Source organism: Streptomyces sp. NPDC051064 (assembly GCF_044455985.1).
GTDB lineage: Bacteria > Actinomycetota > Actinomycetes > Streptomycetales > Streptomycetaceae > Streptomyces.
In genome coordinates this window covers 1-56669 of sequence record NZ_JBITFK010000003.1, presented here as the reverse complement: position 1 = coordinate 56669, position 56669 = coordinate 1, and the positions used below count along the sequence as shown (strand labels likewise).

53 protein-coding genes (1 of these 53 running past the window's edge) are annotated in these 56669 nt (G+C 71.1%); 34 read left to right on the top strand and 19 right to left on the bottom strand.

All coding sequences use genetic code 11. The features are described from left to right. On the bottom strand, positions 1-1645 hold the 5' portion of the coding sequence (locus tag ACIBCU_RS12150) for an ABC-F family ATP-binding cassette domain-containing protein (protein ID WP_399230980.1). It extends 2 nt beyond the left edge of the window; only the first 1645 of its 1647 coding nucleotides appear in the window; its start codon is at positions 1643-1645; the stop codon is cut by the window's left edge — 1 of its three bases falls inside, at position 1. A gap of 224 nt (positions 1646-1869) precedes the next feature. Beyond that, positions 1870-2286 carry an SsgA family sporulation/cell division regulator gene (locus ACIBCU_RS12145; RefSeq protein ID WP_362937286.1) on the bottom strand — a complete coding sequence of 139 codons (417 nt, stop codon included), beginning with the start codon at positions 2284-2286 and terminating at the stop codon, positions 1870-1872. Positions 2287-2469: 183 nt separating this feature from the next. Between ACIBCU_RS12145 and ACIBCU_RS12140 the strand changes: the two genes are divergently transcribed. Both ACIBCU_RS12140 and ACIBCU_RS12135 read left to right on the top strand, forming a co-directional pair. Further along, positions 2470-3555 (top strand): WD40/YVTN/BNR-like repeat-containing protein, encoded by a 1086-nt coding sequence (locus ACIBCU_RS12140; protein WP_399230978.1) that lies wholly within the window; start codon positions 2470-2472, stop codon positions 3553-3555. Positions 3556-3595: 40 nt separating this feature from the next. Continuing rightward, entirely contained in the window at positions 3596-4198 is a 603-nt protein-coding gene (locus ACIBCU_RS12135) for a sugar O-acetyltransferase (protein ID WP_362937292.1), read from the top strand. 34 nt (positions 4199-4232) lie between these two features. Here the strand turns inward: ACIBCU_RS12135 and ACIBCU_RS12130 are convergent, their stop codons facing one another. After that, a complete protein-coding gene (locus tag ACIBCU_RS12130; RefSeq protein WP_362937295.1) occupies positions 4233-4532 on the bottom strand; it encodes a YciI family protein in 300 nt (99 codons plus the stop codon). 35 nt (positions 4533-4567) lie between these two features. Between ACIBCU_RS12130 and ACIBCU_RS12125 the strand changes: the two genes are divergently transcribed. Both ACIBCU_RS12125 and mmpA read left to right on the top strand, forming a co-directional pair. Continuing rightward, positions 4568-5245, top strand: a complete 678-nt coding sequence (locus tag ACIBCU_RS12125; RefSeq protein ID WP_399230975.1) for an endonuclease V — start codon at positions 4568-4570, stop codon at positions 5243-5245. A 63-nt stretch (positions 5246-5308) separates the two neighbouring features. After that, entirely contained in the window at positions 5309-5476 is a 168-nt protein-coding gene (gene mmpA / locus ACIBCU_RS12120; protein WP_399231663.1) for a morphogenic membrane protein MmpA, read from the top strand. 25 nt (positions 5477-5501) lie between these two features. On the opposite strand, the gene ACIBCU_RS12115 is transcribed toward mmpA, so the two are convergent. After that, the gene (locus ACIBCU_RS12115; RefSeq protein ID WP_399230973.1) at positions 5502-6692 is read right to left on the bottom strand and encodes a saccharopine dehydrogenase family protein; all 1191 of its coding nucleotides are present in this window, start codon (positions 6690-6692) and stop codon (positions 5502-5504) included. A gap of 207 nt (positions 6693-6899) precedes the next feature. Here ACIBCU_RS12115 and ACIBCU_RS12110 point away from each other — a divergent pair, with 207 nt between their 5' ends. From ACIBCU_RS12110 to ACIBCU_RS12090, 5 genes are read left to right on the top strand one after another with little or no spacing between them, the layout of a single operon-like run. Continuing rightward, positions 6900-8051 (top strand): CaiB/BaiF CoA transferase family protein, encoded by a 1152-nt coding sequence (locus ACIBCU_RS12110; protein WP_399230971.1) that lies wholly within the window; start codon positions 6900-6902, stop codon positions 8049-8051. Continuing rightward, positions 8051-9085, top strand: a complete 1035-nt coding sequence (locus ACIBCU_RS12105; RefSeq protein ID WP_399230969.1) for an LLM class F420-dependent oxidoreductase — start codon at positions 8051-8053, stop codon at positions 9083-9085. Before ACIBCU_RS12110 ends, ACIBCU_RS12105 begins: the two co-directional genes overlap by 1 nt. A gap of 1 nt (position 9086) precedes the next feature. Continuing rightward, a complete protein-coding gene (locus ACIBCU_RS12100) occupies positions 9087-10229 on the top strand; it encodes an acyl-CoA dehydrogenase family protein (protein WP_399230966.1) in 1143 nt (380 codons plus the stop codon). A 37-nt stretch (positions 10230-10266) separates the two neighbouring features. After that, positions 10267-11481: an acetyl-CoA C-acetyltransferase gene (locus tag ACIBCU_RS12095; protein ID WP_356715905.1), complete on the top strand. Its 1215-nt coding sequence runs from the start codon at positions 10267-10269 to the stop codon at positions 11479-11481. Positions 11482-11516: 35 nt separating this feature from the next. Next, entirely contained in the window at positions 11517-13688 is a 2172-nt protein-coding gene (locus ACIBCU_RS12090; protein ID WP_362937311.1) for a 3-hydroxyacyl-CoA dehydrogenase NAD-binding domain-containing protein, read from the top strand. 21 nt (positions 13689-13709) lie between these two features. Here the strand turns inward: ACIBCU_RS12090 and ACIBCU_RS12085 are convergent, their stop codons facing one another. Next, positions 13710-14450: a MerR family transcriptional regulator gene (locus ACIBCU_RS12085; protein ID WP_362937314.1), complete on the bottom strand. Its 741-nt coding sequence runs from the start codon at positions 14448-14450 to the stop codon at positions 13710-13712. Positions 14451-14615: 165 nt separating this feature from the next. On the opposite strand from ACIBCU_RS12085, the gene ACIBCU_RS12080 reads away from it, so the two are divergent. Together ACIBCU_RS12080 and ACIBCU_RS12075 are read left to right on the top strand one after the other, a co-directional pair. After that, on the top strand, positions 14616-16451 hold the full coding sequence (locus ACIBCU_RS12080) for an AMP-dependent synthetase/ligase (RefSeq protein ID WP_399230963.1): 1836 nt from the start codon (positions 14616-14618) through the stop codon (positions 16449-16451). Positions 16452-16491: 40 nt separating this feature from the next. Next, on the top strand, positions 16492-16968 hold the full coding sequence (locus ACIBCU_RS12075) for a macro domain-containing protein (protein WP_399230961.1): 477 nt from the start codon (positions 16492-16494) through the stop codon (positions 16966-16968). A 19-nt stretch (positions 16969-16987) separates the two neighbouring features. On the opposite strand, the gene ACIBCU_RS12070 is transcribed toward ACIBCU_RS12075, so the two are convergent. Then, on the bottom strand, positions 16988-18151 hold the full coding sequence (locus tag ACIBCU_RS12070; RefSeq protein WP_362937323.1) for an acyl-CoA dehydrogenase family protein: 1164 nt from the start codon (positions 18149-18151) through the stop codon (positions 16988-16990). Between the two features lie 94 nt (positions 18152-18245). On the opposite strand from ACIBCU_RS12070, the gene ACIBCU_RS12065 reads away from it, so the two are divergent. Then, positions 18246-18878, top strand: a complete 633-nt coding sequence (locus ACIBCU_RS12065; protein ID WP_362937326.1) for a TetR/AcrR family transcriptional regulator — start codon at positions 18246-18248, stop codon at positions 18876-18878. On the opposite strand, the gene ACIBCU_RS12060 is transcribed toward ACIBCU_RS12065, so the two are convergent. Next, on the bottom strand, positions 18787-19101 hold the full coding sequence (locus ACIBCU_RS12060; RefSeq protein ID WP_399231661.1) for an aldehyde dehydrogenase family protein: 315 nt from the start codon (positions 19099-19101) through the stop codon (positions 18787-18789). The two genes, ACIBCU_RS12065 and ACIBCU_RS12060, sit on opposite strands and share 92 nt — an antisense overlap. Positions 19102-19121: 20 nt before the next feature. After that, positions 19122-20000 (bottom strand): oxygenase MpaB family protein, encoded by an 879-nt coding sequence (locus ACIBCU_RS12055; RefSeq protein ID WP_399230958.1) that lies wholly within the window; start codon positions 19998-20000, stop codon positions 19122-19124. A gap of 195 nt (positions 20001-20195) precedes the next feature. Here ACIBCU_RS12055 and ACIBCU_RS12050 point away from each other — a divergent pair, with 195 nt between their 5' ends. Then, complete coding sequence (locus tag ACIBCU_RS12050) at positions 20196-21089, top strand: oxygenase MpaB family protein (RefSeq protein ID WP_399230956.1); 894 nt, start codon at positions 20196-20198, stop codon at positions 21087-21089. Here the strand turns inward: ACIBCU_RS12050 and ACIBCU_RS12045 are convergent. Continuing rightward, on the bottom strand, positions 21052-22101 hold the full coding sequence (locus ACIBCU_RS12045; protein ID WP_362937335.1) for a LacI family DNA-binding transcriptional regulator: 1050 nt from the start codon (positions 22099-22101) through the stop codon (positions 21052-21054). The two genes, ACIBCU_RS12050 and ACIBCU_RS12045, sit on opposite strands and share 38 nt — an antisense overlap. Before the next feature lie 233 nt (positions 22102-22334). Here ACIBCU_RS12045 and ACIBCU_RS12040 point away from each other — a divergent pair, with 233 nt between their 5' ends. After that, positions 22335-24074 carry a BCCT family transporter gene (locus ACIBCU_RS12040; RefSeq protein WP_399230954.1) on the top strand — a complete coding sequence of 580 codons (1740 nt, stop codon included), beginning with the start codon at positions 22335-22337 and terminating at the stop codon, positions 24072-24074. Positions 24075-24087: 13 nt separating this feature from the next. On the opposite strand, the gene ACIBCU_RS12035 is transcribed toward ACIBCU_RS12040, so the two are convergent. Then, positions 24088-25020, bottom strand: coding sequence for an FAD-dependent oxidoreductase (locus ACIBCU_RS12035; RefSeq protein WP_399231659.1), 933 nt, complete (start codon positions 25018-25020; stop codon positions 24088-24090). 108 nt (positions 25021-25128) lie between these two features. On the opposite strand from ACIBCU_RS12035, the gene ACIBCU_RS12030 reads away from it, so the two are divergent. Further along, entirely contained in the window at positions 25129-26769 is a 1641-nt protein-coding gene (locus tag ACIBCU_RS12030; RefSeq protein WP_362937342.1) for an ABC-F family ATP-binding cassette domain-containing protein, read from the top strand. A 61-nt stretch (positions 26770-26830) separates the two neighbouring features. Here ACIBCU_RS12030 and ACIBCU_RS12025 read toward each other — a convergent pair whose 3' ends face one another. The 4 genes from ACIBCU_RS12025 to ACIBCU_RS12010 form a co-directional block, all read right to left on the bottom strand. After that, positions 26831-28135 carry a pectate lyase gene (locus ACIBCU_RS12025; RefSeq protein WP_399230952.1) on the bottom strand — a complete coding sequence of 435 codons (1305 nt, stop codon included), beginning with the start codon at positions 28133-28135 and terminating at the stop codon, positions 26831-26833. Between the two features lie 250 nt (positions 28136-28385). Further along, entirely contained in the window at positions 28386-30821 is a 2436-nt protein-coding gene (locus ACIBCU_RS12020) for a Tex family protein (RefSeq protein WP_399230950.1), read from the bottom strand. A 158-nt stretch (positions 30822-30979) separates the two neighbouring features. Then, positions 30980-31111, bottom strand: coding sequence for an LPFR motif small protein (locus ACIBCU_RS12015; RefSeq protein ID WP_362941472.1), 132 nt, complete (start codon positions 31109-31111; stop codon positions 30980-30982). 69 nt (positions 31112-31180) lie between these two features. Further along, entirely contained in the window at positions 31181-32044 is an 864-nt protein-coding gene (locus tag ACIBCU_RS12010) for a hypothetical protein (protein WP_399230948.1), read from the bottom strand. A 123-nt stretch (positions 32045-32167) separates the two neighbouring features. On the opposite strand from ACIBCU_RS12010, the gene ACIBCU_RS12005 reads away from it, so the two are divergent. Next, positions 32168-33124: a GlxA family transcriptional regulator gene (locus ACIBCU_RS12005; protein WP_362941477.1), complete on the top strand. Its 957-nt coding sequence runs from the start codon at positions 32168-32170 to the stop codon at positions 33122-33124. Between the two features lie 37 nt (positions 33125-33161). Continuing rightward, on the top strand, positions 33162-33797 hold the full coding sequence (locus tag ACIBCU_RS12000; protein ID WP_399230945.1) for a DJ-1/PfpI family protein: 636 nt from the start codon (positions 33162-33164) through the stop codon (positions 33795-33797). Here ACIBCU_RS12000 and ACIBCU_RS11995 read toward each other — a convergent pair. Then, entirely contained in the window at positions 33784-34584 is an 801-nt protein-coding gene (locus ACIBCU_RS11995; protein ID WP_399230943.1) for an enoyl-CoA hydratase/isomerase family protein, read from the bottom strand. The two genes, ACIBCU_RS12000 and ACIBCU_RS11995, sit on opposite strands and share 14 nt — an antisense overlap. An 80-nt stretch (positions 34585-34664) precedes the next feature. Here ACIBCU_RS11995 and ACIBCU_RS11990 point away from each other — a divergent pair, with 80 nt between their 5' ends. Together ACIBCU_RS11990 and ACIBCU_RS11985 are read left to right on the top strand one after the other, a co-directional pair. Beyond that, on the top strand, positions 34665-35252 hold the full coding sequence (locus tag ACIBCU_RS11990) for a DUF308 domain-containing protein (protein WP_362941486.1): 588 nt from the start codon (positions 34665-34667) through the stop codon (positions 35250-35252). Positions 35253-35400: 148 nt separating this feature from the next. Next, a complete protein-coding gene (locus tag ACIBCU_RS11985) occupies positions 35401-35856 on the top strand; it encodes an ATP-binding protein (protein ID WP_399231657.1) in 456 nt (151 codons plus the stop codon). A gap of 24 nt (positions 35857-35880) precedes the next feature. On the opposite strand, the gene idi is transcribed toward ACIBCU_RS11985, so the two are convergent. The 4 genes from idi to galE form a co-directional block, all read right to left on the bottom strand. Continuing rightward, positions 35881-36474, bottom strand: coding sequence for an isopentenyl-diphosphate Delta-isomerase (gene idi, locus ACIBCU_RS11980; protein WP_362941489.1), 594 nt, complete (start codon positions 36472-36474; stop codon positions 35881-35883). A 148-nt stretch (positions 36475-36622) separates the two neighbouring features. Then, positions 36623-37876 (bottom strand): GNAT family N-acetyltransferase, encoded by a 1254-nt coding sequence (locus ACIBCU_RS11975; protein ID WP_399230941.1) that lies wholly within the window; start codon positions 37874-37876, stop codon positions 36623-36625. Positions 37877-38085: 209 nt separating this feature from the next. Then, on the bottom strand, positions 38086-39027 hold the full coding sequence (locus ACIBCU_RS11970) for a cation diffusion facilitator family transporter (RefSeq protein WP_399230939.1): 942 nt from the start codon (positions 39025-39027) through the stop codon (positions 38086-38088). A gap of 174 nt (positions 39028-39201) precedes the next feature. Beyond that, a complete protein-coding gene (gene galE / locus ACIBCU_RS11965; RefSeq protein WP_362941497.1) occupies positions 39202-40188 on the bottom strand; it encodes a UDP-glucose 4-epimerase GalE in 987 nt (328 codons plus the stop codon). A 307-nt stretch (positions 40189-40495) separates the two neighbouring features. On the opposite strand from galE, the gene ACIBCU_RS11960 reads away from it, so the two are divergent. From ACIBCU_RS11960 to ACIBCU_RS11890, 15 genes are all read left to right on the top strand, one after another. Beyond that, entirely contained in the window at positions 40496-42250 is a 1755-nt protein-coding gene (locus ACIBCU_RS11960; RefSeq protein ID WP_399230935.1) for a DUF5941 domain-containing protein, read from the top strand. Further along, on the top strand, positions 42247-42984 hold the full coding sequence (locus ACIBCU_RS11955) for a phosphocholine cytidylyltransferase family protein (protein WP_362941503.1): 738 nt from the start codon (positions 42247-42249) through the stop codon (positions 42982-42984). The genes ACIBCU_RS11960 and ACIBCU_RS11955 overlap by 4 nt, the downstream gene beginning before the upstream one ends. After that, positions 42972-44033, top strand: coding sequence for an iron-containing alcohol dehydrogenase family protein (locus ACIBCU_RS11950; protein ID WP_362941506.1), 1062 nt, complete (start codon positions 42972-42974; stop codon positions 44031-44033). Before ACIBCU_RS11955 ends, ACIBCU_RS11950 begins: the two co-directional genes overlap by 13 nt. Further along, the gene (locus ACIBCU_RS11945) at positions 44011-44790 is read left to right on the top strand and encodes a CDP-alcohol phosphatidyltransferase family protein (protein WP_104783446.1); all 780 of its coding nucleotides are present in this window, start codon (positions 44011-44013) and stop codon (positions 44788-44790) included. Before ACIBCU_RS11950 ends, ACIBCU_RS11945 begins: the two co-directional genes overlap by 23 nt. Positions 44791-44798: 8 nt before the next feature. Then, the gene (locus ACIBCU_RS11940) at positions 44799-45671 is read left to right on the top strand and encodes a glycosyltransferase family 2 protein (protein ID WP_362941509.1); all 873 of its coding nucleotides are present in this window, start codon (positions 44799-44801) and stop codon (positions 45669-45671) included. Positions 45672-45779: 108 nt separating this feature from the next. Continuing rightward, positions 45780-46709 (top strand): ABC transporter permease, encoded by a 930-nt coding sequence (locus ACIBCU_RS11935; RefSeq protein ID WP_362941512.1) that lies wholly within the window; start codon positions 45780-45782, stop codon positions 46707-46709. Next, a complete protein-coding gene (locus tag ACIBCU_RS11930) occupies positions 46702-47487 on the top strand; it encodes an ABC transporter ATP-binding protein (RefSeq protein WP_362941515.1) in 786 nt (261 codons plus the stop codon). The genes ACIBCU_RS11935 and ACIBCU_RS11930 overlap by 8 nt, the downstream gene beginning before the upstream one ends. 424 nt (positions 47488-47911) lie before the next feature. Next, a complete protein-coding gene (hpnC, locus tag ACIBCU_RS11925; RefSeq protein ID WP_399230931.1) occupies positions 47912-48826 on the top strand; it encodes a squalene synthase HpnC in 915 nt (304 codons plus the stop codon). A gap of 29 nt (positions 48827-48855) precedes the next feature. Continuing rightward, entirely contained in the window at positions 48856-49776 is a 921-nt protein-coding gene (gene hpnD, locus ACIBCU_RS11920; protein WP_362941521.1) for a presqualene diphosphate synthase HpnD, read from the top strand. Positions 49777-49864: 88 nt separating this feature from the next. After that, positions 49865-51253: a hydroxysqualene dehydroxylase HpnE gene (gene hpnE / locus ACIBCU_RS11915; protein ID WP_362941524.1), complete on the top strand. Its 1389-nt coding sequence runs from the start codon at positions 49865-49867 to the stop codon at positions 51251-51253. Continuing rightward, complete coding sequence (locus ACIBCU_RS11910; RefSeq protein ID WP_362941527.1) at positions 51250-52353, top strand: polyprenyl synthetase family protein; 1104 nt, start codon at positions 51250-51252, stop codon at positions 52351-52353. Before hpnE ends, ACIBCU_RS11910 begins: the two co-directional genes overlap by 4 nt. A gap of 104 nt (positions 52354-52457) precedes the next feature. Beyond that, positions 52458-54470, top strand: coding sequence for a squalene--hopene cyclase (gene shc / locus ACIBCU_RS11905; RefSeq protein ID WP_399230928.1), 2013 nt, complete (start codon positions 52458-52460; stop codon positions 54468-54470). Positions 54471-54474: 4 nt separating this feature from the next. Continuing rightward, the gene (locus ACIBCU_RS11900; protein ID WP_399230926.1) at positions 54475-55134 is read left to right on the top strand and encodes a 1-hydroxy-2-methyl-2-butenyl 4-diphosphate reductase; all 660 of its coding nucleotides are present in this window, start codon (positions 54475-54477) and stop codon (positions 55132-55134) included. Between the two features lie 6 nt (positions 55135-55140). Beyond that, entirely contained in the window at positions 55141-56160 is a 1020-nt protein-coding gene (gene hpnH, locus ACIBCU_RS11895; protein WP_362941536.1) for an adenosyl-hopene transferase HpnH, read from the top strand. A 4-nt stretch (positions 56161-56164) separates the two neighbouring features. Further along, positions 56165-56669 (top strand): flavodoxin-dependent (E)-4-hydroxy-3-methylbut-2-enyl-diphosphate synthase (locus ACIBCU_RS11890; protein WP_399230924.1); only part of this gene is annotated, 505 nt, incomplete at its 3' end.

Below are 56669 nucleotides of genomic sequence, written 5' to 3'. Positions count from 1 at the left end.
AGGCGCCCTCACCCGCGTTTCCCGGCAGCTGCCCGGGGGCGGTGTCCCGGAGCCCGTCCTCGTCCAGAAGCAGCCACCGGGTGATCCCCAGCGACTTCAGGAACGACAGGTCGTGGCTCGCCACGATCAGCGCTCCCCGGTACGCCGCCAGCGCCGACATCAGACGGTGCACGCCGGACAGATCGAGGCTGTTCGTCGGCTCGTCCAGCATCAGCAGCCGGGGCGCCGGGTCGGCCAGCAGCAGCGCCGCGAGCGTCGCCCGGAGACGTTCGCCGCCCGAGAGCGTCCCGGCGGGACGGTCCGCGCGCCCGCCCTTGAAGAGGAAGTGTGCCAGCCTCGCCCGGATGGCGTTGTCCGTGGTGCCGGGGGCGAAGCGCGCCACGTTGTCCACCAGGGACAGCGCGTCGTCGAGGACGTCGAGGCGCTGCGGCAGGAAGCCCACCGGGACCTGGGCGGCCGCCTCGCCCGACACCGGGTCCAGCTCGCCCGCGACCGTGCGCAGCAGCGTCGTCTTCCCCGCCCCGTTGCGGCCGATCAGCGCGATCCGCTCCGGACCACGGAGCTCCCACTCGCCCGGCACCCGGGCCCCGTAGGCGAGTTCGAGGTCGCGGAGCAGCAGCACGTCGCTGCCCGGATGCACCTTGGTGTGCGGCAGCTCGATCCGGATCGCCTCGTCGTCCCGTACCGCCTCGACCGCCTCGTCGAGGCGCTCCACCGCGTCCGCGAGCCGTTCGGTGTGCATGATGCGGTGCTTGCCGGCCGACTCCTGGGCGGTCTGCTTGCGCTGGCCCATCACGGCCTTCGGCTCGCGCTTGGTGTCCCACATCTTCTGCCCGTACCGCTTGCGCCGGTACAGTTTGACGTGGGCGTCGGCGAGTTCGCGCTTCTGCCGCCGTACGTCGGCCTCCGCGACCCGCACCATCCGCTCGGCCGCCTCCTGCTCCACGGCAAGCGCCTGCTCGTACGCCGACAGGCTGCCGCCGTACCAGGTGACCGCGCCGTCGCGGAGATCCGCCATCCGGTCCATCCGCTCCAGCAGTTCCCGGTCGTGACTGACCACGACCAGCACACCGGTCCAGGCGTCGACCGCGTCGTACAGTTGCCCGCGGGCGTACAGATCGAGGTTGTTGGTCGGCTCGTCCAGCAGCAGGACGGAAGGGCGTGCCAGCAGCAGGGCGGCCAGGCGCAGCAGCACGCACTCGCCGCCGGACAGCTCGCCGACGGTCCGGTCGAGACCGATGGCGGACAGGCCGAGCTGGTCGAGCACGGCCCGGGCGCGCTCCTCGACGTCCCAGTCGTCCCCGACGGCGGCGAAGTGCTCCTCGCGGGCATCTCCCGCCTCGATGGCGTGGAGTGCAGCCCGCGTCGTGGCGACGCCCAGGACCTCGTCCACCCGCAGAGCGACGTCCAGGACGAGGTCCTGGGGGAGGTAGCCGATGTCGCCGGCCGTGCCGATGTGCCCGGCCGTCGGCGTGAGTTCACCGGCGATCAGCCGCAACAGAGTGGATTTGCCGCAGCCGTTGAGACCGATCAGCCCGGTCCGGCCGGGGCCCACGGCCAGTTGGAAGTCATCGAAGACCTCGCTCCCGTCGGGCCAGGCGAACGAGAGTGAGGTGCAGTGAATATGCGTGGTGGATGCAGGCACAAGGGCCTCCCGGCTGCGTCGAGGAATCACGGAGAACGGCTCGGACACTGGGGTCACGCAGGGCACGCGTGCAGCAGGGCACGCGGCGCGGAATGCGGACACCTCAGATGTGGAGCAACGTCCTTCTCCGATCCGACGACAACAGGGACATCGACGACGCTACGAGCCGGCCCGTGGCCACGCAACCGAATTCCGGAGGCGCTTCAGGAGGGCGGGCCGTTGTCTCATGCGGAGCCGCCCAGGAGATCGCTCAGATCGCCGTCCAGGTCCATGAAGCGGTACTCGTCCCCCGCGGGGACCAGCTCCTGGGCCCGTTTCAGGAAGAGCCGCAGCTCGGACGTCCGGACATGGACCATGGCGATGCCCTCGACCGCGTGGAACTCCAGCACCGTACGGTCGTACCCGAACGGCCGGACCCGGACGTCACCGAGGCCGGCCGGTGCGTCCATGCCGGTGGCGAGCAGCTCACGCGAGAACTCCCAGGACACCTCGGTGCCTTCGAGGGTCGCGGGGCCCGGGAACGCCATGCGGACGGCGAAAGGGTCCTTGCGGTCGTAGTGCAGTGTGGCGGGCAGAGTCTCCATACGCGGCGCGGACGCGACCATACGGGCCTGCACGGACTGCTCGATAACGCTGGACAAGACCTGCTCCCTCTCGCCTCGGACGAACGGTTCCCGGCAGTGGAGTAGACGACGGAACGCCTCCATCCGTGCACCGGGGGGCGGCGTGAGCTGTGTCACCGCCCCGTCTTCCTCCGATCAACTGCCCCGTTCGGGGCGGTGCACCCTGGACGCGCGTCCACCGGTGGGTTAGCTTCCAGCGCCATGAGGGCCATGGGGAAGACGAGACGGCTGATCGCACCGCTCCTGTGCGGGGCGGCGGTGACCGCCGCACTGGCCGCACCTTCGGCGCAGGCCACTCCGGCCGGGCACCAGGACCGGAAGCCGGAATGGGCGCTCACCGCCACCGGCACGGACGCGCGCTTCCGCGGCCTCGCCGCCGTGGGCCGCGACGCCGCCTGGGTCGCGGGCTCCGGGGGCACGGTGCTGCGTACCACGGACGGGGGGCGCCACTGGCGCGATGTCTCGCCGGACGGCGCCGCCGGACTGGAGTTCCGGGACATCGAGGCCTTCGACCGGCGGCGGGCGGTGGCCCTGGCCATCGGTGAGGGCGAGGCGTCCCGCGTCTTCCGTACCGAGGACGGGGGCGCGACCTGGACCGAGTCCTTCCGTAACACCGACGCCCGCGCCTTCTACGACTGTCTGACCTTCTTCGACAGCCGTCACGGCCTCGCGATGAGCGACCCGGTGGACGGGAAGTTCCGCATCCTGTCGACCTCGGACGGCGGGCGCAACTGGCGGGTGCTGCCCGATGCCGGGATGCCCGCGGCGCAGCCCGGCGAGGCCGGATTCGCGGCGAGCGGTCAGTGCCTCGTGAGCTCGGGCCGCAAGGACGTCTGGCTCGCCACCGGCGGCGCGGCGGCCGCCCGGGTGCTGCACTCCGCCGACCGCGGCCTGACCTGGACGGACGCCGAGGCGCGGATCCCGGCGGGGGACCCCGCGCGAGGGGTGTTCGGCCTCGCCTTCCGGGACCGTACGCACGGCATCGCGGTCGGCGGCGACTACCGCGCGGAGGAGGCGTCGCCGGACGCCGCGTCCGTCACCGGGGACGGCGGCCGGAGCTGGCGGAGCGCGGCCACCCCGCCGCCCGCCTACCGTTCGGGCGTCGCCTGGCTGCCCCGCGGCCTGGGCTCGGCGCTCGCCGTGGGGCCGACGGGCACCGACGTCACCCGGGACGGCGGGCGCACCTGGCGGACCGTGGACACCGGTTCGTACGACACGGTCGACTGCACCCCGGACGGCGGCTGCTGGGCCTCGGGCGAGAAGGGCCGGGTCGCGCGGCTGCGATAGAGCCCGGCCCCGGAAAATCTGATGAAAGGACCGATTCGCTGTGAGGGATGGTCATGAGGACGAAGTTCTGGCCCGGATCGCCAAGGGGCTCGTCCACACCGAGTCGGAAGCGGCCTTCCTGGCCCCTCGGCGCCGCACGGAGCAGATCTTCGAGTACAACCTGACACCCCCGAGCCGGCCGGAGAGGCGCCGGTCACTGCTCGTCGAGATCCTCGGCTCGGTCGGTGAACGTACGGTGCTGCTGCCGCCGTTCAACGCCGCGTTCGGCAGCAACGTGCATATCGGCGACGACTTCTTCGGGAACGTCAACCTGACGTGCGTCGACGACGTGGACATCCACATCGGCGACGGCGTCATGATCGCTCCCGGCGTGACCCTGACGACGACGGGACACCCTGTGCATCCCTCACGACGTGCCGACTTCGGGCGGTTCTCCGAACCGATCGTGATCGAGGACAAGGTGTGGATCGGCAGCAACGCGGTGGTCCTGCCCGGCGTCCGTATCGGATACGGGTCCGTCATCGGTGCCGGCAGCGTCGTCAGCCGCAGCATTCCCGCGATGACCGTCGCGCTCGGCACGCCTTGCCGGGTGGTCCGCCCCATCACGGACGAGGACCTCACCACGCGCGCCGCCGGGCAGTAGGGGTGTCACCCGCCGGGCGGACACGGGAGGCAGCCTAGCCGGGCAGCTGCTGCCGGTACGGTGCGAGCGCGTCGGCGGTCTTCGTCGCGAGGAACTCCGTGATCCGGTAGGCGCACACACCGTGGACCGCGAAGGGATCGGAGGCCGCGATCCTCTCGATCTCTGCACGGTCCTCGCCCACCGACAGGATCACACCGCCGTCGCGGGGGTTCTTGCGCCCGGACGCGATGAACACCCCGGCCGCGTACTGCGTGTCCAGCCAGGCCACGTGCTCCGTCATGAGGGCGTCGACGCGCTCGACCGGTGCGGTGTAGGTCAACTCGAGTACGAACATGATCGCCAGGCTACCGGTGCCTAGACTGACCGGCCATGACGACTTTCCGGATGCCCGCCGACGAGGCCGAAGCCCGCTCCGTCCAGGACGCGTTGCGGGCGCAGGTGGTGCTGGACGAGCCGGGCCCGCCGCCCGGCACCGGCCGGGTCACCGGTGTCGACGTCGCGTACGACGACGAGCGCGACCTCGTCGTCGCTGCCGCCGTCGTCCTGGACGCGGCGACCCTGGAGGTCATCGCCCGCTCCACCGCGAACGGCACCGTGACGTTTCCGTACGTCCCCGGCCTGCTCGCCTTCCGGGAGATACCGGCCGTCCTGGCGGCGCTGGAGCGGCTGCCGGTGGACCCGGGGCTCGTCGTCTGCGACGGCTACGGGCGGGCGCACCCGCGCAGGTTCGGGCTCGCCAGCCATCTCGGAGTCCTCACCGGCCTGCCGGTCATCGGTGTGGCGAAGAACCCCTTCACCTTCCGCTACGAACAACCCGGCCCCCGGCGCGGTGACTTCACCCCGCTCATGGACGGGGACGAGGAGGTGGGCCGGGCCCTGCGCACGCAGGACGACACGAAACCCGTCTTCGTCTCCGTCGGTCACCGCACCGGCCTGGACAACGCCTGCGCCCATACGCTCGCGCTGGCACGCGACTTCCGTCAGCCGGAGACCACGCGCAGGGCGGACGCCCTCTGCCGGGCCGCCCTGAAGGAAGCGATCAGCTGATCGGGGCCCTTGCCCGGAGATCTGTTGCCGACTGAGTACAAATACGGATGTTGTTTGTCGAACATGAGGGGCAGGCTGGTACACATGATCGACCACCACGCACCTCAGATGAGCACCGGAACCGTACGTCTCTCCCAGCGCGGCGTCGCCGTGGGCATGACCCTGGGCGTCCTCGCGGGCGCCGGCTGGACCGTGTCCATGGTCGTCACACTGGCGTCCTGGATGCTCTGACCCAGGTGGGCGCGGCCCCCCGGGCTCAGCGCACCGCCGCGACCCGGAAGCGCAGCCCGGCAGCCGTCAGCCGCTCCAGCAGCGCGTCGCCCATCGCCACGGCTGTCGTGACCTGGCCCGACGTCGCCGGCAGGTCGTCGAGGGCGAGCGCCAGAGCGGCTTCGGCCAGCATCTTCGCCGTCTCGTCGTAGCCTGGGTCGCCGCCCGACACCTCCGTGCAGACCCGTCGGCCACCGCCCTCCCCGATGAAGCGGACGGTGAACCAGCTGCGCTTCCTGCGCTGTTCGCCGGGGCCGGTGCCCGGCTCGACCCGGGCGGACAGCCAGTTGCGCGCGGCGGGGATCTGGGCGGCCCCCGCCAGCAGGACCGTCGCCGCCGTGCCGCCGAGCGCCACCGGCAGGTGCTTCACCGAGGCGAAGTGCCGGTAGCGGAAGTCGGGGCCGTAGCGCTCCAGCCCTCGCGCGGACCGCTCCACCACCCGGGGGTCCAGGGTCGGCAGCGGCAGCGCCCAGGTGCCGGTCTCCGGGCTGAAGTGCGGTGCTCCCTGCGGGGCGCGGGCCCTGCGGCCGACCAGGCGCGGCTCGTGCAGGCGCCGTTCCCGCGCCGCCCGCGCCATCTGCGGGCCACGGCCCATCGCGGTGAGCGCCGAGGCGAACGTACCGCCGGAGAAGACCGCGTTGGTGCGGACATAGCCGTCGACGGTGAGCGGCACTCCCTCGGGAAGCTGCTGGACCGTGAAGTAGGCACCGAGGTCGTGCGGTACGGAGTCGAACCCGCAGGCGTGCACCAGGCGCGCCCCCGTCTCGCGGGCCCGGGCGTCGTGCTCCAGGTACATGCGGTCGACGAACTCGGCCTCTCCGGTGAGGTCGGTGTAGTCGGTCCCGGCCTCCGCGCAGGCGGCGACCAGCTTCTCGCCGTACCAGACGTACGGTCCGACCGTGGACGCCACGACATGCGTGGACCCGGCGAGTTCGCGCAGGGCGTCGGCGTCGTCCGCGTCGGCCGTCAGCAGCGGCAGGTCCGCGCAGCGCGGGTGGCGTCCGGCGAGGCGCTCGCGCAGCTGTTCCAGCTTGCCGCGGCTGCGGCCCGCCAGGGCCCAGCGGCAGCCGTCCGGCGCGTGCGCCGCGAGATATTCGGCCGTGAGCGCCCCGACGAAGCCGGTGGCCCCGAAAAGGACGACGTCATAAGGGCGTTCTGCCCCGCTCTGCCTGTTCATGAGTGCCTCCGCCTGCGCCGCCGCCGATGTAGCAGGCAGAGGGTAGCGGAGGCGTTCGTTGTGCCGTGCCGCCGGGGGAGGGCCTCGGTGCGAGAGGATCCGGCAGACGGAACTAAGCGCTTGCTCGGCCAAAAGGGTTGTGCGGAGTGCGGTCCGTTCTTAGCATCATCGATGTTACATCAGTTGTGTCACACCGCTGGGGGCTTGATGGCAACGACAGGACGCGGGCCGCAGGGCCCACTCGCCGGGGTGCGCGTCGTCGAACTGGCGGGCATCGGCCCGGGGCCGTTCGCCGCGATGCTCCTCGCAGACCTCGGCGCCGACGTGGTGCGCGTCGACCGGCCGGGAGGTGCGGTCATCGGCATCGAACCCGCCTTCGACCTCACCAACCGCAACAAGCGATCGGTCCTCGTCGATCTGAAGGCCGAGGGCGGAGCCGGGCAGGTCCTCGACCTCGTCGAGCGCGCCGACGTCCTGATCGAGGGCTACCGGCCCGGCGTCGCCGAACGCCTCGGGGTGGGCCCGGACGCCTGCCTGGAACGCAATCCGCGGCTCGTCTACGGGCGGATGACCGGCTGGGGCCAGGACGGGCCGCTGGCCGAGCGGGCAGGACACGACATCGGCTACATCGCCCTCACCGGGACCCTGTCCATGATCGGCAGATCCGGCGAGCCCCCCACGGTTCCCGCCAATCTGGTCGGCGACTACGCGGGCGGCTCGCTCTACCTCGTCGTCGGCGTGCTCGCCGCCCTCCACCACGCCCGTACGCCCGGCGGGACCGGACAGGTCGTCGACGCGGCCATCGTCGACGGGGCGGCCCATCTCGCCACGATGATCCACGGCATGCTGGCGGCCGGCAGCTGGCAGGACCGGCGCGGCTCCAACCTGCTCGACGGCGGCTGCCCCTTCTACGGCTCCTACGAGACCTCCGACGGCGGGTACATGGCGGTCGGGGCCCTGGAACCACGCTTCTACGAGGAGTTCGCCGGGCTCCTCGGACTCGGGGACGAGGCCCCCGACCGCAACGACCTCGGACGCTGGGAGGAGTTGCGCGCCCTGGTCGCCGACCGGTTCAGCACCCGCACGCGCGCCGAGTGGACCGAGATCTTCGAGGGGACGGACGCCTGTGTGGCTCCCGTCCTCTCGCTCCGTGAGGCACCCCGCCACCCCCACCTCGCCGCCCGCTCCACCTACGTGGAGCACAGCGGACTCACCCAGCCCGCCCCCGCGCCCCGCTTCTCCGCGACGCCCGTCTCCGTGCGCAGCGCACCCGCGCTGCCCGGAGCGGACACCGAGGCCGTCGCCGCGGACTGGGCCCTGCCGGGCCTGCTGACCACCGGGAAGGAAACGACCGGCTGATGGAACTCTCCCTGCCGCTGAACTACGCGGGCGACCCGCGCGCCGCCTGCGACGAGGTCGCGGAACTCGAGTCCGCCGGACTCGACGCCGTCTGGGTCGCCGAGGCGTACGGCTTCGACTCGCCCACCCTCATGGGATACCTCGCCGCCCGCACCGAACGCCTGAAGATCGGCGCGGCGATCCTCAACGTCTACTCCCGCACCCCCGCCCTCATCGCCCAGACCGGCGCCGGGCTCGACGCCGTGTCCGGCGGCCGCGCCCTGCTCGGACTCGGTGCCTCGGGCCCGCAGGTCGTGGAGGGCTGGCACGGCAAGCCGTACGACAAGCCGCTCGGCCGGACCCGCGAGACCGTCGAGCTCTGCCGCCGGATCTGGCGCCGCGAGGTCATCGACCACCACGGCATCACCGACATGCCCCTGCCGAAGGAGAAGGGCGGCAAGCTCGGCAAGCCGCTGAAGATCCTCACCCGGCCGGTGCGCGACACCATCCCGCTCTACGTCGCCTCGCTGGGCCCGGCCAACGTCCGGCTGACCGCCGAGATCGCCGACGGCTGGCTGCCCACCCTCTACATCCCGGAGAAGGCCCAGCAGGTCTGGGGCACGGCCCTGGCCGAGGGCGCGGCGAAGCGCGACCCGTCGCTCGGTCCGCTGCAGACCGTCGCGGGCGGCCTGCTGGCCATCGGCGACGACGCCGCCGCCGTCCGCGATCTCGCCCGTCCGCAGATCACGCTCTACGTCGGCGGCATGGGCGCGCGCGGCAAGAACTTCTACAACGACCTCGCCGTCGCCTACGGCTACGAGAAGGAGGCCGCCATCATCCAGGAGCTCTACCTCTCCGGGAAGAAGAAGGAGGCCGAGGCCGCCGTCCCGGAGGAGTTCTGCGAGCTCATGACGCTCTGCGGCCCCGAGGGGTACGTACGCGACCGCATCGAGGCCTTCCGCGAGGCCGGCGTCACGATGCTCAACGTCACCCCTGCCGGCCCCGAGCCGGCGCGGCTGATCTCCACCGTCAAGAACTGGCTCCAGGGGGCTTGAAGTGCAGCGGCAGATCTTCACCGAAGAGCACGACGCGTTCCGCGAGACCGTCCGCACCTTCCTCGCCAAGGAGGTCCTCCCGCACCACGAGCAGTGGGAGAAGGACGGCATCGTCTCCCGCGAGGCCTGGCTCGCGGCCGGCCGCCAGGGGCTGCTCGGCCTCGCGGTCCCCGAGGAGTACGGAGGCGGCGGCAACACCGACTTCCGCTACAGCGCCGTACTGGCCGAGGAGTTCACCCGGGCCGGGGTGTCCGGGCTGGCGCTCGGGCTGCACAACGACATCATCGGCCCCTACCTCACCGGCCTCGCCACCGAAAAGCAGAAGCGGCGCTGGCTGCCCGGCTTCTGCAGCGGCGAGACCATCACCGCCATCGCCATGACGGAACCCGGCGCGGGCTCCGACCTCCAGGGCATCCGCACGAGTGCCGAGGACAAGGGCGACCACTGGCTCCTCAACGGCTCGAAGACCTTCATCTCCAACGGCATCCTCGCCGACCTGGTGATCGTCGTGGCCAAGACCTCACCCGAGGGCGGCGCGAAGGGCCTCTCGCTGCTCGTCGTCGAGCGCGGCGCCGAGGGCTTCGAGCGAGGCCGCAACCTCGACAAGATCGGCCAGAAGTCCCAGGACACCGCCGAGCTGTTCTTCAACGACGTACGCGTCCCCAAGGAGAACCTCCTGGGCGAGCTCGACGGCGCGTTCATCCACCTCATGACCAACCTGGCCCAGGAGCGCATGGGCATAGCGGTCGCCGGGATCGCCGCCGCCGAACACCTCCTGGAGATCACCACCCGGTACGTCAAGGAGCGCGAGGCCTTCGGACGCCCCCTTTCCAAGCTCCAGCACATCCGCTTCGAGATCGCCGAGATGGCCACCGAGTGCGCCGTCACCCGGGCCTTCCTCGACCGGTGCATCGTCGACCACTCCGAGGGGACGCTCGACGCCGTCCACGCCTCGATGGCCAAGTGGTGGGCCACCGAGCTGCAGAAGCGGGTCGCCGACCGCTGCCTCCAACTCCACGGCGGCTACGGCTACATGACCGAGTACCGGGTCGCCAAGGCATTCACCGACGGCCGCATCCAGACCATCTACGGCGGCACGACCGAGATCATGAAGGAGATCATCGGCCGCTCGCTGCTCTCCTGACCTCCCCGCCCAGCACCGACCCCGAAAGGCAGCTGCCTTGAGTACCGAAGCATTCGTCTACGACGCGATCCGCACCCCGCGCGGCCGCGGCAAGGCCAACGGCGCCCTGCACGGCACCAAGCCGATCGACCTCGTCGTCGGCCTCATCCATGAGATCCGTGACCGCTTCCCCGGCCTCGACCCGGCGGCCATCGACGACATCGTCCTCGGCGTCGTCAGCCCGCTCGGGGACCAGGGCTCCGACATCGCCCGTATCGCCGCGATCGCCGCAGGACTCCCGGACTCCGTCGCCGGTGTACAGGAGAACCGCTTCTGCGCCTCCGGCCTGGAGGCCGTCAACCTGGCTGCGGCCAAGGTGCGTTCGGGCTGGGAGGACCTCGTCCTGGCGGGTGGCGTCGAATCGATGTCCCGGGTGCCCATGGGCTCCGACGGCGGTGCCTGGGCCATGGACCCGATGACCAGCTTCGAGACCGGCTTCGCCCCGCAGGGCATCGGAGCCGACCTCATCGCCACCATCGAGGGCTTCTCGCGGCGCGACGTCGACGAGTACGCCGCCCTGTCCCAGGAACGCGCCGCGATCGCCTGGAAGGAGGAGCGCTTCGCCCGCTCCGTCGTCCCGGTCAGGGACCGCAACGGGCTGCTCGTCCTCGACCACGACGAGCACATGCGCCCCGGCACCACCGCCGACTCCCTCGCCTCGCTCAAGCCGTCCTTCGCGACGATCGGTGAGATGGGCGGCTTCGACGCGGTGGCCCTCCAGAAGTACCACTGGGTCGAGAAGATCGACCACGTCCACCACGCGGGCAACTCCTCCGGGATCGTGGACGGCGCCGCCCTCGTCGCGATCGGTTCGAAGGAGACCGGCGAGCGCTACGGCCTCACCCCGCGCGCGCGGATCGTCTCCGCCGCCGTGTCCGGCTCCGAGCCGACCATCATGCTCACCGGGCCTGCCCCCGCCACCCGCAAGGCGCTGGCCAAGGCCGGGCTCACCATCGACGACATCGACCTCGTCGAGATCAACGAGGCCTTCGCCGGCGTCGTCCTGCGCTTCGCCAAGGACATGGGCCTGAGCCTCGACAAGGTCAACGTCAACGGCGGCGCCATCGCGCTCGGCCACCCGCTCGGCGCGACCGGCGCGATGATCCTCGGCACGCTCATCGACGAACTGGAGCGGCAGGACAAGCGCTACGGCCTCGCCACCCTCTGCGTCGGCGGCGGCATGGGCATCGCCACCGTCATCGAGCGTCTCTGACCGTCCCGGCCCCTCTGCTTACGGAGAAAACAGCAATGACCGAGAGCACGACCATCCGCTGGGAACAGGACGAGACCGGCGTCGTCACCCTCGTACTGGACGACCCCAACCAGTCCGCCAACACCATGAACCAGGGCTTCAAGGAGTCCATCGCGGCCGTCGCCGAGCGCGCCGAGGCCGAGAAGGACTCCATCCGGGGCATCATCTACACCTCCGCCAAGAAGACCTTCTTCGCGGGCGGCGACCTCAAGGACATGGTCAAGATCGGTCCCGAGAACGCCCAGGCGGCGTTCGACGCCGGAACCGCCATCAAGAACTCCCTGCGCCGCATCGAGACCCTCGGTAAGCCGGTCGTCGCCGCCATCAACGGCGCCGCGCTCGGCGGCGGTTACGAGATCGCGCTCGCCGCCCACCACCGCATCGCGCTGGACGCCCCCGGCTCCCGTATCGGCCTGCCCGAGGTCACCCTCGGCCTGCTGCCCGCGGGCGGCGGTGTGACCCGCACCGTACGGCTGATGGGTATCACCGACGCGCTGCTGAAGGTCCTCCTCCAGGGCACCCAGTACACCCCGCGGCGGGCGCTGGAGAACGGCCTCGTGCACGAGGTCGCCGCCACCCGTGAGGAGATGCTCGACAAGGCCCGCGCCTTCATCGACGCCCATCCGGAGTCGCAGCAGCCCTGGGACGTCAAGGGCTACCGGATCCCCGGCGGCACCCCGTCCAACCCGAAGTTCGCGGCCAACCTGCCCGCCTTCCCGGCGAACCTGAAGAAGCAGCTCGCGGGCGCGCCCATGCCCGCGCCCCGCAACATCATGGCCGCCGCCGTCGAGGGGTCACAGGTCGACTTCGAGACCGCGCAGACCATCGAGGCCCGCTACTTCACCGAGCTGGTCACCGGCCAGGTCGCCAAGAACATGATCCAGGCGTTCTTCTTCGACCTCCAGGCCGTCAACTCCGGCGCCAGCCGCCCGGCGGGCGTAGAGGAGCGCCAGGTCCGGAAGGTGGCCGTGCTCGGTGCCGGGATGATGGGCGCGGGCATCGCCTACTCCTGCGCCCGCGCAGGCATCGAGGTCGTCCTCAAGGACGTGACCGCCGAGGCGGCGGCCAAGGGCAAGGCGTACAGCGAGAAGCTCCTCGCCAAGGCGCTCTCCCGGGGCCGCACCACGGAGGCGAAGCGCGACGAACTGCTGGCCCGCATCACCCCGACCGGAGACCCGGCCGACCTCGCCGGCTGCGACGCCGTGATCGAGGCCGTCTTCGAGGACACCGCGCTCAAGCACAAGGTGTTCCAGGAGATCCAGGACATCGTCGACCCCGACGCGCTGCTCTGCTCCAACACCTCGACGCTGCCCATCACCGCGCTCGCCGAAGGGGTCACCCGCCCGGCGGACTTCATCGGGCTGCACTTCTTCTCGCCCGTCGACAAAATGCCGCTGGTCGAGATCATCAAGGGCGAGAAGACCGGCGACGAGGCCCTGGCACGCGCCTTCGACCTGGTGCGCCGGATCAAGAAGACCCCGATCGTCGTCAACGACTCACGCGGCTTCTTCACCTCACGCGTCATCGGCCACTTCATCAACGAGGGCGTCGCCATGGTCGGCGAGGGTGCCGAGCCCGCGTCGGTCGAGCAGGCGGCGGCGCAGGCCGGCTACCCGGCCAAGGTGCTCTCCCTCATGGACGAGCTGACGCTCACCCTGCCGCGCAAGATCCGCGTCGAGACCCGGCGCGCCGTCGAGGAGGCGGGCGGCACCTGGGCCACGCACCCCGCGGACGAGGTCGTCGACCGGATGGTCGACGAGTTCGGACGGCCGGGACGCAGCGGGGGAGCCGGGTTCTACGAGTACGGCGAGGACGGCAGGCGGGGCGCGCTCTGGCCGGGTCTGCGTGAGCACTTCACGAAGCCCGGCACCGACATCCCCTTCGAGGACATGAAGGAGCGGATGCTCTTCTCCGAGGCGCTGGACAGCGTCCGCTGCCTGGAGGAGAACGTCCTGACGACCGTCGCCGACGCCAACATCGGCTCCATCATGGGCATCGGCTTCCCCGCCTGGACCGGCGGCGTGCTCCAGTACATCAACGGCTACGAGGGCGGCCTGCCCGGCTTCGTGGCGCGTGCCCGGCAGCTGGCCGAGCGCTACGGGGACCGCTTCCTGCCGCCCGCGTACCTGGTGGAGAAGGCGGAGAAGGGCGAGACCTTCCACGACTGACGGCTGCCCCACGGGCCGCGTTCACTTCTCCTCGCTCGCGGTGAACGCGGCCCGCAGTTCCTCCTTCAGCGACCGCTGGAACGCTGTCAGCAGGGCCTGGAGCACCATCGGCTGCATATTGGCCGAGAGCGACTTCATCGCCTTCACGTGCTCCGGGTCCGACTCCCGCTCCCGGTACGGGTTCCACACCTCGTCCCGGAACAGCCGTGTCAGTTCATGGGCGGCCGACCGGGTGTGCTCCAGCAGGACCGTCCGTGCCGCCAGGATCGTCTCGTGGGCGATCGGTACGTCCAGGAGCTCCACCCCGAGCCGCAGCAGACCGGGGTCCACCTGGAAGGGCGCCTCGGGCTTCCCGGGGCGCTCCAGTACGCCCATGGCCCCCAGCCGGTCCACGTCCTGCTCGCTGAGCGGGCGGCCCGCCCGGCGCTCCAGCTCCGCGCGCTCCATGTCCTCGGCCGCGTCCGGGGCCCACGACGCCACCAGGGCGCGGTGGATGGCCAGGTCCTGCGCGCTCAGGTCGGGCGGCAACTGCTGGAGATAGCGCTCGATCGCGGCCAGCGTCATGCCCTGGTGCTGGAGCTCCTCGATGAGGGCCAGCCGGGAGAGGTGGTCGTGCCCGTAGTGCCCGACGCGCCGGGGCCCGATCACCGGAGGGGGCAGCAGACCTCTGGTGCTGTAGAAGCGCACGGTGCGCACGGTGACTCCCGCGCGCGCCGCCAGTTCGTCGACGGTCAGCGTCGGCTCGTCGGTCCCGGTTGCCATGGCTGCTCCTTGTCGCGGGCAGGCCCGTCCTGCAGGGCCTGGCTCGATCAGGTGCAACAGTATTGCTGTCTCACCGGTGGTGTGAAAGTCTCCGGCACCATCGAAGCGCGTCATTCCCTCCGGTACGGGCCCGTGCGGCCCGGCCGACGGCGACAGGAGACGGCCGTGACCACGATCCTGCGAGTTCCCACCGAGACCGACCGGCTCACCCTGCCGGCCCTGCTGGCGCGCAACGCCGAGGACCACGGGGACCTGCCCGCCCTCTCCTGGCGGAGCCCGGAGAGCGGCGACGGATGGACCACCCTGACCTGGCGGGAGGTGCGCCGCGAGACCGCGGTGCTCGCCGCCGGATACGCCGCCCAGGGCGTCCGGCGCGGCGAGCAGGTCCTGATGATGATGGGCAACCGCCCCGAACACTGGCTCAGCGACCTGGCCCTCACGCACCTCGGCGCGGTACCGGTCACCGTGTACGGCACGGCCGCCCCCGAGCAGATCGCCCACATCGCAAGGCACAGCGGTGCCCGGCTGGCGGTCGTCGAGGGGGCACGGGAGCGCGCACGCTGGGAGCCCCTTCTCGCGGACGGTACCGTCCCCCTGGAGGTGCTCCTCACCGTGGAGCCGGAGGGCGCCGGTGGCCGGACGTACGCCTCCCTGTACGCGACCGGGCAACAGGCCTACGACGAGGAGTGGTTCGAGGCGACCTGGCGGGCCTCGGGCGCCGACGACCCCCTCACGGTCGTCTACACCTCGGGCACCACCGGCGACCCGAAGGCCGTGCCCATCACCCACCGCAGCGTGGTCGTCAACGCGCTGGCCCTGGACCGGGTGGTGGAACTCCCCGACCATGTCGCGCACATCTGCTACCTCCCCTTCGCCCACATCGCCGAGCGGATGCTGGGCATCTACCTGCCGGTCTTCCGGGCCTCGCACGTCCATCTCTGCGCCGACACCGCGGCCGTCGCGGCCACCGCGCGCGCCCTGCACCCCGCCCAGTTCTTCGGCGTGCCCCGGGTGTGGGAGAAACTCGCCGCGTCCGTCAGGGCCGCGCTCGCCACCCTGTCCGAGGAGCAGAGGGCCGCGATCGAGGCGGCCGGGGACACCGCCCGCGAGCACGTGGCCTTCCGCGAGCGGGGCGAACAGCCGCCCGCGGAGCTGGAGACCGCCTACCGCCGCGCCAAGGAGACGGTCCTCGACCCGGTGCTCTCCCTCGCCGGCTTCGAGCGACTGGTGTGGACGGCCAGCGCCTCCGCGCCCATGCCGCTGGACGTGGTGCGCTTCTGGGCAGGCTTCGGCATCGTCGTCATGGACGCCTGGGGACTCACGGAGACGGTCGGCGTGTTCACCACCAACAGCGCCGCCGGGTTCCGCCTCGGCTCGGTCGGCAGGCCGCTGGACGGGCTGGAGCTGAGGATCGCCGAGGACGGCGAGATCCTGGTCCGGGGCGAGACGGTGTTCGCCGGGTACCTGCGCGCCGACGGGACCGTGGACCGGGCGCTCGACGCGGACGGGTGGTTCCCGACCGGGGACATCGGCCGGATCGACGACGACGGGTACCTGTGGCTCACCGACCGCAAGAAGGAAATGATCATCACCTCGACCGGGAAGAACGTCTCCCCGGCGCTGGTGGAGAACGCCCTCAAGGAACACCCGCTGATCGGCCAGGCGTTCGTGCACGGCGACGGGCACTCCTACCTGGTGGCGCTCCTCGTCCTGGACGCGGAGATGGCACCCGCCTGGGCTGTGGCCCGGGGCATCGCGGCCGGCGAGGACATGGCGGAGCTCGCCGCCCACCCCGAGGTGCGCGAGGAGGTGGACCGCGCCGTCCAGGCCGCCAACGCCCGGCTGAACCGCACCGAGCAGGTCAAACGCCACCGGCTGCTGGCCAGGGAATGGGGCCCCGACACCGGCGAGCTGACCCCCTCGCTGAAGCTGCGCCGCCGCGTCGTCCGCGAGCAGTACGGAAAGGAGCTGGAGGCCCTCTACGAGGAGAGCGGTACCTGACCCGGGGCCGGTTGTCGGTGGGGGGACGTACGGTGAGGACATGTCGGGGATCACCTACGTACAGGGCGACGCCACCAGCCCCCGGGGCAAGGGCGTCAAGCTGATCGTGCACTGCTGCAACGACCTGGGCGGCTGGGGGAAGGGCTTCGTCCTGGCCCTCTCCCGCCGCTGGCCCGAGCCGGAGGCCGCGTACCGCCGCTGGCACCGGGAGCGCGCGGGCAACGACTTCGGCCCGGGCGCCGTGCAGTTCGTCCAGGCCGGCCCGTACACCTGGGTGGCGAATCTGGTCGGGCAGCGGGGGATACGCACCGGCAGCAAGGGCGTGCCGGTGCGTTACGAGGCGATCGACGCAGGGCCGGACAAGGTGGCCGCCAAGGCGGCCGAGCTGGGCGCGTCGGTCCACATGCCGAGGATCGGCTGCGGGCTGGCGGGCGGCACCTGGCCCCGGGTCGAGCCGCTCCTCACCGACCGGCTGGTGAGCCGCGGTGTCGAGGTGACGGTGTACGACTTCGGCTGAGTGCCGCCCGCGTGGTGCCCTACAGGCCGTAGCTCTTGCCGATGATGTCGCGCTGGATCTCGCTCGTGCCGCCGTAGACGGTCGACACGACCGCCGCCCGCAGATGCCGCTCCATGTCGTACTCCGTCGCGTAGCCGTAGCCACCCATCATCTGCATGCCCTCCAGAGCAGCGTGCCGCGCCGTCTCGGTGGCCTTGAGCTTCGCCATCGAGGCCTCGCGGGGGAAGAGCCGCTCCGGCTCGGCGTCGCAGGCCGCCGCCACGTCGAAGACCAGCAGCCGGGCACACTCGATCTCCGTCGCCAGGTCCGCCAGCCGGTGCCGCAGCGCCTGGAAGGAGCCGACCGGGCGGCCGAACTGCTCGCGTCCCCGCACGTACGCGACGGTGTCCTCCAGGACCCGCTCCGCCAGGCCCAGCATGTTCGCCGCCAGGAAGAGACGCTCCGCGTCGAGACCGGCCATCAGCTGGCTCCAGGCGCGGTCGGCCGTGCCCACCACCGCGTCGGCCGGCAGCGAGACATCGGTGAGGAAGACGTCGTTGACCTCGCGGCCCCCCATCGTCTCGATGGGCCGGATCTCGATCCCGGGCGTCCCGGCCGGGACATGGAACATGCTCAGCCCCTCGTGCTTCGCGCCGCTCGCGTCGGTCCGGGCGACCAGCAGGATGTGCTCGGCCAGATGTGCGTTGGAGATCCAGGTCTTGTGACCGTTCACCAGCCAGCGCCCGTCCGGCGTCCGTTCGGCCTTGCACCGCAGCGCCGCCACGTCGGAGCCGGCCTCCGGCTCGGACATGGCGACGGACAGAACCTGGCCGTCCACCGCCCCACCGATCGCCGCCTTGCACTGGGCCTCGCTGCCGAAGCGCTCGTACGCCTTCGCCGTGATCACCGAGGTGATGAACCCGCCCGCCGGTACCAGGCCGCGTGCCGTCTCCCGGAGGAAGAGGCAGGCATCCGTCATCCCGCCGCCCGAGCCCCCGTAGGCCTCGGGCAGGCACACGCCGAGCCAGCCGAGCTCCGCCAGCCGGGCGTAGAGCGACGGCGCGTGCGGGCCGCCCGCCTCCGCCGCCAGCGCGTCGCGCTGCTCACGCGTGCCGCACTCGCGCCGGGCGAAGTCGCGCAGGGCGCCGACGAAGGCCCGCTGCTCGGCGGAGAGCGAGCGGGGGAGGGCGTGGTCGGTGGACATGGAGGCCTCCATAGGGGAGTTACAAAGAAGCGGACCAGGTAACTTTGTTGCGTTGTCGATATGGTTGAGTGGTCACGACGGACGGGGAGGGCTCATGGCGGCACCGGGTGACAACGAGACACTGCTGGCCGAGGCGCTCGGCGAGACCCCACCGTCCGACGCGCTGAGCGAACAGATCCTGGACGCCGCGCGCGAGCAGTTCATGACCTTCGGGCTGCGCCGCTCGACCGTCGACGACGTGGCCAAGCGGGCCAAGGTCTCGCGGGTCACCGTGTACCGCCGGATCGGCAACAAGGACAGCCTGGTCTCCGCCTGCCTGCTGCGGGAGTACCGCAGATTCGTCCTGGACGTGGACAAGGCGGTGGCCGCACTGCCCACCATGGAGGAGCGGCTCGTCGCCGGCTTCGTCGCCGTCCTCAAGCACATCCGTGAACACCCGCTGGTGGGCGGGCTGCTGCGGCTGGAGCCGGAGATCATGCTCCCCTTCCTCACGCTGGAGAGCGGGCCCGCCTTCCTCGCGATGCGCGGATATCTCGCCGACCGGCTCCGCCACGCCCAGCGCGCGGAAGGGCGGCCGGAGACGGACACGACACCGGTCGCCGAACTGATGGTGCGGATCACCGTCTCCTTCCTCCTCAATCCCGTGAGCTGCTTCGAGCTGGACGACGACGAGCAGGTGCGCACGTTCGCCAGGCGCTACCTGGTGCCGCTGCTCGGCGCCGGGTGAACGCCCTGCCGTAGGCGTCACCCGGCACCAGCGCCCGTGCGTCGTGCACCGGTTTGCGGGTCTCCGCCGCGATCACCTCGGTGAACTCGTCCGCATGGTCCGCCCGTTCACGCTTCCAGAGCAGGAGCGACGCGCGCCGTTCCGGCGCCCCGAGCGCTGCCCAGCCGCGGCCGGCACTCCTGGCCTGCGCCACCGCGGCGCGGATGTCGTCGATGCCGTGCACCGCAGGGTCTGTTCCGGTCGTCAAGACTTCTCCATCGGCAGCGGTTCCAGTGGGCGGCTCTGCGCCCAGTGCGGTCCGAGGTCGTCGAGCCGGTACCCGAAGGGGTAGCTGCGTGGCCGGGGGCGAGAGGGCAGCCACCGGGGCCGTGCGGGCAGCAGCCGTACGCCGTGCGAGCGGGCGTGCACCAGACGGACGGCCGCCGCCCGCACCCACCGAGGCTGCGCCGGGAAGCCCAGCGCCCGCAGTAACGGCTCGTCCAGCAGTGCCAGCGAGAACCTGGCCACCAGAGGGCGCAGCGGGGCGGGGTACCAGGCGGCCATGACCCGGAAGGTGGCGTTGGCGACGCGCCGGTTCGCCGGGTCGTACGCGAACATCCGGGCCTCGTAGGATTCGAGCAGCTCCTCGAATCCCTCGTAGGTGCCGGGTGCGCCCTCGACGCCCATCATGTCCGCCATCCGCCGCCCCACCTCCGCCAGCGCCCCCGCCTCCTGCGCGCACAGGGGCCGCCACCCGAACCGGTCGATCCAGCGTTTGGGGCCGACCACCGTGGTGGCCAGCACATAGAGGTAGTCCTCGTTCGGGATGCGGTACCTGCCGTGGATCCGGTTGAGGTGCCGGGCGGCGGCCCTGGCGCGCTCCGAGTCGAAGCCCTCGGCCGCCATCTCGTATCCGAACAGGACGGTGTCGTCGTAGCGCTTATGGCCGTCGCGCTCGAACTCCTGGGTGCGGTCGAGCAGTACGGAGATCCTCGGAACCCCGTAGTCGCGCAGGAAGGCGACTCTGATGCCCTGCCGGTAGTCCCAAGGGAACTCGTACTGGGACATCAGCCGGAGTATCTCGGCGCAGTCGCCGGCGGGGTCCATCCGGCGTATCTCGCGCAATCGGCTGTAGCGGCCCATGGTGTGTGCCCTCCTCCGCTCAACACACTTGCTGCATAAGGCATATGGCCGAACCTCTCCGCCATGGAGAGTCAAAGTTACAAATACTATTGACTTGTTTCACGTGGCGCGTCAACACTGCTGCGGGATCGCATACTGGAACACACACGGTCCGGGCGCCGCCCCGAGCACCCGCCGACCCCTGGGAGTATCCGGATGACCAGCGCAGGAGAGCCCGTACCGCCCCCGCCCGGCGGCGTCCTGTGGAGCCTCGCCGGAGACATCCGGGGACTGCTGATGCTGCCCGCCGCCCTCACGCTCCAGGTCGCCCACCCCGCCGTCGGTGCCGGCGTCGACGACCACTCGGTCTTCCGTACGGACCCCTGGGGGCGCGGCGAGCGCTCCCTGAGTTCGCTCCAGCTCTGGGTGTACGGGGGAGAGGCCGCCGCCGAGGAGGGGCGCAGGCTCAGGAAGCTGCACCGCACGATCCAGGGGACCGACACCCGCGGCCGCCGCTACCACGCGCTCACCCCCGCGAACTACGCGTGGGTGCACGCCACGGGCTTCCCCGTCTACCAGCACGCGTCGCGCTACCTCGTCCGCCCGCTCACCGAGGCACAGGAACGCGCCCTGTACAGGGAGTGGCTCCAGGTCGGCCGGATCCTCGGCATCCACGACCGGGACATGCCGCAGACGATCGAGGAGTTCTGGCCGTACTTCCGCAAGATGCTGGCCGACGAGGTGGAGGCCACCGTCGTCGTACGGGAACTGGTCGCCACGGACGCTCCGGTGCCACCGCCCGACCGGGGGCCCCTCGTCCTGCGGCTGGTCCTGAAGGCGCTGTGGCCGGTGCTCCTCCCGCCGCTGGCGCGGTTCCGCAGATTCATCACCATCGGGCTGATGCCGCCGGACGCCCGCGAGGCCATCGGGCTCGACTGGACCGCGGACCAGGAGCGTCGCCTCCGGCGCTTCGGCGCCGTGGTGCGGCGGACCGTGCCCCTCCTCCCGGAGCGGCTGCGCTACCTGCCGCTCGCCAGATCGGCGCGGGCCGAGTGGCGGGCCGGGGGAGGGCTCAGGCCGAGGCCCGGCGGACCAGTTCGGTCGGGGTGATGACGGACTCGGGCCATGCCCCGGTGTCGCTGTTCAGCCTCTCCATCAGCAGCCGCACCATCAGCCTCCCCATGCCCTCCACGTCCTGACGGACCGTCGTCAGCGGGGGCACGGAGGCCTCCGCGACCGAGGTCATGTCGTCGAACCCGACCACCGCCACGTCCTCCGGCACCCGGACGCCCCGCTCGCGCAGCACCCGCAGGGCGCCCGACGCCATCAGGTCGTTGGACACGAAGACGGCGTCGAGATCCGGATGGGCGTCCAGCAGGTCCGTCATGGCCCGGGCTCCGCCCTCCGCGGTGAAGTCGCCGTCCGCGACGAGTTCCGCTCCCGCGTCCGGCAGCACGTCGTGGTACCCGTCGATCCGGTCGAGCGCCGACGTCTGGTCCCGGGGCCCGGCGATGTGCGCGATGCGCCGCCTGCCGAGCGAGACCAGATGACGCACGGCCTCGCGGGCACCGCCCCGGTTGTCGCAGTCGACGTACGGCACCTGTGTCGTGTCCTCGTCCGCCGCGGAGTGTTCCGGGCGGCCCCCGTAGACCGTCGGGACGCGGAACCGCCGGATGATCGCGGGCAGTTCGTCGTCGGTGTGCAGGGAGAAGGCCAGCACGCCGTCCACGTGACCGCCGGCCAGGTAGCGGGTGACCCGGTCGAAGTCACCGCTGCCCTCCACCAGGAGCAGGACCAGCTGTGCGTCGTGGGCGTTGAGCTCACGGCTGATCCCGCGGATCTGGCGGGAAAAGAAGGGGTCGGAGAAGATCCGGAACTCGGGCTCGTCGATGATCACGGCGACAGCGCCGTTGCGCCGGGTGACCAGCGTCCGCGCCGCGTGGTTCGGGATGTAGCCGAGCTCGTCGACCGCCTTGCGCACCTGCTCCACCAAGGGCTGGCGTACGCCCGCGCCGCCGTTGACGACACGGGACGCCGTCGCCCTGGACACTCCGGCGCGGGCCGCCACGGCCTCCAGGGTGGGCCGGGCGTCACGGTGCGGATCGGGGGTCGGGTCGGGCAAGGGTCGCTCCTCGTGCATGCGCGCCCGGGGCTGGGAACGGCTGGAACCGGCGGGTTTGGGCACGGACGCCGTCAGCCTATCGGCCCGGCCGGAGGCGGCCGACGCCGGAGACGCGGCGCGTTCACTCCGTAAAACGGTCGTGCGTGTACCGCTCGGGATCCCGAAAGATGCACACCGAGTGTGGTACTGCCTACGGAGAGCGAAATATTCGCATTGCGTGAAAGGTGCCATTTGTGTCACACGACGAGCAGAGAACGGGTGGGCGAGGGGAGGATCTGCCGGTAACGGCCGATCTGCCCTCGGACCCGCACCACGGCCGCCGTGCCACGACCGACCGGGTGGTGTTCGGCGTCTCCGCAGTGCTCACCATCGCCTTCGTGATCTGGGGTGCCACGGCCACCGACTCACTGGAAGACGTCTCCAGCACGCTGCTCAACGGCCTCATCCACAACGGCGGCTGGGCCTTCATGCTGGCGGCATCCGGCTTCGTGGTCTTCGCCCTCTGGCTCGCGATCAGCCGTTACGGGAAGATCTCGCTCGGCCAGGAGGGGGAGAAGCCCGAATTCAGGACGGTCTCCTGGGTCGCGATGATGTTCAGCGCCGGCATGGGCATCGGCCTGATGTTCTACGGAGTGAGCGAACCGCTGGCCCATTTCGTCACTCCGCCCCCGGGCACGCACCCCGCCGACGCGGCCGAGGCCATGCAGACGGCGATGGCGACCACGCTCTTCCACTGGACGCTCCACCCCTGGGCGATCTACGCGGTCGTCGGACTGGCCATCGCCTACAGCGCCTACCGGCGGCACCGGCGCCAGACCATCAGCGCGGTGTTCATCCCCCTCATCGGCGAGCGGCACTCCCACGGGGTCGTCGGCCGCATCATCGACATCCTCGCCATCTTCGCGACGCTCTTCGGCTCCGCGGCCTCGCTGGGTCTCGGGACTCTGCAGATCGGCAGCGGCTTCCAGGAGCTCGACTGGATGGAGAAGACCGGGACCGGCCTGCTGGTCACGATCATCGCGGTCCTGACGGCCGCCTTCGTCGCATCGGCGGTCTCCGGTGTGGAGAAGGGCATCCAATGGCTCTCCAACATCAACATGGTGCTCGCGCTGATCCTGGTGATCTTCGTGTTCGTCGTCGGCCCCACCATCATCGTCCTGGACCTGCTGCCCACCTCGGTCGCGGCGTACTTCGGTGACCTCGCCCAGCTCGCCGGCCGGACCGAGGCGACGGGAGAGGGCGAAGTGGCCGACTGGCTCGCCAGCTGGACCGTCTTCTACTGGGCGTGGTGGATCTCCTGGACGCCCTTCGTCGGCATGTTCATCGCGAGGATCAGCCGCGGCCGCACGATCCGGCAGTTCGTCGGCGGCGTGATCCTGGTGCCCAGCACGGTCAGTCTCGTCTGGTTCGCCGTCTTCGGCGGCTCGGCGATCGAGCTGCAGAGGGACGGAAAGCTCCGGGGCGTCGGTGACACCCCGGAGGCCCAGCTCTTCGGGGTCCTCCACGAATACCCGATCGCCACCGTGATGAGCATCCTCGTCATGGTCCTGGTCGGCATCTTCTTCGTCTCCGGCGCCGACGCCGCCTCGATCGTGATGGGGACGCTCTCCCAGAAGGGCGTCCTCGAACCCGCGAAATGGGTCGTGATCTTCTGGGGTGTCGTCACCGGGGCGGTCGCGGCGGTCATGCTCCTCATCGGCAACGGGCAGGGGGACGCCCTGGCGGGCCTCCAGAACCTGACGATCCTGGTGGCCGCCCCCTTCACCATCGTGATGATCGGGATGTGTGTCGCGCTCATGAGGGACCTGCGGCAGGACCCGATGATCGTCCGCAGGGAGTTCGGCGTGGAGGCCGTCGAATCAGCGGTCATCCAAGGGCACGCGAAGTACGACGGGGACTTCGAGATCCGGATCGGGCCCGGGCCCGCGGAGGTCACGTCGGACGAACGGCACAAGCACGACCCCCCGGCCTGACCGGAGCTGCGGCTCAGCCCACCAGTTGGGCCGCAGCCCGGGCACAGCCCCGGGCCACCGTCACCCCGGCGCCGCCGTGGCCGTAGTTGTGCACCAGCAGTCCACCGCCCGGCAGCTCCTCCGCCTCGATGCGCACCCCGGCGTCGCGGGCCGGCCGCAGCCCCACCCGGTGGCCGATCACCCGGGCCCCCGCGATCTCCGGCCGTATCCGCGCGCACCGCGCCACGATCTCCGCGGCCGTACACGGATCGGGCCCGGTGCGCGTGTCGTCCGTCTCCGCCGTGCCGCCCAGCACCAGCCCGCCCGGCTGCGGAAAGAGATACGTCGTCGCGCTCGACGCCGGATCCGCCTCGGTGAACCACTCCTCGATGCCCGGGTTCTCCACGACCACCAACTGCCCGCGGACCGGCCGCACCCCGGGGTCGGGAACCAGGTCGCGCGCGCCGAGCCCGGTGCAGTTGACGACCACCCGCGCCTCGGCCGCCGCCTCCGCGAAGCCACGTACCGTACGCCGCTCGACCACGCCCCCCGCGGCGGACAGCCGGCCCTCCAGCCAGCTCAGATGGGCCGGCATGTCGATCAGCGGAAGCGTGACCCGCAGGCCCTCCGCCACCTCGGACGCGCCCTCCAGGCGGCGGGCCCACGGCCCGAGCGCGGCCAGGCGCTCGCCCCCGTGCACCCCGGCGACCATACGGACGCCCGTCTCGGCCGGGGCGGCGGCCAGTTCCTCGTAGACCCGGAGGGTTTCGAGCGACCAGTCACCCACCAGCGCCTCGGGCTCGATCCGGTACGGCCACCAGAGCGCACCGGCCACGGCCGAGGTCGTGGCCGCCGCCGGGTCCCTGGACCAGACGCGCACCCGCAGGCCGCGCTCCGCCAGCAGCAGCGCCGTGGTCAGCCCGCTGACCCCGCCGCCCACCACGATCACGTCCGCCACCGTGCTCACCCCCGTCTCCATGCCGCCCCCGCGTGTGCCGAGGACGGGAAGGGCCATGGTCGCACCCTCGTCCGGCGGGAGAACCGGCCCCCGCGGTTGGTTAGGATCAGCACCCTGATGACTGCCACCCTCGTCGCCAAGGAACTCGCCGCCGGGCACGGCGACCGCACACTCTTCGCGGGACTCGACCTCGTGGTCGCGCCCGGCGACGTGATCGGTCTCGTCGGAGCCAACGGAGCCGGCAAATCCTCGCTGCTCCGCCTGCTCGCGGGGCTCGACCGGCCGGAGGAGGGCGAGCTGAGGCTCTCCCCGCCCACCGCGACCGTCGGACACCTCCCGCAGGAGCCCGAGCGCCGCGTGGGTGAGTCCGTACGGGAGTTCCTCGCCCGCCGCACCGGGGTCGCCGACGCCCAGGCCGCCATGGACGCCGCCACCCAGGCCCTGGTCGACGGAGCGCCCGGCGCGGACGACGCGTACTCCGAGACGCTGGAGCGCTGGCTCTCCCTCGGCGGCGCCGACCTGGACGAACGTGCCGAGGAGGTCGCCGCGGACCTCGGTCTGACCATCGGTCTCGACCTCCCGATGACGGCCCTCTCCGGCGGACAGGCGGCCCGCGCCGGCCTGGCCTCGCTGCTGCTGTCGCGCTACGACGTCTTCCTGCTCGACGAGCCCACCAACGACCTGGACCTCGACGGCCTGGAGCGCCTGGAGCGCTTCGTGTCAGGACTGCGCGCCGGCACCGTCGTCGTCAGCCACGACCGTGAGTTCCTGATGCGTACGGTCACGAAGGTCCTGGAACTCGATCTCGCCCAGCAGGAGATCAATCTCTACGGCGGCGGTTACGCCTCCTACCTGGAGGAGCGCGAACGCGCCCGCACCCACGCCCGCGAGGAGTTCGAGGAGTACGCCGACAAGCGTTCCGCGCTCGAGGGCCGCGCCCAGATGCAGCGGGGCTGGATGGACAAGGGCGTCAAGAACGCCCGCCGCAAGGCCACCGACAACGACAAGATCGGCCGCAAGTTCCGCAGCGAGGCCAGCGAGAAGCAGGCCGCCAAGGCCAAGCAGACGCAGCGCATGATCGAGCGCCTCGACGTCGTCGAGGAACCCCGCAAGGAGTGGGAGCTGCGGATGGAGATCGCCTCCGCACCGCGCTCCGGTTCCGTCGTGGCCACCCTCCGCGACGCCGCCGTCGTCCGCGGGGACTTCTCCTTCGGGCCGGCCACCCTGCAGATCGACTGGGCCGACCGGGTCGCCATCACCGGGGCCAACGGGGCGGGCAAGTCCACCCTGCTCGCCGCCCTCCTCGGGCGGCTCCCCCTCGACGCGGGCCACGCCTCGCTCGGCTCGGGCGTCGTGGTGGGCGAGGTCGACCAGGCCCGCGAACTGTTCCACGGCACGGAGAGCCTGCTGGACGCCTTCTGTGCGGCCGTCCCCGACACCGAGCCCGCGGAGGTGCGCACCCTGCTCGCCAAGTTCGGCCTGCGCGCCGGCCATGTGCTGCGGCCCGCCACGACCCTCTCCCCGGGCGAGCGCACCCGGGCGGGGCTCGCGCTCCTGCAGGGCAGGGGCGTCAACCTGCTCGTGCTGGACGAGCCGACGAACCACCTGGACCTGCCCGCGATCGAACAGCTGGAAGCCGCGCTCGACGCGTACACGGGGACACTGCTGCTGGTCACCCACGACCGGCGCATGCTCGACGCCGTCCACACGACCCGGCGCATCGAGATCGCCGGGGGCAAGGTCACCGAGACCGGCTGACCCGAGGCCCCGCTCCTCCCGTCGCACGGGAGGAGCGGGGCCGGTCCGTGTGCGGGGCGCCTCAGTCGACGTAGGTGATGTCGGACGAGGAGTAGATGCAGTTCGTGCCGTCCGCACCCGAGCCGATCTCGCTCGGCTCGCCGCTCGTCGTTCCCTTGTACTTGGTGCAGATCTTCATGTCACGGTCGCCGTCCTCGTAGATCGTGACATCCGAGATCCGGGCCGTGTCACCGTAGTTGGTGTTGATGCCGACCAGGCTCGTACCGGGGGCCGTCGCCCAGATGTTCTGCAGCTGGATGTGCCGGGCGTTCTGGGTGGAGCAGTTGCCGCAGGAACGGACCAGCTTGCCGAAGTCGTCGACCTGGAAGTTCTTCACGACCAGGGTGCCGACGCCGTTGTGCTGGAACACCTTGTCCTCGGCCAGTTTCGCGCCGCCGCCGTCGATCGTGCGGACCGTCGAGGAGGAGCCGCCGCGGAAGGTCGCGGCGTCCTCGCCCACGTCCTCCCACCAGACGTTCTTGATCGTGCAGGTGCCCGCGCAGTGCACTCCGTCGGCGGCCGGGGCACCCAGGATGACGTTCTGCAGGGTGGCGCCGTCCGCAAGCTTGATCATCGGCGGCTGGTCCTCGTCCTGACCGCCGCTGCCCAGGTCGCCGCTGCCGTACAGGCGCTTCATGCCCCCGTCGTACGTGCCCGAGACCTCGATGGTCGACGATACGGCCTGGCTGCCGTTGGCGGTCGGCCACGACGGCCGGTCCGTGGGCGGGTCGGTCGGCGGGTCCGTCGGGTCCGTGGGCGGGTCCGTCGGAACGGTGCCCGAGGCGGTGAAGGTCCAGCTCTTGCTGCTCACCGAGTCGCAGGAGTTCTGCTGGACCAGGGCGCCGGACGCCGCCGAACCGTCCTTCACGTTCAGGCACTTGCCGCCGTTGCTGTTGACGACGCGGTAGGTGCTGCCGCTGACCGTGGTCAGGGTCCACACCTGGGTGGCCGCACCGCTGCAGTTCTGCTGCTCCACGGCCTTGCCGGCACTCGTGGAAGCGTCCCGCACGCCGGCGCACTTGGCGCTGTTCGCGGCGGCCAGGGTGTAGCCGCTGCCTGAGGCGGTGAGCTTCCAGGTCTGTGCGGCGGCGCCGTTGCAGGCGCTCTGCGCGAGCTGCGTCCCCGCGGAGGTGCTGGAGCCCGGCACTCCCAGACACAGACCGCTGGCGGCGTTCGACAGGCTGTACGAGCCGACGGCGGGAGCTGCAGAGGCGGATCCGGTCGCGAAGAGTGCGGTGAGTCCTGCGGCGAGCAGTGAAGCGATGGCGACGAGGGTGGCGGCCGCGCGGCCTCCCCGTCTTCTGACCTGCTGATTCTCTGTATTCACTAGGCATCCCTTTCACCGCCTGCGGTATTCTCCGCAGGCACCTGACGGTGGGTGGTGCGGTGGTTGGCGCAGTGGTGAAGCCGTCCCCGGTTCCGGAGCAGCAATCTGCATGATGAACCGAGTTCGCGTACATGAATCGCCGTGACCGTACGTCACTAACCGGTAGCGGTCAATACAGCGGGACGGACGATCAGTAACGGCGACGGGCGGGCAGGAGAAGCTCCTGCCCGCCCGTCGCCGTGGTCCCGGTTCAGCGCTTGCGGCCGCCCGAGTCGGAGCCGCCCAGTCCGGCCCGCCGCAGCGCGTCCGCCATCGCGCTGTTGGCCGGCGCGGCCGCCGGACGCGGTGCGCCGCCCTGGCCGCCGCCCCCACGCCGGTCACGGCCCTGGCCGCCGCTCTGGCGGGCCCCCTGGCCACCGCCCTGCGCCTGCCGTTGGCGCGGCGGGCGTTCCCCGCCGCCCTGGCCGCCCTTCTCACGCCGCGGCCCCTGTCCGCCGTTCCGGTCCGCCCCGGCCTCGTCGTCGAGCCGCAGAGTCAGGGAGACGCGCTTGCGCGGGATGTCGACGTCCATGACCTTCACCTTGACGATGTCGCCCGGCTTCACGACATCCCTCGGGTCCTTGACGAATGTCCGCGACATCGCCGACACATGGACGAGACCGTCCTGGTGGACACCGATGTCCACGAACGCGCCGAACGCCGCGACGTTCGTGACGACACCCTCCAGCACCATCCCGGGAGCCAGGTCCCCGAGCTTCTCGACACCCTCCTTGAAGGTGGCCGTCCGGAAGGCGGGCCGCGGGTCCCGGCCCGGCTTCTCCAGCTCCTTCAGGATGTCCGTGACCGTCGGCAGACCGAACTTCTCGTCCACGAAATCGTCCGGCCGCAACGACCGGAGGACCTCGGTGCTGCCGATCAGCGAGGCCACGTCACCGCCCGTCCGCTTCACCATCGTCCGCACCACGGGGTACGCCTCGGGGTGCACGCTCGACGCGTCCAGCGGGTCGTCCCCGCCCCGGATCCGGAGGAACCCCGCGCACTGCTCGTACGCCTTCGGGCCCAGCCGTGCCACGTCCTTGAGCGCCCGGCGGGAGCGGAACGGGCCGTTCGTGTCCCGGTGGGCCACGATGTTCTCGGCCAGCCCGGAGCCGATGCCCGACACCCGCGAAAGCAGCGGCGCCGATGCCGTGTTGACGTCGACGCCGACGCCGTTCACACAGTCCTCGACCACCGCGTCCAGGGAGCGCGACAGCTTCACCTCGGACAGGTCGTGCTGGTACTGGCCGACGCCGATCGACTTCGGGTCGATCTTCACCAGCTCGGCCAGCGGGTCCTGAAGCCGGCGCGCGATCGAGACCGCTCCGCGCAACGACACGTCCATGTCCGGGAGTTCCTGCGAGGCGAAGGCCGACGCCGAGTACACGGAGGCGCCCGCCTCCGAGACCATCACCTTGGTGAGCTTCAGCTCCGGGTGCCTGTCGCACAGTTCACCCGCGAGCTTGTCCGTCTCGCGGGACGCGGTGCCGTTCCCGATCGCGATCAGGTCGACCTGATGCTCCCTGGCGAGCCGCTCCAGTGTGGCGAGCGACTGGTCCCACTTGTTCGCCGGCACATGCGGGTGGATGACGTCCGTCGCGACGACCTTGCCGGTCGCGTCCACGACGGCGACCTTCACACCTGTACGGAACCCGGGGTCGAGCCCCAGCGTCGCCCGGGTGCCGGCCGGGGCGGCGAGCAGCAGATCGCGCAGGTTCGACGCGAAGACGCGCACGGCCTCGTCCTCCGCCGCGGTGCGCAGCCGGAGCCGCAGGTCGATCCCCAGATGCACGAGGATCCGGGTCCGCCAGGCCCAGCGGACCGTGTCGCCCAGCCATTTGTCCCCCGGCCGGCCGCGGTCCGCGACCCCGAACCGGCGGGCGATCATGTTCTCGTACGAGGAGGGACCGGGCTGCTCCGACGGCTCCTCAGGCTCCAGGACCAGGTCGAGCACGTCTTCCTTCTCGCCCCGGAGCATCGCGAGGACGCGGTGGGAGGGCAGCGCCGTGAAAGGTTCGGCGAAGTCGAAGTAGTCGGCGAACTTCGCGCCCGCCTCCTCCTTGCCGTCCCGCACCTTCGCGACGACCCTGCCGCGCGACCACATGCGTTCGCGCAGTTCGCCGGTCAGATCGGCGTCCTCCGAGAAGCGCTCGGCCAGGACCGCCCGGGCGCCCTCCAGCGCCGCAGCCGGGTCCGGCACGCCCTTCTCGGCGTCGACGAACGCCGCGGCGGCGGCGAGCGGGTCCACGGACGGGTCGCCGAGCAGCCCGTCGGCGAGGGGCTCCAGGCCGGCCTCGCGCGCGATCTGTGCCTTCGTCCGGCGCTTCGGCTTGAACGGCAGATAGATGTCCTCCAGCCGCGCCTTGGTGTCGGCCGCCCGGATCTGCGCCTCCAGGGTGGCGTCGAGCTTTCCCTGCTCACGGACGGACTCGAGGACCGCCGTACGGCGGTCCTCGAGTTCTCGCAGGTACCTCAGCCTCTCGTCGAGCGTGCGCAGTTGCGCATCGTCGAGCATCTCGGTCGCTTCCTTGCGGTAGCGCGCGATGAACGGCACGGTCGACCCGCCGTCGAGCAAGTCGACGGCCGCCTTCACCTGACGCTCACGTACGCCGAGCTCCTCGGCGATCCTGCCTTCGATGGACGTCGTCACGGTTTTCCCGACTCGCCTTCTCGTACTGGCTGTGCTGGCTGTGCCACTGGGGTGCTCCACACCCGGTGGGCCCCTTCGCCTGCATTGTGCCGGGTGGCCGGGGGCCGTGTCGCGTGACCTGCTCGATCACGGCCCCGACGTCCTGCCGAAGAGCCGGCTCACGCGCGCCGGGTCCTGCCGCTGCGCGAGGCGCCGCCGAAGAGGCTCGCCAGGAGGCGGAAGGGCAGAGTCACCACGGTGGCGATGGCCGAGCCGATGGTACTCAGGGCGTTTGCGATCGCACGGAACACGGTGTGCCTCCTTCGTAGGGTGTGTCCTGCGCCTGGCCGGTTCCCCGCGTCGTAAACGCGTACGGGGCCTCAGCCCTTGCCGACCAGGTCGTCCGGGAACGCGCCCGCCGAGGCCGCGGCGAACAGGAATCCCCGGCCCAGCTCGGTGAGCCTCTCCACGCCGTCGGCGCCCAGGTGCTCGTACGGCGCGGAGTCCATCCGGTCGGTCGCCTCCTCCAGGTCCGCCCTGAGCGCGGTGCCCGCCTCGGTCAGCTCGCCCGCCGCGTCCAGGACACCCCGGTCGCGCAGTCGCTCCACCGCCGCGTCCCAGTCGGTGCGCCGCCAGCCGCGGGTGGCGAGGATCCAGCGCGGCGCCATGCCCTTGCCGGTGGCGGTGTGGCTCACCAGGGCCTCGACGGGATCGAGACCGGCCGTCAGGAGGGTGGCCAGGTGCCCGTCGCCGCGGTGCTCGCGCAGCAGCGTCGCCGCGTGCCAGTAGGCCAGGTGCGGCTGCTCCGGCACCTCCAGATCCGCGTGCGCGGCGTACAGGGGCCGGGCGTGGCGGGTGCAGGCCTCGGCGGCCGTGAGGGCCAGGCGGGCCGCCTCCGCCATCTCCGGGGACGCGAGGGTCTCCTCGCCGAGCACCCGGCGCAGGGTCGAGTCGGCGGCCCGCAGACGGGCGTCGAGCGCCGCCTGCGGGGTGATGTCCGACCAGACGGCCGGCAGATGGCGGGCCACCAGCTCGTGGTTGAAGTTGTAGAAGGTCGCGGTGACCGCACCCGCTCCGACCGCACCCAGGGCCGCGCCGCGCGCGGCGAAGTAGACCCGGCTCTCGTCGTCGATGCCGAGCTCCCCGAACTCCTTGCCGAGGTCGGGGGAGAAGTAGACACAGGAGTGCAGCGGATTGAGCGCGTTGTGGCAGCGGCGTCCGGCACGTGGCGGAAGAGTACTCATGCCCGCACGTTACCGACTGGTTGGTACGTGGGACAGGGCCGGGGCGGCCGTGAGGCACTCGTGGCAGGAAAGGTGGGAAATTCGTCATTGCGGCCATCGGGCCGTCCGCCCAGGATGAAGGGCATGAAGCAGCGATCCGTACTCGTCGTCCTCTTCGAGGGCGTGCAGAGCCTCGATGTGAGCGGCCCGATGGAGGTCTTCGCCGGCGCCTCCCGCTTCCCCGGCGTTTCGTACGACCTGCGCACCGCCTCGCTGGACGGAGCGCCGGTCCGCTGCTCCAGCGGTCTCACACTCCTCCCCGACGGCAGGCTCGCGGACGCCCCGGCGCCCGATCTGCTCCTCGTGCCGGGAGGCGCGGGCACGAGGACACCCGCCCCGGAGCTGGTCGACTGGATCCGCACCCACGGCCCCCGGGCCCGGCAACTGGTGTCGGTGTGCACCGGCGCCCTCCTCCTCGCCGAGGCGGGCCAGCTCGACGGCCACCGGGTGACCACCCACTGGTCCGTCTGCGAGACGCTCGCCCGGACGTACCCGGCGGTGCGCGTGGACCCGGACCCGATCTTCGTACGCGACGGACGGCTGGCGACATCGGCCGGCGTCACCGCCGGCATCGACCTCGCGCTCGCCCTGGTCGAGGAGGAACACGGACGGGACGTGGCGCTCACCGTCGCCCGCCATCTCGTCGTGTTCCTGCGGCGCCCCGGCAACCAGGCGCAGTTCAGCGCCCAGCTCACCGCACAGACCGCCGTCCGTGAACCCCTCCGCGAGCTCCAGCACTGGATCTCCGAGCACCCGGACGCCGACCTCTCGGTGGAGGCGCTCGCGGAACGCGCGCGGCTCTCGCCGCGCCATTTCGCCCGCGCGTTCCAGGCCGAGACGGGACTCACCCCCGGCCGGTACGTCGAGCGCGTACGCCTCGAACAGGCCCGCCGGCTGCTGGAGGACACGACCGACGGCGTCACCTGGATCTCCCGGGCCAGCGGTTACGGCACTCCGGAAGCGATGCGGCGCGCCTTCGTCAAGGCCCTCGGGACCGCGCCCGCCGAATACCGGCGCCGCTTCCGGTCCCAGCCCGCCTGAAACGCCCCGACCACCCGGCACCGACGGAAGGAACACCATGCAGATCGCCATCGTGCTCTTCGACCGCTTCACCGCGCTCGACGCAGTGGGCCCCTACGAGATGCTCAGCCGGGCCCCCGGCGCCGAGACGGTCTTCCTCGCCGAGCGGCCCGGGCCCGTGCGCAACGACAGCGGCAGCCTCTCGCTCGTCGCCGACCGGGCTCTCGCCGACGTGCCCGCTCCCGATGTGGTGATGGTGCCTGGAGGGCCGGGGCAGAGCGACCAGATGGAGAACGAGACGCTGCTCGGCTGGCTGCGGACGGCGGATGCCACCAGCACCTGGACGGCCTCGGTCTGCACGGGCTCCCTGCTGCTCGCCGCGGCCGGGCTGCTCACCGGCCGGCGTGCCACCTCGCACTGGCTGGCCCTCGACGTCCTGAAGACCTTCGGCACCGAGCCGACGGACGAGCGGGTGGTGACGGACGGGAAGTACGTCACCGCCGCCGGTGTCTCCTCCGGCATCGACATGGGCCTGACCCTGCTCGGCAGGATCGCGGGTGACGACCACGCCCGGACCGTCCAGCTGCTGACGGAGTACGACCCACAGCCGCCCTACGACTGCGGTTCTCCGGCCAAGGCCCCGGTGGCCATGGTCGAGGAGTGGCGGGCGAAGAGCCGCTTCATCCTGACGTAGCTGCAACCCCGGCGTCCCCCGTCGTCCAGGTGAAGCGGGGAGCGCGGCGCTCCAGGAAGGCGGCGACCCCCTCGGCGGTGTCGCCGCTGCCTCGTGCCTGCTGCGCCCAGTACGCGTCCCGGTCCTCGCGGCCGTCGGCGAACTCCTTCGCCGCGGCCTGGGTCAGCTGTGAACGCGAGGCGAGGACCCGCGCGAACGCGGAGACCCGGGCCGCCAGCCCGCCCTCCGGCAGGACCTCGTCCACCAGCCCCGTGCGCAGGGCGCGTTCCGTCCCGATCAGCTCCCCGGAGAACAGCAGGAACTTCGCGGCGGCCGGGCCGACCAGCGCGACCAGCCGGCGCGTGGACGAGGAGGGGTAGACGATCCCGAGCTTGGCCGGGGTGACGCCGAAGGAAGCGCCCTCCTCGGCGAACCGCAGATCGCAGGCGGTGGCCAGCTGGCTGCCGCCGCCCACGCAGTACCCGCGTACGGCGGCCAGCGTGGGCCGGGGGAAGGCCGCCAGGGCCTCCTCGGCCCGGACGGCGAGTGCCTGCGGCCGCCCTCCGGAGTCCTGGAGGGAGGCGATGTCCGCACCTGCGCAGAAGGTGTCACCGGCGCCGGTGAGCACGAGAACCCGCACGCCGGGGTCGGCGGCCAGCCCCTCCAGCAGCACGGGCAGCGCCTGCCACATCTCCGCGCTCATGGCGTTGCGCTTGGCGGGGTTGCTGATGACGACGGTGGCGACGCCGTCCACGACCGTGTGCTCCAGTCGCGGATCCGTCCGAACCGCCTGCTCCCTGAGGGTCATGCGCCGGATGCTATCCGCACGGCACGAACCTATGATCAAGAAGGGGTCGCGAAGCAGGCACGCACCGTGAGGAGCTGTCGATGGGCGGACCCACGACCGAGGGAAAGAAGCTCAACCGCAGCTTCAGCGGGCTCGCCCTGCTCGGAGCCGTACTGGTCGTCGCGGGACTCGTCGGCCTCGTCTACACCGGCCTCGCCACCCTGACCTCGATGATTCTCTTCGGCTGGCTGCTGCTCGTCGGCGGTCTCGTGGGCCTCGTCCACGCGGTCCAGGCCCGGGGCACCCCGTACTTCTGGCTGGGCGTGGTGGTCGCCGCGCTGAACATCGCGGCCGGCGTCGTCGTCATCAGGAACCCGGTCGGCACGGCCGAGGCGCTGACGATGTTCGCGGCCCTCCTCTTCCTCACCGGGGGAGTGTTCCGGCTGGTCGGCAGCGTCGTCGTGCGCGGGCCCCAGTTCGGCTGGACGCTGCTGCAGGGCGCCTTCGGACTGCTGCTGGGCGTGCTGGTGCTCATCGACTGGCCGCACAGCAGTCTCTACGTCCTCGGGTGCTTCTTCTCGCTGGCCCTGCTGTTCGACGGGCTGGGGCTGATCGCGATCGGGGTGGGTGGACGACGCGTCGTCAGTATGGTGACGGACCAGATGACGCCTGAAGAAGGCGAGAAGTAGTCCAATCACCTGACGCTGTCATACTCACACGGTCAAATTGCTTACAGAAGCGACCACTTGTGGTCAGAGCTGCAGTCCGGACCACACTCTTCCCGACACTCATTATTCGATAGTCAGTGACATGCGAATCGAGAGCGGGTGGCGGTCCATGGAGAGCCGTGGGAGTGTTCCGGCCCATCCCGTGTCGTACGAGGGGGTGTGGCGCTTCACCGCCCCCGCCGTCGACGTCTCGGTACCGCGGGCGCGGCACGCGGTCCGGGACCTGCTCGACCGGCAGGGCGTACCCGTCGAGGACGACATCCTCCAGGGGCTGCTGCTGATCGTGTCGGAACTGGTCACCAACGCGGTCCGGCACGCGGCATTGCTCTCGCCCGAACTGGCCGTCGAGGTGGCCATCGGCGCGGAATGGATCAGGATCTCCGTCGAGGACAACCACCCCTACCGCCCGACGGCGCTGGTCACCGACTACGCGCAGACCGGTGGCCGCGGGCTGCTCCTGGTCCGTGAGATCACCGCCGAGGCGGGTGGCACCTGCGACGTGGAGCACACCGCGGGCGGCGGCAAGATCATCTGGGCGGCGCTGCCACTCAAGACGCAGCTCTGACCGCCCCCGGCGCGGCGAGCGGCTTCACCAGCCCGCGGACGGTCCCGTCAGCTCCCTGATCGCCGGCCGCGCGGCATCCAGCACGGTCATGAACCACGCCGAGAACGGCGCGGCGGCATGCCGCTCCGCGAGCTCACCGGCGGACACGAAAGCCGTCTCGCCGACCTCCTCCTCGTCCGGCCGCAGGCGCTCCTGCACCATGCCGACGAACAGGTGGTTGAACTCCTGCTCCACCAGACCCGACATGGGGTCGGGGTGGTTGTAGCGGACCGTGCCCGCCGCGGCGAGTAGCGAGGGCGAGACCCCCAGCTCCTCGTACGTACGCCGGGCGGCCGCCGCGAACGGCGCCTCTCCCGGGTACGGGTGGCCGCAGCAGGTGTTCGACCACACGCCGGGGGAGTGGTACTTGCCGAGCGCACGGCGCTGCAGCAGCAGCCGCCCCTGCTCGTCGAAGAGGAAGACGGAGAACGCCCGGTGGAGCTGGCCGGGGGCCTGGTGCGCGGCGAGCTTCTCCGCGGTGCCGATGGTGGTGCCGTTCTCGTCGACCAGTTCGAGCATGATCGCGTCTGCTGTGCCGTTCGACGAGCTGTTCGCCGCGGTTGCTGGTGTGGTCGGCATACCCATCCTTCGCTTTGGTTCCCGGCCTCGTGCGCCGGACCCCTCGAGTGCGGTCAAGTCTGCCGTACAAAAGCCGCTTGTCCGCACTTCGGGTGCTGGCATGTCCGTCCCGCCGCACCCCGGAGGGCGCGGCGGAACGGACCCCGCGTCAGACTCCGAAGGCCTCCGGGTAGTGGATCGTGCCCTTCGGCACGGGCGCGGAATCGTCGAGGACCAGCGCCATCATCGCCTCGTCCGGCACCTTGAAGCCCGGCCTGATCCCGAACCGCGACGCCGGCGTGAATCCGAAGGCCGGGTAGTACTCCGCATGTCCGAGCACCAGGACGAGTGACTCGCCCCGCAGCCGCGCGGCGTCCAGCACCGCCCTCACCACCGCACGCCCGGCGCCCCCGCGCTGGTGACCGGGCGCGGTCGCCACGGGGGCCAGCGCGAGTGCCGGGGCGTCCCCGACCCGGCACCGGGTCAGCAGGGCGTGAGCCGCGACGGAACCGTCCGGGGCCTCGGCCACGTACGACAGGCCGGGCAGCCAGGCGCCGGGGTCGGTACGCAGTGCGTCGACCAGGTCGGCCTCGTCCCGGGCCGGGAAAGCGGCTGCGACGACGCCGCGCACCGCCTCATGGTCGGCGGTCGTCTCGGGGCGGGTCCGCCAGCGGGGATCGGAGGGGCGCAGCACGTAGCCGGCGTAGCCGTACTCCGCGCCGTGGAGGCGGCGGACCTCCAGCTCCTCGTGGGTGGCCGCGAGCGCCTCCGGCATGCCGGGAGCCGACGGATCCGCTGTCGCGGCCCGTCCGGCCAGCGGGACGTAGTACTCGTCCCAGTCGCTGTCGGGCTGCACCAGCACCCCCAGCACATGGCAGCCCGCCTCCACGGCCGCCGCGGTGTTCCCCGCGACGGGGCGCAGCGACGCGTTCCGGTCCCAGAAGTCGCGGGCCCCCGCCGACGGGGAGTCCGTGGTCCAGACACATTCGGTGACCACCATCGATCCGCCGGGGGCGAGCAGCCGCTGCCAGTCCCGCACGGCGCTGTCGAAGCCGGCGAAGTAGGCGGAACCCTCGGCCCAGACCAGGTCGAACGACCCGTCGGCGAACTCGGGCCCGGTGAGGTCGGTCATGTCGGCCCTGACGGCACGGATCCGCTCGCCCAGCCCGCGGGCCCCGGCGGCCGCGGTGAGCTCGTCGAGGAACGGCTGGTGCAGATCGACCGCGGTCACCTCGGCGCCCGCCTCCGCGGCGAGCAGCAGGGAGGCCCTGCCGGGGCCGCAGCCCAGGTCCAGGACGCGCGGACGGGACGGCAGCGGGCCCGCGAGGGAGAGCAGCCGCCGGGTGGTGGAGTCGGAGCCCGGACTCTGCCGGGGCAGTCCGTCGTGCAGTGCGAAGAACGCGTTGTACGTGTGCTCGGTCAACGTGGGAACCCTTGGATGAGAGGGCCCCGGCGGGCACGGCGAGGTGGAGAGCGCCGAGCGGTCAGCCGGTGACCCGGAAGACGAGGAAGGGCCGATTGCTGCGCTGGGCAGCCGTCGTCGCGACAGTCATCACCCTCAGCTCCTTCTCTCTTCGGCGGGCTCCGGACCCGGAGACACGGGGCAGACCCTAGCATCGGGCTCGCGGCGGTTCAGTGGCAGAGCCGTGCCTCGTGCTCCTGGTGACCGCTGGGCTCCAGCTGGAAGGTGCAGTGCTCGACGTCGAAGTGGCTGCCGAGGCAGCTCTGGAGGTCGTGCAGGAGCTTCTCGTGACCGATCGAGTCCAGCATCTCCTGGTGCACGACCACATGAGCGGAGAGGACCGGCATGCCGGAGGTGATCGTCCAGGCGTGCAGGTCGTGGACGTCCAGTACGCCCGGCAGGGCCGTGATGTGCGCGCGTACCTTTTCCATGTCGACGCCCTTCGGGGCCGACTCCAGCAGCACGTCGAGCGTCTCCCGCAGGAGTTTCACCGTACGGGGGACGATCATCAGGCCGATCAGCAGCGAGGCGATGGGGTCGGCGGCCTGCCAGCCGGTCGCCATGATGATGCCCGCCGCCACCAGCACCGTCACCGAGCCGAGCGTGTCAGCGACGACCTCCAGATAGGCTCCCCGGACGTTGAGACTGTCCCGCTGCCCGCGCATCAGCAGGGACAGGGAGACGACGTTGGCGACCAGGCCGACGGCGGCGAACGCGAGGGCCAGGCCGCCCCTGGTCCCGGCCGGATTGACGAAGCGCTCGACCGCCTCGAAGACCAGGTAGCCGCCGACGCAGAGGAGCAGCAGACAGTTGGCCAGCGCGGCGAGGATCTCGGCGCGGGCGAAACCGAAGGTGCGGTTGGGGCCCGCGGGCCTGTTGGCGAAGTGGATGGCCAGGAGGGCCATGCCCAGCCCCAGCGCGTCGGTGGCCATATGGGCCGCGTCCGCGATCAGCGCGAGCGAGTTCGCGAGCAGCCCGCCGACGATCTCCATGACCATGACGCCGAGCGTGATGCCCAGGGCGACCCGGAGCCGGCCCCGGTACGCGGCGGCGGCCGTTCCCGTCGGGGGCGGCCCTCCGTGCGTGTGCCCGTGATCGTGGCCAGCCCCCATGTGAACGCCTCCGTACAGCCGTCGTGTCCCTCGGACACGTCTGACGCGCCTCGCCCGATGCGGCCAGTGAACTACGGGAGCGGGGTAGGGGGCAACACGGCACTGAACACCGTTGTCATGTGCTCTGACCTGCGGAAACGATCGCAGGTCAGAGTGTCGCCGGGGTCCGGACCCTCACTGCGCGGCGCGGGCCTCGGGGTGGCGCAGGCACCAGCCCTCCCAGGCCGACTCCACCATCTCGCGCATGTCCCGGCGTGCCGTCCAGCCCAGCTCCTCGGCCATCCGCGCCGCCGACGCGACCGCCCGGGCCGCGTCCCCGGGCCTGCGCGGCTCGACCACCGGCTCCGTGCGCAGGCCGGTGACCTCGCCCACCAGCTCCGCGAGACGGCGCACGGACACGCCCTCGCCCCGGCCGATGTTCACGGTGAGGTCTCCGCCGTCCGAGGTCTTGTCCAGGTGACTGGCGACCGCGAGGTGCGCCTCCGCCAGATCGGCGACATGGATGTAGTCGCGTACACAGGTGCCGTCCGGCGTCGGATAGTCGTCGCCGAAGACCCGCGGCGCCTCGCCCCGCGTCAGTCGGTCGAAGAACATCGGTACGACGTTGAAGACACCCGTGTCGGACAGCTCGGGCTCGGCGGACCCCGCCACGTTGAAGTAGCGCAGGCAGGCCGTCGAGATGCCGTGGGCCCGGCCCGTCGCGCGCACCAGCCACTCCCCGGCGAGCTTGGTCTCGCCGTACGGATTGATCGGCGCGCACGGGGTCTCCTCCGTGATGAGCTCCACGTCCGGGACGCCGTACACCGCCGCCGACGAGGAGAGGAGGAAGCGCGGCACACCGGCCGCGACCACGGCCTCCAGCAGCACTCCGAGCCCGGCCACGTTCTCGCGGTAGTAGAGCAGCGGCTTCTCGACGGACTCACCGACCTGCTTCTTCGCCGCGAGATGCACCACACCCGTGACGGCGTGTTCCGCCAGGACCCTGTCGAGGACCTCGCGGTCCGAGGCCGACCCCCGCACCAGCGTGACGTCCGTGGGCAGCCGCGCCTCGATGCCCGTCGAGAGGTCGTCGAGCACGACGACCTGTTCCCCGGCCCGCGTCATGGCTTTCACCACATGTGCCCCGATGTAACCGGCCCCGCCAGTGATCAACCACGTCATGCACGTCAGCTTATGCGTTTCCCCGACGCGGTTTGTGGGGCGAGGCCTTGATCGACGATGATGATCGCGAACGGCGTCGCATGATGGCCGATTCGGCCGAACGGAGCACGAACGGGCGGTGAACTCGGTCTTCCGTTCATCCGATAGCCTCAGCCGACGCGCCACCGGCCCACCCCCGGGCCGCATGTCCGCGCGCCGTTCCCGTTTCAGTGCCAAGGAGTGAGTTCGTCTGTCGACCGCCATCCTCACCGGTGCGCCGGTACCCGGATCGTCGCTCGAGGACGATCTGCGGTCACTCGGCTTCGACGTGACCGCCGCAGCCGACGCCTCCGAGGCCGCCGACCTGCTCGCCGCAGTCCCCGCGAGCAGGCGCGTCGCGCTCGTGGACCCCCGCTTCGTCGGCCATGTCCACGCGCTCAGGCTCGGACTCACCGACCCCCGCTTCGTCGCCGCGTCGATCCCCGGAGCGCTCACCGCGCAGCCCGAGGCCCGCCCCGCGCTGCTCCGCGCCCTCCAGCGGGCCGTGGCCGCCGTCGGCGCGGGGAGCCCCGTCGCGCCCCCCGGCGCCGAACCCGTCGCCGAGGACCGCACCGTGCCCGGCCGACTGGCCGTTGCACTGGACGCGGAGGGCACCACGGTGCAGCGCCCCGAGCTCGGTTCCCTCACGGCCTCCGTGCCCACCGGACCCGAGGAGCGGAGCGCCGCGCAGGCCGCCGTCTCCGCCGTCGACGACGAAGCCGTGCGGCTGCGCAGCGCGGTCAAGGCCCACGACGGCTTCTTCACCACGTTCTTCATCAGCCCGTACTCCCGCTACATCGCCCGCTGGTGCGCCCGCCGGGGCCTCACCCCGAACCAGGTCACCACCGCCTCGCTGATCACCGCGCTCATCGCGGCCGGCAGCGCGGCGACCGGCACCCGCGGCGGCTACGTCGCGGCCGGAGTGCTCCTGCTCCTCTCCTTCGTCCTGGACTGCACCGACGGGCAGCTCGCCCGCTACTCGCTCCAGTACTCGACGATGGGCGCCTGGCTGGACGCCACCTTCGACCGGGCCAAGGAGTACGCGTACTACGCGGGGCTCGCCCTCGGCGCCGCCCGGGGCGGCGACGACGTATGGGTCCTCGCGCTCGGCGCGATGGTGCTCCAGGCCTGCCGCCACGTCGTCGACTTCTCGTTCAACGAGGCCAACCACGACGCGGTCTCCAACACGAGCCCCACCGCCGCGCTCTCCGACAAGCTCGACAGCGTCGGCTGGACGGTCTGGCTGCGCCGGATGATAGTGCTGCCCATCGGCGAGCGCTGGGCCATGATCGCCGTCCTCACCGCCGTGACCACGCCCCGGATCGTCTTCTACGCCCTGCTCATCGGCTGCGCCCTGGCCGCCTGCTACACCACGGCGGGCCGGCTGCTGCGCTCGCTGACCCGCAAGGCGCGGCGCACCGACCGCGCCGCCCGCGCTCTGGCCGAGCTGGCCGACTCCGGTCCGGTCGCCCAGGCCGTCGCGGCCGTGCTCCGGCGTCCGGGCGGCGGCTTCACGGCCCCGCTCCTGGCGTTCGCCGGAGCGCTGGTCATGGTCGCCGCGGCGCTGTTCGCCCCCTACGGCGACTGGCTGACCGTGGGCGCCGCCGCGGTGTACGCGGCCCTCTCAGGACTGGCCGTCTCCCGGCCGCTCAAGGGCGCGCTCGACTGGCTCGTCCCCCCGCTCTTCCGGGCCGCCGAATACTGCACGATCCTGGTGCTGGCCGCCCGCAGTGACGTACCGCACGCCGTTCCCGCGGCATTCGGCCTGGTTTCGGCCGTCGCCTACCATCACTACGACACGGTGTACCGCATCCGGGGCGGCACCGGAGCGCCGCCCCAGTGGCTGGTGCGCACCATCGGAGGGCACGAGGGCCGGACCCTGGTCGTGGCCGTACTCGCCGCCGTACTGACCTCCGGTTCAGGTTTCACCACGGCTCTCACCGCGCTCGCGGCCGCCGTGGCTCTGGTGGTGCTCGTGGAGTCCATCCGCTTCTGGGTGTCCTCCTCGGCCCCCGCCGTACACGACGAAGGAGAACTCGCATGATCGGCCTCGTACTGGCTGCCGGTGCCGGACGCCGTCTGCGTCCGTACACGGACACGCTGCCCAAGGCCCTGGTGCCGGTGGACGGCGAGAAGACGGTCCTGGACCTGACACTGGCCAACTTCGCCGAGGTCGGACTCACCGAGGTCGCGGTCGTCGTCGGCTACCGCAAGGAGGCGGTCTACGCCCGCAAGGCCGAGTTCGAGGCGAAGTACGGCGTGACGCTGACGCTCATCGACAACGACAAGGCCGAGGAGTGGAACAACGCCTACTCCCTCTGGTGCGCGCGTGAGGTCCTGAAGCAGGGCGTCATCCTCGCCAACGGCGACACCGTGCACCCGGTCTCCGTCGAGAAGACCCTCCTGGACGCACGCGGCAAGGGCCAGAAGATCATCCTCGCCCTCGACACGGTGAAGACCCTCGCCGACGAGGAGATGAAGGTCATCACGGAGGACGGCAAGGGCGTCCGGCGGATCACCAAGCTGATGGATCCGGCCACCGCGACCGGTGAGTACATCGGCGTCACGCTGATCGAGCCAGAGGCGGCCGAGGAGCTCGCCGACGCGCTGAGGACCACCTTCGAGCGCGACCCCGACCTCTACTACGAGGACGGCTACCAGGAGCTCGTGAACCGTGGCTTCACCGTCGACGTCGCGCCCATCGGCGAGGTGACCTGGGTGGAGATCGACAACCACGACGATCTCGCCAGGGGCAGGGAGATCGCGTGCCGGTACTGACCCGCCTCATCCCGTCCCCGGTCGTCGTCGACATCCGGCGCGGCGCGATGGACGATCTGGCCGGTCTCCTTGCCGACCAGCGGATCTCCGCCTCGGGCAGGCTCGCCATCGCGATCAGCGGAGGCTCCGGGCGCGCCCTGCGCGAGAGGCTCGCCCCGGTGCTGCCGGGTGCCGACTGGTACCCCGTCGTCGACGGCACGATCGACTCCGCCGTGCGGCTGGCCGACGGCATCAAGGGCAACCGCTACGACGCCGTGGTCGGCCTCGGCGGCGGCAAGATCATCGACGTGGCGAAGTACGCCGCGGCGCGTGTGGGCATGCCCATGGTCGCCGTCGCGACGAACCTGTCCCACGACGGGCTCTGTTCCCCGGTCGCGACCCTGGACAACGACAACGGACGGGGCTCCTACGGGGTCCCCACGCCGATCGCCGTCGTCATCGACCTCGACGTGATCCGCGAGGCGCCCGCGCGCTACGTGCGCTCGGGCATCGGCGACGCGGTCTCCAACATCTCGTGCGTCGCCGACTGGGAGCTCGCCCACGAGGTTCGCGGGGAGGACATCGACGGCCTCGCGGCCGCCATGGCCCGCCAGGCGGGCGAGGCGGTCCTGCGCCACCCCGGCGGGATCGGCGACGACGCCTTCCTCAAGGTGCTGGCCGAGGGCCTCGTCCTGACCGGCATCTCGATGTCGATCGCGGGGGACTCGCGTCCGGCCTCGGGCGGATGCCACGAGATCAACCACGCCTTCGACCTGCTGTACCCGAAGCGCGCGGCCAGCCACGGCGAGCAGGTCGGCCTCGGCGCCTGCTTCGCCATGCATCTGCGGGGCGCGCACGAGGAGTCGCTGCTCATGGCGTCCGTACTGCGGCGCCACGGGCTGCCGGTGCTGCCCGACGAGATCGGCTTCACCCCCGAAGAATTCGTGCGGGCCGTCGACTACGCCCCGCAGACGCGCCCGGGACGCTTCACGATCCTGGAACACCTCAACTTTTCCACCGACCAGATCAGGGACGCGTACGCCGACTATGCAAAAGCCATCCATAGCTGAACTCCGTCCGGTCGTGCACCCTCCGGGCGTGAAGGACCGGCGCAGTGGCGAGCACTGGGCGGGTCGGCTCTACATGCGCGAGATCTCCCTGCGCATCGACCGGCACATCGTCAACACCAAGATCACGCCCAACCAGCTGACCTACGTGATGACCGTCGCCGGCGTGCTCGCGGCGCCCGCGCTGCTGGTCCCGGGCATCCCCGGGGCCCTGCTCGGCGTGCTCGCGGTCCAGCTCTACCTGCTGTTCGACTGCGTCGACGGTGAGGTGGCCCGCTGGAAGAAGCAGTACTCACTGGGCGGGGTCTACCTGGACCGGGTGGCCGCCTATCTGTGCGACGCGGCGGTGCTGGTCGGCTTCGGCCTGCGCGCCGCCGATCTGTGGGGCCCGGGACGCATCGACTGGCTGTGGGCCTTCCTGGGCACGCTCGCCGCGCTGGGCGCCATCCTGATCAAGGCGGAGACCGACCTCGTCGGCGTAGCCCGTCACCAGGGCGGGCTGCCGCCCGTCAAGGAAGCCGCTTCCGAGCCGCGCTCCTCCGGCATGGCGTTCGCACGGCGGGCCGCCGGCGCGCTCAAGTTCCACCGGCTGATCCTCGGCATCGAGGCGTCGCTGGTCATCCTGGTCGTCGCCGTCCTCGACACGGTCAGGGACGACCTCTTCTTCAGCCGCCTCGCGGTCGCCGTGCTGGCCGGCATCGCCCTTCTCCAGACCGTCCTGCACCTGGTGTCGATCCTGGCGTCCAGCAGGTTGAAGTGAGCTCACCCATGAAACTCGGCGCGGTCATCATCACCATGGGCAACCGCCCCGACGAACTGCGCGCCCTTCTCGATTCGGTCGCCAAGCAGGACGGCGACCGGATCGAGGTGGTCGTCGTCGGCAACGGTGCCCCGGTCCCCGACGTCCCCCCGGGCGTACGGACCGTCGAGCTGCCCGAGAATCTGGGGATCCCCGGCGGCCGCAACGTCGGCATCGAGGCGTTCGGCCCGTCCGGAGCCGACGTGGACGCCCTGCTCTTCCTCGACGACGACGGGCATCTGCCGAACACCGACACCGCCGAGCTCTGCCGGCAGGCCTTCGAGGCGGACCCGAAGCTCGGAATCGTCACCTTCCGCATCGCGGACCCCGACACCGGCGTCACCCAGCGGCGGCACGTGCCGAGGCTGCGTGCCTCGGACCCGATGCGCTCCTCCCGCGTCACGACCTTCCTCGGCGGCGCGAATGCCGTGCGGAGCCAGGTGATCGCCGAGGCGGGCCCCCTCCCCGCCGAGTTCTTCTACGCGCACGAGGAGACCGACCTCGCCTGGCGGGCCCTGGACGCCGGCTGGATGATCGAGTACCGCTCGGACATGGTGCTCAACCACCCCACGACCGCTCCCTCGCGGCACGCGGTCTACCACCGCATGGTGGCCCGGAACCGCGTCTGGCTCGCCCGCCGCAACCTGCCCGCACCGCTGGTCCCCCTCTACGTCGGGGTCTGGCTGCTCCTCACGCTGGTCCGCAGGCCCTCCCTGCCCGCCCTCAAAGCGTGGTTCGGGGGTTTCCGGGAAGGCTGGACCAAGCCCTGCGGACCCCGGCGCCCCATGAGGTGGCGTACGGTATGGCGGCTGACCAGGCTGGGCCGGCCACCGGTGATCTGAGAGGCTCTTCCTCTGAGACCATGAACCGTATTCATTCGTACGGGGAACCTGTCCGCCTCGGCCGCGCCCGCGACCGGCTGCGCATTGTGAAGACGAGAGTTCTTAACTGTGAGTGACACGACCCATGACGGCGGGATTGCGCTGAGCAGCCCGCCGTCCGCCGACGAGGGACTGAGCGCGTCCCAGCTGGCCGACAAGTACGGCTTGACGGTGAGCGGTGCCCGGCCAGGGCTGTTCGCGTACATCCGGCAGCTCTGGGGCCGTCGGCATTTCATCCTGGCGTTCTCGAGGGCGAAGCTGACCGCGCAGTACAGCCAGGCCAAGCTCGGCCAGCTGTGGCAGGTCGCCACGCCGCTGCTGAACGCCCTGGTCTACTTCCTGATCTTCGGGCTGATCCTGGGCACCCGGAAGGGGATGACCCAGGAGGTCTTCATCCCGTTCCTGGTGACCGGTGTCTTCGTCTTCACCTTCACCCAGAGCTCGGTCATGGCGGGGGTGCGCTCCATCTCGGGGAACCTCGGCCTGGTCAGGGCGCTCCACTTCCCCCGGGCGTCGCTGCCCGTCTCCTTCTCGCTGCAGCAGCTCCAGCAGCTGCTGTACTCGATGATCGTGCTGGTGGCCGTGGCCGTGGGCTTCGGCAGCTACCCGGCGCTCTCCTGGCTGCTCGTCGTCCCGGCGCTGGCCATGCAGTTCCTCTTCAACACCGGCCTGGCGCTCGTCATGGCACGCCTGGGCAGCAAGACACCGGACCTCGCCCAGCTGATGCCGTTCGTGATGCGTACCTGGATGTACGCCTCGGGCGTCATGTTCTCGATTCCCGTGATGCTGGCGGACAAGCCGCAGTGGATCGCCGACGTGCTGCAGTACAACCCGGCGGCCATCTACATGGACCTGGTCCGCTTCGCACTGATCGACGGCTACGGCTCGGAGAACCTGCCGCAGCACGTCTGGGCCGTCGGGCTCGCCTGGGCGCTCGTGGTGGGCGTCGTGGGCTTCGTGTACTTCTGGAAGGCAGAGGAACGGTACGGCCGTGGCTGAGGAAAAGTCCCAGGGACACATCCCCACCGTGATCGCGGACGACGTGCACATCGTGTACCGGGTCAACGGCACAGGTGGCGGCAAGGGAAGCGCCACCGCGGCACTGAGCCGGATCATGCGCCGGGGCAAGGGCGAACCGCGCGGTGTGCGCAAGGTGCACGCGGTGCGGGGCGTCTCCTTCACCGCCTACCGTGGCCAGGCCATCGGCCTCATCGGTACCAACGGTTCCGGCAAGTCCACCCTGCTGCGGGCCATCGCCGGCCTGCTGCCGACGGAGCACGGCAAGGTGTACACCGACGGCCAGCCTTCGCTGCTCGGTGTCAACGCGGCTCTGATGAGCGACCTGACCGGTGAGCGCAACGTCGTGCTCGGCGGTCTCGCCATGGGCATGAGCCGCGAGGAGATCCGCGCGCGGTACAAGGACATCGTGGACTTCTCCGGGATCAACGAGAAGGGCGACTTCATCACGCTGCCCATGCGGACGTACTCGTCCGGCATGGCGGCCAGGCTGCGCTTCTCGATCGCGGCCGCCAAGAACCACGACGTCCTCATGATCGACGAGGCGCTGGCCACCGGTGACCGCAAGTTCCGGGTCCGCTCCGAGGAACGGATCCGCGAGCTGCGCAAGGAGGCCGGCACCGTCTTCCTGGTCAGCCACAACAACAAGACCATCAGGGACACCTGCGACCGGGTCCTGTGGCTGGAGAAGGGCGAGCTCCTGATGGACGGCCCCACCGAAGAGGTGCTGAAGGCCTACGAGCGGGAGACGGGCAAGTAACCGTCGCGTGCGTGTGGCCCCCGCCGGAGTGAAGCGACGGGGGCCCTGCGGTGTGCGGGCCCGCGCTGGAAGACCCGCAGGGGCTGTAAGCGCCCCGGGTGGATCTCCTCCCGGCGGATGACGTCAATTGCTCGGGATCCGGGGAAGGTTGACGGCGGCCGATGCGTTGCACGAGGGCGTGCTGCACCCCGGCGCGGTCCTGTGAGCTCTACAACGTAAGCTGTGACGGTGCTGATTCGCGGCTATGTGGGGTGATACGCCCCCGCACATCGCCCGTTGTGTGCGTGTCGCACTCGGCCGGACGAGCGGCGTGTCCGAAAAGGGATGTTTTGGGTCAGCAGTGTAGAACGGGAGATATGACGGCAATGATGGAAAATCTCCAGCTCCGACGTGGTTTCGCCGTCCCCGCGTCGGGTGGTACGCAGTGACCCGTACCCAGCAGGCGCGCGCCGACGCCGCCGCCACGCTCGACAAGGCCGCCGACGAGAACTTCCCTGTGGCCCCCTTCTTCCTGCCCCGTGCATGGCGCGACGACCTGATGGCCGTCTACGGATTCGCCCGCCTCGTCGACGACATCGGTGACGGCGACCTGGCTCCCGGTGGCGCCGACGCCCGCCACCTCGGCCTCGAACCCGGACAGGCCGAGGACCGGCTCGCCGTCCTGGACGCACTCGAAGCCGATCTGTACCGCGTCTTCCGGTCCACCGGCGACGGCCCGCGCCACCCCCTGATGCGCGCCCTGCGCCCCACCGTGCGGCGCTGCGCGCTCACCCCCGAACCCTTCCTCGGGCTCGTCGAGGCCAACCGGCAGGACCAGAAGGTCCGCCGCTACGGGACCTACGGAGACCTGCTGGCCTACTGCGAGCTCTCCGCCAACCCCGTCGGCCGCCTCGTCCTGCAGATCACGGGCACCGCGAGCCCTGAGCGGATCCGCCGCTCCGACGCCGTCTGCACCGCGCTGCAGATCGCCGAGCACCTCCAGGACGTCGCCGAGGACCTCGGCCGCGACCGGATCTATCTGCCCGCCGAGGACATGGCCCGCTTCCATGTCGGCGAACCGGACCTGGCGGCACGGTCCGCGGGCGCGGCGGTGCGGTCGCTGATCGCTTTCGAGGCGGAGCGCGCCCGTGACCTGCTGGACGAGGGAGTCCCCCTGGTGGGCAGCGTCCACGGCCGGCTCAAGCTGCTGCTCGCCGGATTCGTCGGCGGAGGACGGGCCGCCCTAGGGGCGGTCACGGCCGCCGGTTTCGACGTACTGCCCGGACCGCCCAGACCCACCGCGCCCAGGCTGCTGCGCGAGGTGGGAGACGTCCTGCGAAGAGCGCACAGAGAGGGGTGAGCCGGACCGTGGAGGGACAGACGACGTACATGTCGGCACCGGTACAGGCCGCGTACAGCTACTGCGAGGCCGTGACCGGACGACAGGCCCGCAACTTCGCGTACGGCATCCGACTGCTGCCGTACGAGAAGCGGCAGGCCATGTCGGCGTTGTACGCCTTCTCCCGTCGGGTCGACGACATCGGCGACGGCGAGCTGGATCCGGAGACGAAGCGCACCCGGCTGGAGGACACCCGGGGGCTGCTCGTCCGGATCCGGGACAACGCGGTCGAAGAGGACGACACCGACCCGGTCGCGGTCGCCCTGGCCGACGCCGCACGCCGGTTCCCGCTGCCGCTCGGTGGTCTCGACGAGCTCATCGACGGCGTTCTGATGGACGTGCGCGGAGCGACGTACGAGACCTGGGACGACCTCAAGGCGTACTGCCGGTGTGTCGCAGGTGCCATCGGGCGGCTCAGCCTGGGCGTTTTCGGGACGGAAGCGGGCGCACCCGGCTCCGAACGGGCCGCGGAGTACGCCGACACCCTCGGTCTCGCACTCCAGCTCACCAACATCCTGCGCGACGTCCGCGAGGACGCGGGCAACGGGCGTACGTACCTGCCCGCCGACGATCTCGCGAAATTCGGCTGTTCCGCCGGATTCCACCGGGCCACCCCGCCCCCCGGGTCCGACTTCGCCGGCCTGGTGCACTTCGAGGTCCGGCGCGCCCGGGCGCTCTTCGCCGAGGGCTACCGGCTGCTGCCCATGCTGGACCGGCGCAGCGGTGCCTGCGTGGCCGCCATGGCCGGCATCTACCGTCGGCTCCTCGACCGGATCGAACGCGATCCCGAGGCGGTCCTGCGCGGTAGGGTCTCGCTGCCCGGCCATGAGAAGGCGTACGTTGCGGTGCGCGGCCTTTCGGGTCTCGACGCGCGTTACATCTCACGCCGGACGGCGAGGGGGAGGGTCTGATGACGGGTCCGGTCCGAGTCCGGGGGCGCGCAACCCCGGGGTGCCGCGATGCGTCCCTGTCTGCGACGACACGGCGAAGGGAGCAGGCATGACCGGTCGCAACCCCCGGTCCTCCCGGGCCGTGGTCGTCGGCGGCGGGCTCGCGGGCGTCACCTCGGCGCTGCGTCTCGCGGACGCGGGGCTCGACGTGACCCTGCTCGAAGGCCGCCCCCGGCTCGGCGGACTCGCCTTCTCCTTCCGGCGCGGCGACCTGTCCGTCGACAACGGCCAGCATGTCTACCTGCGCTGCTGCACGGGCTACCGCTGGTTCCTGGACCGGATCGAAGGGGCCCACCTCGCCCCGCTGCAAAACCGCCTCGACGTGCCCGTACTCGACGTGGGCCGGCCCGCCGGACCGCGGCTCGGACGGCTGCGCCGTACCGGACTGCCCGTACCGCTGCACCTCGCCGGCGGGCTCGCCGCCTACCCGCACCTCTCGCTCGCGGAGAAGGCCCAAGTCGCCCGCGCCGCACTGGCGCTGGGCCGTCTCGACCCCGCCGACCCCGCGCTCGACGGCATCGACTTCGCCACCTGGCTCCGCCGCCATGGACAGTCCAGCCGCGCCATCGAGGCCCTCTGGGACCTCGTCGGCGTCGCCACGCTCAACGCCACCGCGCCCGACGCCTCCATGGCGCTGGCCGCGAAGGTTTTCAAGACGGGGCTCCTCTCCGAGCCGGGCGCCGCCGACATCGGCTGGGCGGCCGTGCCGCTCGGTGACCTCCACGACACCCTCGCCCGCAAGGCGCTCGAGTCGGCGGGTGTCGAGATCCATGTGCGCACCCGGGCCGGTTCCCTCACCCGCGCCGAGGACGGCCGCTGGGCCGTCGAGACCGACGGTGAACGGTTCGAGGCGGACACCGTCGTCCTCGCCGTGCCGCAGAGGGAGACCCACCGGCTGCTGCCCGGCGGAGCGCTCGACGATCCCGGCCGGCTGCTCGACCTCACCGACGCACCGATCCTCAACGTGCACGTCGTCTACGACCGCGAGGTGCTGCGCAGACCGTTCTTCGCCGCGCTCGGCTCACCCGTGCAGTGGGTCTTCGACCGCACGGCGTCCTCCGGACTCCAGGGCGCCGGGCAGTACCTCGCGGTGTCCCAGTCCGCGGCGCAGGACGAGATCGACCTGCCCGTCGCCGAGCTGCGCAAGCGGTATCTGCCCGAGCTCGAACGGCTCCTGCCGGCAGCGCGAGGGGCCGGGATCCGCGACTTCTTCGTCACCCGGGAACGCACCGCGACCTTCGCACCCACGCCGGGCGTGGGCCGCCTGCGGCCGGGCACGCACACCCGCGCCCCCGGGCTGCACCTGGCGGGAGCATGGACCGCCACCGGCTGGCCCGCCACGATGGAGGGTGCCGTCCGCAGTGGCTTCAGTGCCGCGGACGCCGCGCTCCAGGCCCTCGGCCGGCCACACGAACATCCGCTGCAGGAGGCGGCATGAGCAGTACCACCGGAACAAGAGGAGAGTCTGTGACCCCGGCGAATCCGGCTTACGACACCGTGGCGGACACCACGGACGTCACCGCGCTTCTGGAGCGCGGAAGGGCCCTGTCAGCGCCGGTGCTGCGAGCTGCCGTGGACCGGCTGGCGCCGCCCATGGACACCGTCGCGGCCTATCACTTCGGCTGGATCGATGCCCAGGGCAGGCCGGCCGACGGCGACGGAGGCAAGGCCGTGCGTCCCGCGCTGGCCCTGCTGTCCGCGGAAGCGGCGGGCGCCCCGGCGGAGGCCGGCATCCCCGGAGCCGTAGCGGTCGAACTCGTGCACAACTTCTCGCTGTTGCACGACGACCTGATGGACGGCGACGAGCAGCGCCGGCACCGCGACACCGTATGGAAGGTGCACGGCCCCGCCCAGGCGATCCTCGTCGGCGACGCGCTCTTCGCGCTGGCCAACGAGATCCTGCTGGAGCTCGGCACCGTCGAGGCCGGCCGGGCCGCCCGCCGGCTGACCACGGCCAGCCGCAAGCTGATCGACGGTCAGGCCCAGGACATCTCCTACGAGCACCGCGAGCGGGTCACCGTCGAGGAGTGCCTGGAGATGGAGGGCAACAAGACGGGCGCCCTGCTCGCCTGCGCGGTCTCCATCGGCGCCGTGCTCGGCGGAGCCGACGACCGTACGGCCGACGTGCTGGAGGCGTACGGCTACCACCTCGGCCTCGCCTTCCAGGCAGTCGACGACCTGCTCGGGATCTGGGGCGACCCGGAGTCCACGGGCAAGCAGACCTGGAGCGATCTGCGCCAGCGCAAGAAGTCCCTGCCCGTCGTGGCCGCGCTCGCCGCGGGCGGACCGGCCTCGGAGCGTCTGGGCGACCTGCTCGCCGCCGACGCGAAGAGCAACGACTTCGACAGCTTCTCCGAAGAGGAGTTCGCCGCCCGTGCGGCACTCATCGAGGAGGCGGGCGGCCGTGAATGGACCGCCCAGGAAGCCCGCCGTCAGCACGCGGTAGCCATCGAGGCGCTGCACGGCGTCGACATGCCGGAACGAGTGCGGGCGCAGCTCACCGAGCTCGCCGACTTCGTGGTCGTACGAAAGAGATGATGACCATCCAGATATGACTCGCAGTCGCCGGCGGGCGCCCCACGGGGCGCCCGCCGACGGAGACCCCAGCACAGCAGAGGACCTGACTGCACGAAGGGGAAGCCATGACAGCGACGACCGACGGAAGCACCGGGGCCGCGAACCTCCGCGCAGCCTCGGCCAGCGATCCGACCGAATCAACCAACGCCGCGGACGACATCCTGGACGTCGCGCGGCAGGCCGCGGAACGCTCGGTGGAGCACCTCCTCGGCCGGCAGGACGAGCAGGGCTGGTGGAAGGGAGACCTCGCCACCAACGTCACCATGGACGCGGAGGACCTGCTGCTGCGTCAGTTCCTGGGCATCCAGGACCAGGACACCGTCAAGGCCGCCGCCCGCTTCATCCGGGGCGAGCAGATGGGCGACGGCACCTGGAACACCTTCTACGAGGGGCCGCCCGACCTCTCCGCCACCATCGAGGCGTACGTCGCGCTGAGGCTGGCCGGCGATCTGCCGGACGACCCCCACATGATCCGCGCGGCGGGCTGGGTCAGGGAACAGGGCGGCATCGCGGAGTCCCGGGTCTTCACCCGGATCTGGCTGGCGCTCTTCGGCTGGTGGAAGTGGGACGACCTTCCCGAACTCCCGCCCGAGCTGATGTTCTTCCCGAAGTGGGTCCCGCTCAACATCTACGACTTCGGATGCTGGGCCCGCCAGACCATCGTGCCGCTCACCATCGTGTCCGCGAAGCGGCCCGTACGCCCCGCCCCGTTCACCCTGGACGAGCTGCACACCGATCCGGCGTGCCCCAATCCGCCCAAGCCCGCCGCTCCGGCCGCGAGTTGGGACGGAGTCTTCCAGCGGCTCGACCAGGCGCTGCACCTCTACCACAAGGTGGCCCCGCGCAGGCTGCGGCGCAGCGCCATGAACGCCGCCGCCCGCTGGATCATCGAACGCCAGGAGAACGACGGCTGCTGGGGCGGCATCCAGCCCCCCGCGGTGTACTCCGTCATCGCCCTGCACCTGCTCGGCTACGACCTCGACCATCCGGTCATGCGCGCGGGGCTCGAGTCGCTCGACCGGTTCACCGTGTGGCGTGAGGACGGCGCCCGCATGATCGAGGCCTGCCAGTCCCCGGTCTGGGACACCTGCCTCGCCACCATCGCTCTCGCCGACGCGGGGGTGAGCCCCGACCATCCGGCGCTCGTGAGAGCGGCCGACTGGATGCTCGGCGAGGAGATCGTGCGGCCCGGCGACTGGTCCGTACGCAAGCCTGAACTGGCGCCGGGCGGCTGGGCGTTCGAGTTCCACAACGACAACTACCCGGACATCGACGACACCGCCGAGGTCGTCTTGGCGCTGCGCCGCGTCCGCCACCCCGACCCCGCCAGGGTCGAGGCGGCCATCGCGCGCGGGGTGCGCTGGAACCTCGGCATGCAGTCACGCAACGGCGCCTGGGGAGCCTTCGACGCGGACAACACAAGCCCGTTCCCCAACCGCCTGCCGTTCTGCGACTTCGGCGAGGTGATCGACCCGCCGTCGGCCGATGTCACCGGACACGTGGTGGAGATGCTCGCCGTCGAGGGGCGGGCGGACCACCCGCGTACCCGCCGGGGCATCGAGTGGCTGCTCGCCGAACAGGAGGCGAACGGCGCGTGGTTCGGCCGGTGGGGCGTCAACTACATCTACGGGACGGGCTCCGTGGTGCCCGCGCTGATCGCCGCCGGCCTGCCGGCCGCGCACCCGTCGGTGCGGCGGGCCGTCGAATGGCTGAAGTCCGTCCAGAACGACGACGGAGGCTGGGGCGAGGACCTGCGGTCCTACCGTGAGGAGAAATGGATCGGCCACGGCACCTCGACCGCCTCCCAGACCGCGTGGGCGCTCCTCGCCCTCCTGGCCGCGGGGGAGCGGGAGAGCAGGTCCGTGGAACGGGGCGTCGCCTGGCTGGCCAAGACCCAGCAGCCGGACGGATCCTGGGACGAACCGCACTTCACCGGGACCGGTTTCCCGTGGGACTTCTCCATCAACTACCACCTGTACCGGCAGGTCTTCCCCCTCACCGCCCTCGGCCGGTACGTCTACGGGGATCCCTTCGCCACCGCTGCCGGTATCGGCGCGGGCACCGGCAAGGAGGCCTGAGCCGATGGGGGGCCAACAGGAGCCGCCCGGCCCCACCACGCCGCTGCTGATCGCCTGCGCGCTCGGCATCGAGCGTTTCGCCCTGCGCACCGGAAGGAGGGGCGGCACCCCGGGCCCCGGGCCCGTGAGCATCATCAGGTCCGGGATGGGCCCACGGGCCGCCGAGGACGCCGTCCGGCTCGCCCTGGGACAGGGCGGGGCCGGAGGCGCCGCGGTCATCGCCTCCGGCTTCTGCGCCGGGCTGGAACCCGGCATGCACCCGGGCGATCTGGTGGTGGCCGAGGAGACCCGGGACCACGGCGGCACCACCGCCTGCACGGGTACCGGCCTGCTGGTCGACGCACTGGTCAGGGCGGCGCCCGGACGTACCGTCCACACCGGCCCGCTCAACGGCTCCGCACATGTCGTCCGGGGTCCGGAGCGGGCGTCGCTCCGGGCCACCGGCGCCATCGCGGTGGACATGGAGTCCGCCGCCACCCTCCGCACCGCCGTACGGACGGGGCTACGCCCCGTTGCCGCCGTACGGGTGGTCGTGGACGCTCCAGAGCATGAGCTCGTCCGCATCGGCACGGTCCGCGGTGGAATATCGGCATTCCGCGTTCTTCGTGCTGTCCTTCCGGCTTTCCACGAATGGCACCGATCTTTGCTGCTCCCCAGGAGGTGAGCCCAGATGGCCATGCCGCTCCGTCAGTCCATCAAGGTTGCGACGTATCTCATCGAACAGAAGATCCGTAAGCGGGACAAATTCCCGCTGATTGTCGAGCTGGAGCCCTTGTTCGCCTGCAATCTGGCATGCGAGGGATGCGGCAAGATCCAGCATCCGGCCGGGGTGCTCAAGCAGCGCATGCCGGTCGCCCAGGCGGTCGGGGCGGTGCTGGAATCGGGCGCCCCGATGGTCTCCATCGCCGGTGGCGAGCCGCTGATGCACCCGCAGATCGACGAGATCGTGCGTCAGCTGGTGGCGAAGAAGAAATACGTCTTCCTCTGCACCAATGCCATGCTGATGCGTAAGAAGCTCGACAAGTTCACCCCGTCGCCCTACTTCGCCTTCGCCGTGCACATCGACGGGCTGCGCGAGCGGCATGACGAGTCGGTCGCCAAGGAAGGCGTCTTCGACGAAGCCGTGGAGGCGATGAAGGAGGCCAAGCAGCGCGGCTTCCGGGTCACGACCAACTCCACCTTCTTCAACACCGACACCCCGCAGACCGTCATCGAGGTGCTGAACTTCCTCAACGACGAGATCAAGGTCGACGAGATGATGATCTCGCCCGCCTACGCCTACGAGAAGGCCCCCGACCAGGAGCACTTCCTGGGTGTCGAGCAGACCCGCGAGCTCTTCAAGAAGTCCTTCGCGGGAGGCAACCGGAGCCGCTGGAGGCTCAACCACTCCCCGCTCTTCCTGGACTTCCTGGAGGGCAAGGCCGACTTCCCCTGCACGGCCTGGGCGATCCCCAACTACTCGCTCTTCGGCTGGCAGCGGCCCTGCTATCTGATGAGCGACGGGTACGTCCCCACCTACCGGGAGCTCATCGAGGACACCGACTGGGACAAGTACGGCCGCGGCAAGGACCCGCGCTGCGCCAACTGCATGGCGCACTGCGGCTACGAGCCCACCGCGGTGCTCGCCACCATGGGGTCGCTGAAGGAATCCCTGCGAGCGGCCCGGGAGACGATCGGCGGGAACCGGTGACCTCATGAGAGAAGGAGAGCCGGTCGTACTGGGTCTCCCGGAGCTGCCGGCCCGGCCTCTCGCGGTGCGCCGCCCCTCGCGGCGCATCCAGGTCGGGTCGGTGGCGGTCGGCGGGGACGCACCGGTGTCGGTGCAGTCGATGACGACGACGCGTACGTCGGACATCGGTGCGACGTTGCAGCAGATCGCGGAGCTGACGGCTTCGGGCTGTCAGATCGTGCGGGTGGCGTGTCCCACGCAGGACGACGCGGACGCGTTGGCGACGATCGCGAGGAAGTCGCAGATCCCGGTGATCGCGGACATCCACTTCCAGCCGAAGTACGTGTTCGCGGCGATCGACGCGGGTTGCGCGGCGGTCCGGGTGAACCCGGGCAACATCAAGCAGTTCGACGACAAGGTCAAGGAGATCGCGAAGGCGGCGGGGGACGCGGGCACTCCGATCCGTATCGGGGTGAACGCGGGTTCGCTGGACGCGCGGCTGCTGAAGAAGTACGGCAAGGCGACGCCGG

Excerpts from the sequence above, each read along its gene's own strand:
- ACIBCU_RS12075 (WP_399230961.1), top strand. The coding sequence starts at position 16,492 with ATGTCGGGGATCACCTACGTACAGGGCGACGCCACCAGCCCCCGGGGC.
- hpnH (WP_362941536.1), top strand. The coding sequence starts at position 55,141 with ATGGCCATGCCGCTCCGTCAGTCCATCAAGGTTGCGACGTATCTCATC.
- ACIBCU_RS11990 (WP_362941486.1), top strand. The coding sequence starts at position 34,665 with ATGGGCGGACCCACGACCGAGGGAAAGAAGCTCAACCGCAGCTTCAGC.
- ACIBCU_RS12055 (WP_399230958.1), bottom strand. The coding sequence starts at position 20,000 with ATGGGCCGCTACAGCCGATTGCGCGAGATACGCCGGATGGACCCCGCC.
- ACIBCU_RS11970 (WP_399230939.1), bottom strand. The coding sequence starts at position 39,027 with ATGGGGGCTGGCCACGATCACGGGCACACGCACGGAGGGCCGCCCCCG.
- ACIBCU_RS12115 (WP_399230973.1), bottom strand. The coding sequence starts at position 6,692 with ATGAACAGGCAGAGCGGGGCAGAACGCCCTTATGACGTCGTCCTTTTC.
- mmpA (WP_399231663.1), top strand. The coding sequence starts at position 5,309 with ATGAGGGGCAGGCTGGTACACATGATCGACCACCACGCACCTCAGATG.
- ACIBCU_RS12140 (WP_399230978.1), top strand. The coding sequence starts at position 2,470 with ATGAGGGCCATGGGGAAGACGAGACGGCTGATCGCACCGCTCCTGTGC.
- ACIBCU_RS11910 (WP_362941527.1), top strand. The coding sequence starts at position 51,250 with ATGAGCAGTACCACCGGAACAAGAGGAGAGTCTGTGACCCCGGCGAAT.
- ACIBCU_RS11985 (WP_399231657.1), top strand. The coding sequence starts at position 35,401 with ATGGAGAGCCGTGGGAGTGTTCCGGCCCATCCCGTGTCGTACGAGGGG.
- ACIBCU_RS11945 (WP_104783446.1), top strand. The coding sequence starts at position 44,011 with ATGCAAAAGCCATCCATAGCTGAACTCCGTCCGGTCGTGCACCCTCCG.
- ACIBCU_RS11940 (WP_362941509.1), top strand. The coding sequence starts at position 44,799 with ATGAAACTCGGCGCGGTCATCATCACCATGGGCAACCGCCCCGACGAA.
- idi (WP_362941489.1), bottom strand. The coding sequence starts at position 36,474 with ATGCCGACCACACCAGCAACCGCGGCGAACAGCTCGTCGAACGGCACA.
- ACIBCU_RS12010 (WP_399230948.1), bottom strand. The coding sequence starts at position 32,044 with ATGAGTACTCTTCCGCCACGTGCCGGACGCCGCTGCCACAACGCGCTC.
- hpnD (WP_362941521.1), top strand. The coding sequence starts at position 48,856 with ATGTCGGCACCGGTACAGGCCGCGTACAGCTACTGCGAGGCCGTGACC.
- ACIBCU_RS12085 (WP_362937314.1), bottom strand. The coding sequence starts at position 14,450 with ATGGCAACCGGGACCGACGAGCCGACGCTGACCGTCGACGAACTGGCG.
- ACIBCU_RS11995 (WP_399230943.1), bottom strand. The coding sequence starts at position 34,584 with ATGACCCTCAGGGAGCAGGCGGTTCGGACGGATCCGCGACTGGAGCAC.
- galE (WP_362941497.1), bottom strand. The coding sequence starts at position 40,188 with ATGACGTGGTTGATCACTGGCGGGGCCGGTTACATCGGGGCACATGTG.
- ACIBCU_RS12030 (WP_362937342.1), top strand. The coding sequence starts at position 25,129 with ATGACTGCCACCCTCGTCGCCAAGGAACTCGCCGCCGGGCACGGCGAC.
- ACIBCU_RS12130 (WP_362937295.1), bottom strand. The coding sequence starts at position 4,532 with ATGTTCGTACTCGAGTTGACCTACACCGCACCGGTCGAGCGCGTCGAC.
- hpnE (WP_362941524.1), top strand. The coding sequence starts at position 49,865 with ATGACCGGTCGCAACCCCCGGTCCTCCCGGGCCGTGGTCGTCGGCGGC.
- ACIBCU_RS12110 (WP_399230971.1), top strand. The coding sequence starts at position 6,900 with ATGGCAACGACAGGACGCGGGCCGCAGGGCCCACTCGCCGGGGTGCGC.
- ACIBCU_RS12125 (WP_399230975.1), top strand. The coding sequence starts at position 4,568 with ATGACGACTTTCCGGATGCCCGCCGACGAGGCCGAAGCCCGCTCCGTC.
- ACIBCU_RS12090 (WP_362937311.1), top strand. The coding sequence starts at position 11,517 with ATGACCGAGAGCACGACCATCCGCTGGGAACAGGACGAGACCGGCGTC.
- ACIBCU_RS12105 (WP_399230969.1), top strand. The coding sequence starts at position 8,051 with ATGGAACTCTCCCTGCCGCTGAACTACGCGGGCGACCCGCGCGCCGCC.
- ACIBCU_RS11955 (WP_362941503.1), top strand. The coding sequence starts at position 42,247 with ATGATCGGCCTCGTACTGGCTGCCGGTGCCGGACGCCGTCTGCGTCCG.
- shc (WP_399230928.1), top strand. The coding sequence starts at position 52,458 with ATGACAGCGACGACCGACGGAAGCACCGGGGCCGCGAACCTCCGCGCA.
- ACIBCU_RS12065 (WP_362937326.1), top strand. The coding sequence starts at position 18,246 with ATGGCGGCACCGGGTGACAACGAGACACTGCTGGCCGAGGCGCTCGGC.
- ACIBCU_RS11900 (WP_399230926.1), top strand. The coding sequence starts at position 54,475 with ATGGGGGGCCAACAGGAGCCGCCCGGCCCCACCACGCCGCTGCTGATC.
- ACIBCU_RS12005 (WP_362941477.1), top strand. The coding sequence starts at position 32,168 with ATGAAGCAGCGATCCGTACTCGTCGTCCTCTTCGAGGGCGTGCAGAGC.
- ACIBCU_RS12070 (WP_362937323.1), bottom strand. The coding sequence starts at position 18,151 with ATGTCCACCGACCACGCCCTCCCCCGCTCGCTCTCCGCCGAGCAGCGG.
- ACIBCU_RS12050 (WP_399230956.1), top strand. The coding sequence starts at position 20,196 with ATGACCAGCGCAGGAGAGCCCGTACCGCCCCCGCCCGGCGGCGTCCTG.
- ACIBCU_RS12000 (WP_399230945.1), top strand. The coding sequence starts at position 33,162 with ATGCAGATCGCCATCGTGCTCTTCGACCGCTTCACCGCGCTCGACGCA.